Source organism: Bradyrhizobium nanningense, from assembly GCF_004114535.1.
GTDB lineage: Bacteria > Pseudomonadota > Alphaproteobacteria > Rhizobiales > Xanthobacteraceae > Bradyrhizobium > Bradyrhizobium nanningense.
Genome location: NZ_LBJC01000081.1, coordinates 54,212 through 109,224, shown reverse-complemented (window position 1 = coordinate 109,224; position 55,013 = coordinate 54,212). Strand labels below are relative to the sequence as shown.

Annotated in this window: 60 protein-coding genes, 1 tRNA gene and 1 pseudogene (2 of these 62 running past the window's edge); 54 read left to right on the top strand and 8 right to left on the bottom strand. The window is 63.4% G+C overall.

Annotation, left to right across the window (positions count from 1 at the left end; all coding sequences use genetic code 11):
- From XH84_RS37600 to XH84_RS37590, 3 genes are all read left to right on the top strand, one after another.
- Positions 1-307 carry the 3' end of a CaiB/BaiF CoA transferase family protein gene (locus tag XH84_RS37600; RefSeq protein ID WP_128919595.1) on the top strand. Its footprint begins 923 nt before the window's first position, so only the last 307 of its 1,230 coding nucleotides appear in the window; its start codon lies beyond the left edge, outside the window; it ends in the stop codon at positions 305-307.
- 216 nt (positions 308-523) lie between these two features.
- Positions 524-739, top strand: a complete 216-nt coding sequence (locus XH84_RS37595) for a hypothetical protein (RefSeq protein WP_036010888.1) — start codon at positions 524-526, stop codon at positions 737-739.
- 97 nt (positions 740-836) lie between these two features.
- Positions 837-1,229: a RidA family protein gene (locus tag XH84_RS37590; RefSeq protein ID WP_128919596.1), complete on the top strand. Its 393-nt coding sequence runs from the start codon at positions 837-839 to the stop codon at positions 1,227-1,229.
- Between the two features lie 2 nt (positions 1,230-1,231).
- Here the strand turns inward: XH84_RS37590 and XH84_RS37585 are convergent, their stop codons facing one another.
- Complete coding sequence (locus XH84_RS37585) at positions 1,232-1,894, bottom strand: TetR/AcrR family transcriptional regulator (RefSeq protein WP_128919597.1); 663 nt, start codon at positions 1,892-1,894, stop codon at positions 1,232-1,234.
- Positions 1,895-2,116: 222 nt separating this feature from the next.
- On the opposite strand from XH84_RS37585, the gene XH84_RS37580 reads away from it, so the two are divergent.
- A complete protein-coding gene (locus tag XH84_RS37580; protein ID WP_128919598.1) occupies positions 2,117-3,352 on the top strand; it encodes an acyl-CoA dehydrogenase family protein in 1,236 nt (411 codons plus the stop codon).
- A 131-nt stretch (positions 3,353-3,483) separates the two neighbouring features.
- Complete coding sequence (locus XH84_RS37575; protein ID WP_128919599.1) at positions 3,484-4,542, top strand: phosphotransferase family protein; 1,059 nt, start codon at positions 3,484-3,486, stop codon at positions 4,540-4,542.
- A 126-nt stretch (positions 4,543-4,668) separates the two neighbouring features.
- On the opposite strand, the pseudogene XH84_RS37570 reads toward XH84_RS37575, so the two are convergent.
- From XH84_RS37570 to XH84_RS37555, 3 genes and pseudogenes are all read right to left on the bottom strand, one after another.
- Positions 4,669-4,964 (bottom strand): annotated as a pseudogene (locus XH84_RS37570) (GIY-YIG nuclease family protein).
- A gap of 210 nt (positions 4,965-5,174) precedes the next feature.
- Positions 5,175-6,347 carry an acetylornithine deacetylase gene (gene argE / locus XH84_RS37565; RefSeq protein WP_128919600.1) on the bottom strand — a complete coding sequence of 391 codons (1,173 nt, stop codon included), beginning with the start codon at positions 6,345-6,347 and terminating at the stop codon, positions 5,175-5,177.
- A gap of 987 nt (positions 6,348-7,334) precedes the next feature.
- Positions 7,335-8,120, bottom strand: coding sequence for an SDR family NAD(P)-dependent oxidoreductase (locus XH84_RS37555; RefSeq protein WP_128919601.1), 786 nt, complete (start codon positions 8,118-8,120; stop codon positions 7,335-7,337).
- A 133-nt stretch (positions 8,121-8,253) separates the two neighbouring features.
- On the opposite strand from XH84_RS37555, the gene XH84_RS37550 reads away from it, so the two are divergent.
- Together XH84_RS37550 and XH84_RS37545 are read left to right on the top strand one after the other, a co-directional pair.
- Positions 8,254-8,952 (top strand): histidine phosphatase family protein, encoded by a 699-nt coding sequence (locus XH84_RS37550; RefSeq protein ID WP_164936276.1) that lies wholly within the window; start codon positions 8,254-8,256, stop codon positions 8,950-8,952.
- Between the two features lie 119 nt (positions 8,953-9,071).
- Positions 9,072-9,839: an SDR family NAD(P)-dependent oxidoreductase gene (locus tag XH84_RS37545; RefSeq protein WP_128919602.1), complete on the top strand. Its 768-nt coding sequence runs from the start codon at positions 9,072-9,074 to the stop codon at positions 9,837-9,839.
- A 221-nt stretch (positions 9,840-10,060) separates the two neighbouring features.
- On the opposite strand, the gene XH84_RS37540 is transcribed toward XH84_RS37545, so the two are convergent.
- Positions 10,061-11,296, bottom strand: coding sequence for a serine hydrolase domain-containing protein (locus XH84_RS37540; protein WP_128919603.1), 1,236 nt, complete (start codon positions 11,294-11,296; stop codon positions 10,061-10,063).
- A gap of 150 nt (positions 11,297-11,446) precedes the next feature.
- Here XH84_RS37540 and XH84_RS37535 point away from each other — a divergent pair.
- A tRNA-Trp gene (locus XH84_RS37535) sits at positions 11,447-11,522 on the top strand.
- Positions 11,523-11,641: 119 nt separating this feature from the next.
- On the opposite strand, the gene XH84_RS37530 is transcribed toward XH84_RS37535, so the two are convergent.
- Complete coding sequence (locus tag XH84_RS37530) at positions 11,642-12,070, bottom strand: hypothetical protein (RefSeq protein WP_245471995.1); 429 nt, start codon at positions 12,068-12,070, stop codon at positions 11,642-11,644.
- 437 nt (positions 12,071-12,507) lie between these two features.
- Between XH84_RS37530 and secE the strand changes: the two genes are divergently transcribed.
- From secE to rplQ, 43 genes are all read left to right on the top strand, one after another.
- Positions 12,508-12,699, top strand: a complete 192-nt coding sequence (gene secE / locus XH84_RS37525) for a preprotein translocase subunit SecE (protein WP_128919604.1) — start codon at positions 12,508-12,510, stop codon at positions 12,697-12,699.
- The gene (gene nusG / locus XH84_RS37520) at positions 12,699-13,253 is read left to right on the top strand and encodes a transcription termination/antitermination protein NusG (protein WP_007602985.1); all 555 of its coding nucleotides are present in this window, start codon (positions 12,699-12,701) and stop codon (positions 13,251-13,253) included. The genes secE and nusG overlap by 1 nt, the downstream gene beginning before the upstream one ends.
- 133 nt (positions 13,254-13,386) lie before the next feature.
- Positions 13,387-13,815 carry a 50S ribosomal protein L11 gene (gene rplK, locus XH84_RS37515; protein ID WP_128919605.1) on the top strand — a complete coding sequence of 143 codons (429 nt, stop codon included), beginning with the start codon at positions 13,387-13,389 and terminating at the stop codon, positions 13,813-13,815.
- Positions 13,816-13,821: 6 nt separating this feature from the next.
- A complete protein-coding gene (gene rplA, locus XH84_RS37510) occupies positions 13,822-14,514 on the top strand; it encodes a 50S ribosomal protein L1 (RefSeq protein WP_128919606.1) in 693 nt (230 codons plus the stop codon).
- Positions 14,515-14,619: 105 nt separating this feature from the next.
- Entirely contained in the window at positions 14,620-15,573 is a 954-nt protein-coding gene (locus tag XH84_RS37505; protein WP_128919607.1) for a 2-hydroxyacid dehydrogenase, read from the top strand.
- Between the two features lie 584 nt (positions 15,574-16,157).
- A complete protein-coding gene (rplJ, locus tag XH84_RS37500; RefSeq protein WP_128919608.1) occupies positions 16,158-16,676 on the top strand; it encodes a 50S ribosomal protein L10 in 519 nt (172 codons plus the stop codon).
- 54 nt (positions 16,677-16,730) lie between these two features.
- Entirely contained in the window at positions 16,731-17,108 is a 378-nt protein-coding gene (rplL, locus tag XH84_RS37495; RefSeq protein WP_100177007.1) for a 50S ribosomal protein L7/L12, read from the top strand.
- 516 nt (positions 17,109-17,624) lie between these two features.
- The gene (gene rpoB / locus XH84_RS37490) at positions 17,625-21,743 is read left to right on the top strand and encodes a DNA-directed RNA polymerase subunit beta (protein ID WP_128919609.1); all 4,119 of its coding nucleotides are present in this window, start codon (positions 17,625-17,627) and stop codon (positions 21,741-21,743) included.
- 129 nt (positions 21,744-21,872) lie between these two features.
- Positions 21,873-26,069, top strand: coding sequence for a DNA-directed RNA polymerase subunit beta' (gene rpoC, locus XH84_RS37485; protein WP_128919610.1), 4,197 nt, complete (start codon positions 21,873-21,875; stop codon positions 26,067-26,069).
- 192 nt (positions 26,070-26,261) lie between these two features.
- Entirely contained in the window at positions 26,262-28,316 is a 2,055-nt protein-coding gene (locus XH84_RS37480) for an FAD-dependent oxidoreductase (RefSeq protein WP_128948688.1), read from the top strand.
- Positions 28,317-28,450: 134 nt separating this feature from the next.
- Positions 28,451-30,490 (top strand): ABC transporter ATP-binding protein, encoded by a 2,040-nt coding sequence (locus XH84_RS37475; protein ID WP_128919612.1) that lies wholly within the window; start codon positions 28,451-28,453, stop codon positions 30,488-30,490.
- Positions 30,487-30,705 carry a hypothetical protein gene (locus XH84_RS37470; RefSeq protein WP_128919613.1) on the top strand — a complete coding sequence of 73 codons (219 nt, stop codon included), beginning with the start codon at positions 30,487-30,489 and terminating at the stop codon, positions 30,703-30,705. The genes XH84_RS37475 and XH84_RS37470 overlap by 4 nt, the downstream gene beginning before the upstream one ends.
- A 665-nt stretch (positions 30,706-31,370) precedes the next feature.
- Positions 31,371-31,742, top strand: a complete 372-nt coding sequence (gene rpsL, locus XH84_RS37465) for a 30S ribosomal protein S12 (RefSeq protein WP_007603006.1) — start codon at positions 31,371-31,373, stop codon at positions 31,740-31,742.
- A gap of 15 nt (positions 31,743-31,757) precedes the next feature.
- Positions 31,758-32,228: a 30S ribosomal protein S7 gene (gene rpsG, locus XH84_RS37460; RefSeq protein WP_008136420.1), complete on the top strand. Its 471-nt coding sequence runs from the start codon at positions 31,758-31,760 to the stop codon at positions 32,226-32,228.
- A 33-nt stretch (positions 32,229-32,261) separates the two neighbouring features.
- A complete protein-coding gene (gene fusA / locus XH84_RS37455) occupies positions 32,262-34,334 on the top strand; it encodes an elongation factor G (protein ID WP_128919614.1) in 2,073 nt (690 codons plus the stop codon).
- A 40-nt stretch (positions 34,335-34,374) separates the two neighbouring features.
- Positions 34,375-35,565: an elongation factor Tu gene (gene tuf, locus XH84_RS37450; protein WP_126258104.1), complete on the top strand. Its 1,191-nt coding sequence runs from the start codon at positions 34,375-34,377 to the stop codon at positions 35,563-35,565.
- An 83-nt stretch (positions 35,566-35,648) separates the two neighbouring features.
- Positions 35,649-35,957 carry a 30S ribosomal protein S10 gene (gene rpsJ, locus XH84_RS37445; RefSeq protein WP_002712302.1) on the top strand — a complete coding sequence of 103 codons (309 nt, stop codon included), beginning with the start codon at positions 35,649-35,651 and terminating at the stop codon, positions 35,955-35,957.
- A 99-nt stretch (positions 35,958-36,056) separates the two neighbouring features.
- A complete protein-coding gene (gene rplC, locus XH84_RS37440) occupies positions 36,057-36,770 on the top strand; it encodes a 50S ribosomal protein L3 (protein WP_128919615.1) in 714 nt (237 codons plus the stop codon).
- A gap of 1 nt (position 36,771) precedes the next feature.
- The gene (gene rplD, locus XH84_RS37435) at positions 36,772-37,392 is read left to right on the top strand and encodes a 50S ribosomal protein L4 (protein ID WP_074116741.1); all 621 of its coding nucleotides are present in this window, start codon (positions 36,772-36,774) and stop codon (positions 37,390-37,392) included.
- Positions 37,389-37,691, top strand: coding sequence for a 50S ribosomal protein L23 (locus XH84_RS37430; protein WP_028137022.1), 303 nt, complete (start codon positions 37,389-37,391; stop codon positions 37,689-37,691). The genes rplD and XH84_RS37430 overlap by 4 nt, the downstream gene beginning before the upstream one ends.
- A 12-nt stretch (positions 37,692-37,703) precedes the next feature.
- Complete coding sequence (gene rplB / locus XH84_RS37425; RefSeq protein WP_028137021.1) at positions 37,704-38,537, top strand: 50S ribosomal protein L2; 834 nt, start codon at positions 37,704-37,706, stop codon at positions 38,535-38,537.
- Positions 38,538-38,549: 12 nt separating this feature from the next.
- Complete coding sequence (rpsS, locus tag XH84_RS37420) at positions 38,550-38,828, top strand: 30S ribosomal protein S19 (RefSeq protein WP_008136357.1); 279 nt, start codon at positions 38,550-38,552, stop codon at positions 38,826-38,828.
- A 10-nt stretch (positions 38,829-38,838) separates the two neighbouring features.
- The gene (rplV, locus tag XH84_RS37415; protein WP_128919616.1) at positions 38,839-39,222 is read left to right on the top strand and encodes a 50S ribosomal protein L22; all 384 of its coding nucleotides are present in this window, start codon (positions 38,839-38,841) and stop codon (positions 39,220-39,222) included.
- Between the two features lie 17 nt (positions 39,223-39,239).
- Positions 39,240-39,965, top strand: a complete 726-nt coding sequence (rpsC, locus tag XH84_RS37410) for a 30S ribosomal protein S3 (protein ID WP_014494500.1) — start codon at positions 39,240-39,242, stop codon at positions 39,963-39,965.
- 30 nt (positions 39,966-39,995) lie between these two features.
- Positions 39,996-40,409, top strand: a complete 414-nt coding sequence (gene rplP / locus XH84_RS37405; RefSeq protein WP_008136349.1) for a 50S ribosomal protein L16 — start codon at positions 39,996-39,998, stop codon at positions 40,407-40,409.
- A 5-nt stretch (positions 40,410-40,414) separates the two neighbouring features.
- Positions 40,415-40,621, top strand: a complete 207-nt coding sequence (gene rpmC / locus XH84_RS37400) for a 50S ribosomal protein L29 (protein WP_011088144.1) — start codon at positions 40,415-40,417, stop codon at positions 40,619-40,621.
- 13 nt (positions 40,622-40,634) lie between these two features.
- Positions 40,635-40,883, top strand: coding sequence for a 30S ribosomal protein S17 (gene rpsQ / locus XH84_RS37395; protein ID WP_128919617.1), 249 nt, complete (start codon positions 40,635-40,637; stop codon positions 40,881-40,883).
- A gap of 83 nt (positions 40,884-40,966) precedes the next feature.
- Complete coding sequence (gene rplN, locus XH84_RS37390; protein WP_063682754.1) at positions 40,967-41,335, top strand: 50S ribosomal protein L14; 369 nt, start codon at positions 40,967-40,969, stop codon at positions 41,333-41,335.
- Positions 41,335-41,649, top strand: coding sequence for a 50S ribosomal protein L24 (gene rplX / locus XH84_RS37385; RefSeq protein ID WP_007603031.1), 315 nt, complete (start codon positions 41,335-41,337; stop codon positions 41,647-41,649). Before rplN ends, rplX begins: the two co-directional genes overlap by 1 nt.
- Positions 41,642-42,199 carry a 50S ribosomal protein L5 gene (gene rplE, locus XH84_RS37380; RefSeq protein ID WP_011088141.1) on the top strand — a complete coding sequence of 186 codons (558 nt, stop codon included), beginning with the start codon at positions 41,642-41,644 and terminating at the stop codon, positions 42,197-42,199. Before rplX ends, rplE begins: the two co-directional genes overlap by 8 nt.
- A 46-nt stretch (positions 42,200-42,245) precedes the next feature.
- The gene (gene rpsN, locus XH84_RS37375; RefSeq protein ID WP_018322268.1) at positions 42,246-42,551 is read left to right on the top strand and encodes a 30S ribosomal protein S14; all 306 of its coding nucleotides are present in this window, start codon (positions 42,246-42,248) and stop codon (positions 42,549-42,551) included.
- 14 nt (positions 42,552-42,565) lie between these two features.
- A complete protein-coding gene (gene rpsH / locus XH84_RS37370; protein ID WP_128919618.1) occupies positions 42,566-42,964 on the top strand; it encodes a 30S ribosomal protein S8 in 399 nt (132 codons plus the stop codon).
- Positions 42,965-42,980: 16 nt separating this feature from the next.
- Positions 42,981-43,514, top strand: a complete 534-nt coding sequence (gene rplF / locus XH84_RS37365; RefSeq protein ID WP_128919619.1) for a 50S ribosomal protein L6 — start codon at positions 42,981-42,983, stop codon at positions 43,512-43,514.
- 11 nt (positions 43,515-43,525) lie between these two features.
- Complete coding sequence (gene rplR / locus XH84_RS37360) at positions 43,526-43,888, top strand: 50S ribosomal protein L18 (protein ID WP_007603036.1); 363 nt, start codon at positions 43,526-43,528, stop codon at positions 43,886-43,888.
- A gap of 47 nt (positions 43,889-43,935) precedes the next feature.
- Entirely contained in the window at positions 43,936-44,532 is a 597-nt protein-coding gene (gene rpsE / locus XH84_RS37355) for a 30S ribosomal protein S5 (RefSeq protein WP_014494507.1), read from the top strand.
- 25 nt (positions 44,533-44,557) lie between these two features.
- Positions 44,558-44,752, top strand: a complete 195-nt coding sequence (rpmD, locus tag XH84_RS37350) for a 50S ribosomal protein L30 (protein WP_011088137.1) — start codon at positions 44,558-44,560, stop codon at positions 44,750-44,752.
- Positions 44,753-44,828: 76 nt separating this feature from the next.
- A complete protein-coding gene (rplO, locus tag XH84_RS37345) occupies positions 44,829-45,314 on the top strand; it encodes a 50S ribosomal protein L15 (RefSeq protein WP_028137015.1) in 486 nt (161 codons plus the stop codon).
- A gap of 151 nt (positions 45,315-45,465) precedes the next feature.
- Complete coding sequence (gene secY / locus XH84_RS37340) at positions 45,466-46,797, top strand: preprotein translocase subunit SecY (protein WP_100176995.1); 1,332 nt, start codon at positions 45,466-45,468, stop codon at positions 46,795-46,797.
- A 275-nt stretch (positions 46,798-47,072) separates the two neighbouring features.
- Entirely contained in the window at positions 47,073-47,948 is an 876-nt protein-coding gene (locus tag XH84_RS37335) for an adenylate kinase (protein WP_128919620.1), read from the top strand.
- A 185-nt stretch (positions 47,949-48,133) separates the two neighbouring features.
- The gene (gene rpsM / locus XH84_RS37330) at positions 48,134-48,502 is read left to right on the top strand and encodes a 30S ribosomal protein S13 (protein ID WP_008549231.1); all 369 of its coding nucleotides are present in this window, start codon (positions 48,134-48,136) and stop codon (positions 48,500-48,502) included.
- A 122-nt stretch (positions 48,503-48,624) separates the two neighbouring features.
- On the top strand, positions 48,625-49,014 hold the full coding sequence (gene rpsK / locus XH84_RS37325) for a 30S ribosomal protein S11 (protein ID WP_007603045.1): 390 nt from the start codon (positions 48,625-48,627) through the stop codon (positions 49,012-49,014).
- A 114-nt stretch (positions 49,015-49,128) separates the two neighbouring features.
- On the top strand, positions 49,129-50,160 hold the full coding sequence (locus tag XH84_RS37320; protein WP_128919621.1) for a DNA-directed RNA polymerase subunit alpha: 1,032 nt from the start codon (positions 49,129-49,131) through the stop codon (positions 50,158-50,160).
- Positions 50,161-50,281: 121 nt separating this feature from the next.
- Positions 50,282-50,698 carry a 50S ribosomal protein L17 gene (gene rplQ, locus XH84_RS37315; RefSeq protein WP_128919622.1) on the top strand — a complete coding sequence of 139 codons (417 nt, stop codon included), beginning with the start codon at positions 50,282-50,284 and terminating at the stop codon, positions 50,696-50,698.
- 79 nt (positions 50,699-50,777) lie between these two features.
- Here rplQ and XH84_RS37310 read toward each other — a convergent pair whose 3' ends face one another.
- On the bottom strand, positions 50,778-51,755 hold the full coding sequence (locus XH84_RS37310; RefSeq protein WP_128919623.1) for a Bug family tripartite tricarboxylate transporter substrate binding protein: 978 nt from the start codon (positions 51,753-51,755) through the stop codon (positions 50,778-50,780).
- 202 nt (positions 51,756-51,957) lie between these two features.
- Between XH84_RS37310 and XH84_RS37305 the strand changes: the two genes are divergently transcribed.
- The 3 genes from XH84_RS37305 to XH84_RS37295 are packed head-to-tail and all read left to right on the top strand — an operon-like array spanning position 51,958 to position 54,434.
- A complete protein-coding gene (locus XH84_RS37305; RefSeq protein ID WP_128919624.1) occupies positions 51,958-52,746 on the top strand; it encodes an SDR family NAD(P)-dependent oxidoreductase in 789 nt (262 codons plus the stop codon).
- Between the two features lie 8 nt (positions 52,747-52,754).
- Entirely contained in the window at positions 52,755-53,051 is a 297-nt protein-coding gene (locus XH84_RS37300; RefSeq protein ID WP_128919625.1) for a DUF1330 domain-containing protein, read from the top strand.
- A 54-nt stretch (positions 53,052-53,105) separates the two neighbouring features.
- Positions 53,106-54,434 carry a chloride channel protein gene (locus XH84_RS37295; RefSeq protein ID WP_128919626.1) on the top strand — a complete coding sequence of 443 codons (1,329 nt, stop codon included), beginning with the start codon at positions 53,106-53,108 and terminating at the stop codon, positions 54,432-54,434.
- Positions 54,435-54,437: 3 nt separating this feature from the next.
- Here the strand turns inward: XH84_RS37295 and XH84_RS37290 are convergent, their stop codons facing one another.
- Positions 54,438-55,013, bottom strand: partial view of a zinc-binding alcohol dehydrogenase family protein gene (locus tag XH84_RS37290; RefSeq protein ID WP_128919627.1) — the 3' portion only. It continues 438 nt past the right edge of the window; 576 of the gene's 1,014 nt are visible here — the last part of the coding sequence; its start codon lies off the right edge, out of view — the gene reads right to left on this strand; the stop codon is at positions 54,438-54,440.

Genomic DNA, 55,013 nt, shown 5'->3' with positions numbered 1-55,013 from the left:
GAAGAAGCCGGTGGCCTACTGGCTGGAAAAGCTGGAGGAGGCCGGCGTGCCCTCAGGCCCGATCAACAATTTCGAGCAGGTGTTTTCCGATCCGCACGTGCAGTCGCGCGGCATGCGGGTCAAGACCCAGCACAAGTTCGAGCCCGAGCTCTCGCTGATCCGCAACGCACTCACCCTCTCGGGCACCCCCATCACCGAATACCGCGCCCCGCCGCTGCTCGGCGAGCACACAAATGAGGTGCTCGGCGGCAAGCTCGGCTATGATGCCGGCAAGATCGAGGAGCTGAAGCAGCAGGGGATCATCTAGGCGTTGCGAAGCGGCGAGCGCGCCCTTACCCTCTTCCGTTGCGGGAGAGGGTGGCTCGCCGCAAAGCGGCGGCCGAAGAAGACGCGCGGGCGGTGCTCGACCTTGCCTGAGGCTTGCGCGCAATCCCCAGATAATCACGGACCGTAGTCGCACAGGCTTCCGTTCCGCCCGAGACTCTGATTCGATCTCTGCACTTGAGTTCGGGGAGGGAAGTAAATGTCCTACACGATCGGGTTCCAGGCGAAGGACCAGAAGGCCATTCTGGCGACCGAGGCGGCCACCGCCAATCAGGCTGTCGCCATCATTGCCGCGCTGCGGCAAAGTGCCGACGAGATCAAGTTCATCCGCTCGCCGCAGGAAGGCGAGATGGGCATCGAGATGCTGCTGCTGCTCGCCAAGGAAGAGGCCGAGGAGATGCCGCAGCGGGCGTAACCCGCCGTTCCAACCACACTTCGGTCAGAAGCGAAACATGCCGGCTGCGATATGATGTAAGTCAGCCGGCAGTTTCGCTCGAACCGAAGGTGCCGCCATGAAGCGCGAAGCGCTCCGCGTCGAACCGATCTCGTCCTTTCTCGATCGCGTGAAGGCGCCGACTTCGCCGGTGACACGTGCCGGCAATATGATCTTCGTCGCCGGCCTGCCGCCGTTCGACCCCGAGACGGGCGAGATCCGCGGGATGGGCATCGAGCGGCAGAGCGAGCTCATCATGGAGCAGATGAAGCTGTGCCTCGAGGCGGCCGGCGCCTCGCTCGACAACGTCATGAAGTGCAACGTCTACTGCACCTCGACAAAACACTTCGCCACGTTCAACGCGGTCTACGCCCGCTATTTCCCGACAGATCCGCCGGCGCGGATCTTCATCTGCACGCCGGAATGGTTCGGCCCCTTCGACGTCGAGATCGACTGCATCGCGATGACATGAGGTTAGCGCGCGGCCACCCGTGCCGCCGCCTTCGTCTCCGCCTTGCCCGCCGTCAGCGCCATCGTCGCCACGCTGACCACGCGCGCGACGACGTCCTCGACGTCGTCGAGATCGCATTTGCCTTCCGACAGTTTTGTCAGCCGCTCGCTCTCGCGGATGGTGTGGTGCGCCATTGCGAGCGCGAAGTTGAGGCCCCAGTAGATATCGACGTCGCTGCGCTCGGGCAGGGCGCGGCGCATCGCGCCGGCGAATTTCCGCAAATGGTCGATCTCGCGGTTCTTGATGCGGCGGATCGGCGGCACGGATTCGATCGAGGCGCGGATCATGAAGCGTGCCGCGGTCGACCGCTGGTTCTCTGGGCCCAGGCAGCCACGCAATGTCGGCCCGACCAGGGCGCGCAGGATCACCTCGATCGGTGCGCGGCCGCCGCCTTGCTCCTCCGCCGCCTTCAATTCGCGTAGGCGCTCGCGGTTGGTGGCGATCGAGCGGGTGACAAATAATTCCGCGATCAACTCGTCCTTCGAGCCGAAATGATAGTTCACCGCCGCCAGGTTGACGCCTGCCTCCGCGACGATGTCGCGCAGCGTCACGTCACTGAAACCGCGATCGGCATAGAGCCGTTCGGCGGCGGTCAGAATGGCAGATCTCGTATGATCGCTGGCCATGAATGTCCCGAAGGGAGGGAGTTGCAATTCAAACAGTTGTATGAAACTATCGTTTGAAGGCCGGAGATGTCAATCCGCAATCGGGACTCGTTCGCAACTCGAGGGTGGTTCCGAAACGTCCGCCAGCCCGCGCTTGCGGGCTGCACGCAGCGGATGGACAGTCCGGCGAAAAACAGGCCCGCGAAGCCAACAGGTTCGCAAGAGAGAGACGAGGAGCGTCCCATGGATTTCGATCTGTCCCCCAAGCAGAAGGAATGGCTCGACCGCGTGCGGTCCTTCATGGCCAAGCACGTGCGCCCGGCGGTGCCGATCTACGACCAGCAGGATCACGCCGGCGAGCGCTGGAAGGTGATCCCGATCCTTGAGGACCTCAAGAAGAAGGCGAAGGCCGAAGGCCTCTGGAACATGTTCATGCCGCCGTCCGAGCATGAGGACGATGAATTCCGCGGCGCGGGACTGACCAATCTCGAATACGCGCTGCTGTCGGAAGAGATGGGCCGCGTCACCTGGGCCTCGGAAGTGTTCAACTGTTCCGCGCCCGACACTGGCAACATGGAAGTGTTCATCCGCTACGGCACCAAGGAGCAGAAGCGCAAATGGCTGCGCCCGCTGATGGACGGCGAGATCCGCTCGGCCTTCCTGATGACGGAACCGGCGGTGGCTTCGTCGGACGCCACCAATATCGAGACCCGCATCGAGCGCGACGGTGACCACTACGTCATCAACGGCCGCAAATGGTGGTCGTCCGGCGTCGGCGATCCCCGCTGCAAGATCGCGATCCTGATGGGCAAGACCGATTTCAAGGCGGCCAAGCACCAGCAGCAGTCGCAGATCCTGGTTCCGCTCGACACCCCCGGCATCAAGGTCGAGAAGATGCTGCCGGTGTTCGGCTTCGACGACGCGCCGCACGGGCACGCCCAGGTTCTGCTCGACAACGTGCGGGTGCCCAAGGAAAACATCCTGCTCGGCGAAGGCCGCGGCTTCGAGATCGCGCAGGGACGCCTCGGACCCGGCCGCATCCATCACTGCATGCGCACCATCGGCAAGGCCGAGGAGGCGCTGGAGAAGATGGTGAAGCGTCTGTCCTCGCGCACCGCCTTCGGCAAGAAGATCGTCGAGCACTCGGTGTGGGAACAGCGCATCGGCGAAGCCCGCACCAACATCGAGATGACGCGTCTTCTGTGCCTCAAGGCCGCCGACATGATGGACAAGGTCGGCAACAAGACCGCGCAGGCCGAGATCGCCATGATCAAGGTCGCAGCGCCCAATATGGCGCTCAAGATCATCGACGAGGCGATCCAGGCCTTTGGCGGCGCCGGCGTGTCGGACGAGGCCGGTCTTGCCAAGGACTACGCCCACATCCGCACGCTCCGTCTCGCCGACGGTCCGGACGAGGTGCACAATCGCGCCATTGCCAGACTTGAGGTTCGGAAGTATGCAAATTCCTCCAGTCACTAAAAGGGAGGGCCGCGCGGCGCTCCCGACTTAAGAAACGACAGGGCATGATCCGTGATCGGATGACCGCTTGACGCAAGTGCAAGAGCGGTTACCGATTAGGATCATGTTCGGACTGAAGAGGGAGCGTCACCGTGGCTGACGGCGTCAGGAAAGACGAAGAGTTCTCGGGCACCAAGCCGGTCGAGGAGCGTCATCGCATCGACGAGATGCGGCTCGAGGCCTGGCTGCGCGACAACGTCGAAGGCTATGAGGGACCGCTGGTCGTCCTCCAGTTCAAGGGCGGCCAGTCCAATCCGACCTACCGGCTCAACACGCCGAACCGTTCCTACGTGATGCGCCGAAAGCCGTTCGGCAAATTGCTGCCGTCGGCGCATGCGGTCGATCGCGAATATCGCGTGATCGCGGCCCTTGGAAAGCAGGGCTTTCCGGTCGCGCACGCCTATGCGCTGTGCCAGGACGACAGCGTCATCGGCGCCGCCTTCTACATCATGTCGATGGAGGAGGGCCGGGTGTTCTGGGATCCGACGCTGCCGAGCCAGTCGCCGGAAGATCGCCGCAAGATCTTCACCAGCAAGATCGAGACGCTGGCGAAGCTCCACATGTACGATCCCACGGCGATCGGCCTCGGCGACTTCGGCAAACCAGGCAATTATTTCGCGCGCCAGATCGACCGCTGGACCAAGCAGTATCGCGCATCCGAGACGCAGCACATTCCCGAGTTCGAGAAGGTCGCCGAATGGCTGCCGAAGACCGTGCCGGAACAGGCGCGCGTCTCGATCGTCCACGGCGACTATCGCCTCGACAACATGATTTTCCACGCGACGGAACCGCGGGTGCAGGCCGTGCTGGACTGGGAGCTGTCGACGCTCGGCGATCCCATGGCGGACTTCACCTATCTGTTGATGCAGTGGATCATGCCGGGCCTTGAGGGCGCCGATCTCAAGGCGCTCAACATCCCGAGCCTGGAAGAGGCGGCGCAGATCTATTGCGACGTCACCAAGATGACGGTGCCCGATCTCAACTGGTACTTCGCCTACAATCTGTTCCGTCTCGCCGGCATCACGCAAGGCATCGCCGGCCGCGTCCGCGACGGCACCGCCGCGAATGCCAAGGCGCTGGAGTCCGCCAAGCGTACCGTGCCGCTGTCGAAAGCGTCATGGGAGTACGCGCAGAAGGCGGGCGCGGTGTAAGAACGACGAAGGCGCGGCCGCTGGCCGCGCTTTTTTGTTTAGGGGGCACGCTAATATAGTCCCGCTCCGTCTCGTGTCCCGGACGCGGTGCAGCACGAAGTGCTGCTCCGCAGAGCCGGGACCCGGTCATGTTGCCAAGGTATTCAGCTCATCCGTGAGATCGCGCCAATCCGGATTGAGCTGTTCGATCAGCTTGAGCTTCCAAGCGCGCCGCCAGCGCTTCAGCGAGTGTTCGCGCGAGCGTGCTTCGAGCACGGACTCGCAGGTCTCAAAATAGACCAGCAGAGTAACGTCGTATTGCCGCGTGAAGCCGGTATGAGTTTGGACTTGTGCTGGCTTATCCGGCGAGGGAGATCGTTCGTCACTCCGACATAAAGGGTGCCGTTTCGTTTGCTCGCGAGGATGTAAACGAAGAAGGGCATGTCTATGCAATCTATGCGTAGGAGTATTGCTACGTAAGATTGCACAATTCGACTATGTCGCTAAGGGTTCTGGGTCCCGGCTCTGCGGAGCGTCACTTCGTGCCGCACCGCGTCCGGGACACGAGACTCGAGCTTACGGCGTGTCCCGGACGGTGCAGCGTGTAACGCTGCGCTGCAGAGCCGGGACCCAGACTCTTTCGCGGATGCCGGTTACGACGCTGCACAATGCGCGATCAGCTTCTCCACGAACGCTGCGCATTTCTCCAGTTCCGCCATCTCCACGAACTCATCCGGCGTATGCGCCTGCGCGATCGACCCCGGGCCGATCACGACCGATGGGATATCAGCCATGCTCGCGAACAGGCTGGCTTCGGTGCCGAAGGCGACCTTGGCGTGGTCGTTGCGCCCCGCAAGGCTCTTGGCCCGCGTGACGATCGCCGCGTCAGGGGCGGTGTCGAGGGCGGGATAGTCGAGGATTTCCTCAAAGCCGATGCCGCAATCCGGATGCCGCGCCTTCATCGCCGGCTCGAGCTCGGCCTTGGCCCAGGCGACGATCGCATCCGTCACCTCGCGCGATTCGGTGATGCCGATGCCGCGGCATTCGAACTCGACGGTGCAGGTATCAGGCACGATGTTCAGCGCCGCGCCGCCATGCACGATGCTGGTCAGCAGCGTCGAATGCGGCACGTCGTAGAGGCTGCCCGTCGCGCGCGCGGCCGCGAGCGCCACGGCGCGGCGGCGGATCTCGACGATCAGCTCGGCCGCATATTCGATCGCGTTGACGCCGTCGGGCGCGATCGAGGAATGGCGGGCGAGCCCGCGAAAGGTCGCGCGCACGCCGTGCTTGCCCTTGTGGCCGATGATCACCTTCATCTCGGTCGGCTCACCGATGAAGGCGCCGAGCGGTTTGATCTTCTTTTTCGCGACCTCGCGTAGCATCGGCCGCACGCCGACGCAGCCGATCTCCTCGTCATAGGAGATCGCCAGATGAATCGGCGTTGCGAGCCTGGCCTCCTTCATCTCCGGCACCATGGCAAGGCACACCGCGACAAAGCCCTTCATGTCGGTGGTGCCGCGGCCGTAGAGCTTGCCGTCGCGCTCGATCAGCCTAAACGGATCATGGCTCCAGTCCTGGCCCACGACAGGCACCACGTCGGTATGGCCCGATAGCACGAAGCCGGGACGGTCGTCGGGGCCGATCGTGACCCACAGCGAGGCCTTTTGCCCGGTCGCATCGACGATGCGCTCGCCCTTGACGCCGTGTGCGGCCAGGTAGCTCTCGATATGGGCAATCAGCGGCAGGTTGGTGCGGTCGCTCACGGTGTCGAAGGCCACGAGGTCGGCGAGGAGGTTTCGGATGCGGTCGGGTCTTGAGCTCTGCATTTTCACGTTCTTGTCAGGATTTATGGAAGCTGAGGTTGCTTGCATGAACCATACCAACGCGGCGGCTGGTAGGGCAAATCGAGATCCGGCCCATATTCCCTTGCGTTGCCCGATGGGCAAAACACGCCAGCGGTGGGTCAATGCTCGCCGTCAAAAATATTCCACTTTACCGAAATTCGGAAATGACGTATGTGTCGCGCAACCCGGCCCAAGGAAGAGGGGCGTATCGCGATCGTCACGAACGCGGGCCGGGCGGCGGTGGACGCCGATTGCATGGCGCGAAGGGTTTTGCAGGGCGGAGAGCCGTGAGCGAAAGACCTCGCGCACACGACCGGTGTGACTGGCGTACGGCAAAATCGTGTGGTCCTGACGCCCGGGGTCTGTGCGTCAAGTCTTGCGGTGATGTCGCGGCCCGACCGGGACGCGCATCAGTCATCCGATGAGGCGACGGGGGCAATAGTGCATCGCTCCCCGGGGAGAGCACGACATAAGCCGTAAAACCACTGCGCAGGGAAGGCCGGTTGCTTGGCTTCACCTGTATGCCGCTGTGCAAATTCTTATTGCCACCTTCGCACAGTGGACCGTGGGTGCCCGGCTGGCACCCGGTCTTCCCTGCGCCCTCTTTCAATTGGGGCGAAGAGATCAAGCAAAGCTCGGGCGAAACGCGCCGCGAGGATGCGAAGACGTGTCTGCAATCGAGATGTCAGCTGCAGCGTCAATCCGAGGTCACTTGTTCTGTCATTGCGAGCGCAGCGAAGCAATCCAGAGTCTCCCCGCGGAGGGATTCTGGAGATGCAGATGTGCGCGGATACTCCGCTCTCGTGCCCCGGACGCAGCGCAGCGTCTCCCCGGCGATGCGAAGCATCGTCCGGTTCGACGGTGCGCTGCGGAGCCGGGGCCCATGTGGCAGCGAGCTGCGTGGCTTGCTGGGTCCCGGCTCTGCGCCGCAACGCAAGAACGTTGCAGCGCGTCCGGGACACGGCAGAGTCAAACCGGCTTGCCCGTATACGGCATCGAGGCCGTCAGGCCACCGTCCACCGGGAACGCCTGGCCGTTCACATACGAGGCCTCGTCGCTCGCCAAAAACAGACCCATCGCCGCGAGCTCGTGCGGTTGGCCGGGGCGCTTGAGCGGGTTGAGCTGGCCGATCTTGTCCTGGGTGCCGCGCTCCTTGGCGCGGTCGAAGATCGGCTTGGTCATGCCGGTCTCGATCAGGCCCGGGCACACCGCGTTGATGCGCACGCCGGTGCCGGTGAGCGAATAGGCGGTGGTCTGTACCAGGCTGATCACGCCCGCCTTGCTCGCCGCGTAGGGATGCCCGCTGGCGCCGGCCTTGAGGCCCGCGACGGATGCAGTCAGCACGATGGCGCCGGACTGCTGCTTCACCATGTGCGGCATCGCATGCTTCACCGCGAGGAACGGCCCGATCAGATTGACGCGCAGCACCTCTTGCCAATGCTCCACGGTCTGCTCGGGAATCGGAACGAGTCCGCCGGAGATTCCGGCATTGGCCCAGACCACGTCGAGCCGGCCGTGGGTCGTCACCGCCTTGTCGATGACGGCCATGACGTCCTTTTCGGAGCCCGCATCCGCCAGCATGGCCTCGGCGACACCGCCGGCTTTCTTGATCTCCTCGACCGTCTCCTTCACTGCCTCGGTGCGATCGACCGCGATCAGCTTGGCGCCTTCCCTGGTGAAGAGGTGCGCTGCCGCACGGCCGATGCCGCTGCCGGCGCCGGTGATGATGACGGATTTGCCTTGCAGGCGGCCCATGCGTTTCTCCCTTGGTGCCCCGCGCGACGCTTGCCGCGCGACGGAATTTCAAACAAGATTTCAAACGGTAAAGTGTCTTGAGACACGTTCGCTACTCACGTACAGCGACATCAAACGGGATGGAAGGGTTTCGATGGCAGGTGCAGACAAGCCCAATGTGGTCGTCACGCGATGGTGGTGGGTCCGCCATGCGCCGGTGCGCAACGACGGCGGCAACATCTACGGACAGAGCGACATCGCCTGCGACACCAGCGATACCTATGTGTTCAACGCTGTTGCCAAGGTGCTGCCACGCACCGCAATCTGGTATTCGAGCAATCTGATGCGCGCGCACCAGACCGCGGAAGCGATCTGGGCGGCCGGTTTCCCGCGGCCAGCGTCGATGAAATGGGAGGCGGACCTCGCCGAACAGAATCTCGGCCGCTGGCAGGGCATGAACCGCGTCCAGTTCATTGCCAGCCGTCCCGTTGGTGCAAGCTGGTTCGCCGACATCAACGAGCCCGCACCCGGCGGCGAAAGCTTCATGGACCTCTACCACCGCACGCGCCGTACCATCGAGCGGATCAACAATGAGGCCGCCGGGCAGGACATCATCGCAGTCGCCCATGGCGGCACCATCAAGGCCGCGTTGGGGCTCGCGCTCGACGGCCAGCCGGAGCGGGGGCTCGCCTTCGATATCGACAACGTCTCGGTGACGCGGCTCGATCATTTCGCAAGTCCCGAACGCAGCGTCTGGCGCTTGCCGATGGTGAACCAGCAACCGTGGATCGCGGATGACGCGCACGCGGCGATGCACCAGCCGGCGGGGCCGGAAGTCAAGAAGCTGGCCTGAGGAAGCTGTCATTCCGGGACGATGCAAAGCATCGAACCCGGAATCTCGAGATTCCGGGTTCGGTCCTGCGGACCGCCCCGGAATGCCATTAAGTACGAAGATCAATCTGGGAGAGACACATGACCTTGTTCGACATGAAGGGGAAAGTCGCCGTCATCACCGGCTCGACGCGCGGCATCGGGCTCGCGATCGCCGAGCGCATGGTCGAGCACGGCGCCAAGGTCGTAATCTCGTCGCGCAAGGCCGATGTGTGCGAGCAGGTCGCCAAGGGCATCAATGACAAGTTCGGCAAAGGCACCGCGGTCGCGGTCGCCGCGAACATCTCGTCGAAGGAGAATCTGCAAAACCTCGTCGATGAGAGCAACCGCGCCTTCGGCAAGATCGACGTGCTGGTCTGCAATGCCGCCTCGAACCCGTATTACGGCCCGCTCGCCGGCATCTCCGACGATCAGTTCAGGAAGATCCTCGACAACAACATCGTCGCCAACAACTGGCTGATCTCGATGGTGGTGCCGCAGATGATCGAGCGCAAGGACGGCTCCATCATCATCGTCTCCTCGATCGGCGGCCTCAAGGGCTCGACCATCCTCGGCGCCTACGCGATCTCGAAAGCCGCCGACATGCAGCTCGCGCGCAATCTCGCCTGCGAATACGGCAAGGACAACATCCGCGTGAACTGCATCGCACCCGGCCTGATCAAGACCGACTTTGCGAAAGCGCTGTGGGACAATCCCGAGAACCTGAAGGCCTCGACCGCGCGCTCGCCGCTGCTCCGCATCGGCATTCCCGACGAGATCGCGGGCGCGGCGGTGTTCCTGGGCTCGAAGGCCGGCGACTTCATGACCGGTCAGACCATGGTGATCGACGGCGGCGCGACGATCAGCTGAGACGTTGCGAGGGAAGGGGTGGTTAGGGCGACTACGCCGCCCAACATCCGGTGTCATCGCCCGCGAAGGCGGGCGATCCAGTATCCCAGAGGCCCGCCTTGGAGAGCTGGCTCTCACCACATCCGCCGCGGAGTACTGGATGCCCCGGTCAAGCCGGGGCATGACAGTGAGTGTGGGGATGCGGTGTCGCGACTGGTGAGGCGCTGCGCGACAGAGCAACGTCACTCCACCGCCGCGTAAACCAGATCCCGCACCAGGGTTCGCGTGTAGTCGCGCTGGCCCGGCCCCTGGCTCATGAACACCGCGAACAGGTCTTCCTTCGGGTCGATCCAGAAGAAGGTGCCGGCGATGCCGCTCCAGAAATACTGGCCGACGCTGCCGGGGAAGGGCGCGATGCCGGCCTCGCGGCGCACGGCGAAGCCGAGACCAAAACCGTGGCCGGGCGAGAGCAGGGTGCCGTTGATCTGAACGTGCGGCCCGAGGTGATCCGACGCCATCAGCTCCAGCGTCTTGCGACCGATGATCCTGTTGCCGTCGAGCGTGCCGCCATTGCGCAGCATCAGGCAGAAGCGGGCATAGTCCATCGTGGTCGAGACCAGGCCGCCGCCGCCGGACTCCATCGCCGGCTGCTCGAGCATATTGAAGAGCGCGACCTTGTCGCCGGTCCAGGGATCGGCCGCGAACGGCTCGGCGAGCCTGCCCGCATTGGCTTCGGACGTCGAAAAGCCGGTCTCGGCCATCTGCAGCGGGGCAAGCACGCGCTCGGTGAGAAATGCGCCGAGCGACTGGCCGCTGACGACCTCGATGATGCGGCCGAGGATGTCGGTGGAGCGGCTGTAGTTGAACTCCGCGCCGGGCTGGCAGACCAGCGGGAAGCTCGCCACCAGTGCGGCATGCTCGGCGTTGGTGATCTTGCGGCTGCGGACGCGGGACTCCTGATAGAGCTTGTGCACGGGGCCGTCGCCCTGGTGCTCGTAAGTGAGGCCCGAGGTGTGGCGGAGCAGGTCCTGTACGGTCATCGGCCGCGCCGGGGGCACCAGCTCAAGCTTGCCGTCCTTGACGATGCCGACCTGCTGGCTGGCGAATTCCGGGATGAATTTGGCGACGGCGTCGCTGAGCAGGAGATGGCCGTCCTCGACCAGCGCCATGACGCCGACCGAGACGATCGGCTTGGTCATCGAGAAGATCCGGAAGATCGAATCACGGGCCATAGGCGCGGCGGCCGCCGGGCTCTGCTTGCCGAGCGCCTCGAACCAGCCGACCTGGCCGCCTCTCGCCACCAGCACGGTGATTCCGGGAACGGTTCCCTTGTCGATCTCGCGCTTGAAGGCATCCGACATGGCCTGGAGGCGTGGACGCGACAGCCCGAGCGTCTCGGGGCGGGCCTCCGGCAAGGGCGGGGTGTGCGGCACGATCGTGGCCTGTGGGCCGGCTGTAGCGGTCGCTGTGGCGGTCATGGGCGCTCCCAATTGTTCTTCGTTGTCGGAAAGCGACTGTGGCTCAGAAACCCCATTACAAACAAGCGAGGCCGGCGCGGTTCACCCTTGCAATCCGGCCGCTCTCTGTGCTTGAAAGCGCGCCTGATCCTAAGGCGACGCAGGGTCTGTAGGAGTGTAGCTCAATTGGTAGAGCACCGGTCTCCAAAACCGGGGGTCGCAGGTTCGAGCCCTGCCACTCCTGCCAGTAAAATCAATCGCTTAGATCAGAATGCTGGCGGGATAGGGACAAGGCGTCCCACGGACGAATCCCCAACGACCGGCCCATACCGTTGATGTCCAGCTGTAGGCCCGGCGAGGCGTCGCCTAACGCGCGGCGGCCCGTTCCGTGTCTGTCGGAACCCGGCTGAGATCGACGTCCCGGATGGGAACGGGGCGCAGCAGCGAGACGATGGTGCCACCGAGCTCGAAATAGGTATGCAGCCGCAGTGCACGGGATGAGCCCTTCAGCTCCGCGTTCAGGCTCACGGGCACCTGCACGTAGGTGAGTCCGAGCTGCAGCAGCGAGATCAACGCGCAGATCTGATAGCCGTAGCCGTCGGTCTTCACCGCGATCTGGCGCAGCCATTTCACGGGGTAAACGATCATGCTGTGGTAGTCGGACAGCCAGAAGCCGAACAGGCAGTTCAGGATGAAGCGCAGCGAATGCGACTGCAGCGAGCGATTGACGGAGCGGTCCGACTGATTGTCGCGATAGGTAATGACGAGGTCAGCGGCGCCCGCCGCCTTGAACATCCGGGCAATACCTTCGTTCTGGAAAGCGTGATCTCCGGGAATGAGCGTGATGGCATCGAATTTCGCGCGATCGCGGCGGCCGAAGCGGCAGAGCGCCCCGATGGGGCGCTCTGAAGGCGGCGGTTGGGAGCAGCGGTCACGCCGTGCCAGGGTGGGGCATATAAGCCTTTGATCCGCCTTGGCTCTGCTCTCCCGCCCGGGGAGGTCGGCTGGCCTGGGCGCACCCTCTATATCTTGACCTTTGGTCCTATCCGCAGTAGATAGCCCGCACTCGCAGCCGGCCCGTTAGACGCGGATCTCCGGCGCGGCTTTGCAATCCCCGAACAATCGAGCCCGGTTTCCGGCTCATCCTTCGAGACAGAGGGCTGGGCCAACGGCGGCTGTTCGGATCCCTGAAATTCATTCGCGTCTGTCGACGGACGTTGGACATTAAAACGATGGCAGTCAGCCCGTTCAAGTTCTTGCAGGAAGTGCGCTCGGAGACCGCCAAGGTCACCTGGCCGACCCGCCGCGAGACCACGATCACCACCATCATGGTGTTCGTCATGGTCGCCGTGGCCTCGATCTTCTTCTTCGCCGCCGACCAGTTCATCCGTTACCTCGTCACCTTCCTTCTGGGCATTCACTGATGGCAACAGCAACCGCTCAACTGTCCGACAAGCGCTGGTACATCGTCCACGCCTATTCGAACTTCGAGAAGAAGGTCGCCGAATCGATCCGCGAACAGGCCAAGCAGCGCGGGCTCGAGGAGCTGTTCGAGCTGGTGCTGGTGCCGACCGAGAAGGTCACGGAAGTGCGCCGCGGCCGCAAGATCGACGCCGAGCGCAAGTTCTTCCCCGGCTACGTGCTGGTGAAGATGAAGCTGACCGACGAAGCGTTTCATCTGATCAAGAACACGCCGAAGGTCACGGGCTTCCTCGGCGCTGAAAACAAGCCGATGCCGATCTCGGAGGCCGAAGCCATGCGCATCCTGCACCAGGTGCAGGAGGGCGTGGAACGGCCGAAGGCGTCGGTGTCGTTCGAGATCGGCGAGAACGTGCGCGTGGCCGATGGCCCGTTCGCCTCGTTCTCGGGCGTCGTCGAGGAAATCGACGAGGCGCGCTCGCGCGTGAAGGTCGCGGTGTCGATCTTCGGTCGCGCCACGCCGGTCGAACTGGAATTCGGTCAGGTCGAGAAGGTCTGATCGGGTAATGCGTGAGACTTCGGTCTTGCGCAGCGAGAGGCCGTGGGAGGACGAGGGCGGTTGCCAGCCGCCCGTTGATCCCGACCACGAACCTGAAACCGCCGGCGACATGCCGGCACAACAGGAGTGATACATGGCAAAGAAAGTGACCGGATACCTGAAGCTTCAGGTCCCGGCCGGTGCGGCGAATCCTTCGCCCCCGATCGGTCCCGCGCTCGGTCAGCGCGGTCTCAACATCATGGAGTTCTGCAAGGCGTTCAACGCCCAGACCCAGAAGGAAGAGAAGAACACCCCGATTCCCGTGGTGATCACGATCTACGCCGATCGTTCGTTCACCTTCGAGATGAAGACGCCCCCCATGTCGTTCTTCCTCAAGCAGGCTGCCAAGATCCAGTCCGGCTCGAAGGCGCCGGGCCGTGACAAGGCCGGCAAGGTGACCCGCGCGCAGGTGCGCGAGATCGCCGAGAAGAAGATGAAGGATCTCAATTGCGATTCCATCGAATCGGCCATGAAGATGGTCGAGGGCTCCGCCCGTTCGATGGGCCTGGAAGTTGCGGGGTAAGCGGTCATGGCAATCGGAAAGCGTTTGAACAAAGCCCGCGAAGGTATTGACCGCGAAAAGCTTTATCCGCTCGCGGACGCCATCAAGATGGTCAAGGAGCGCGCGAAAGCGAAGTTCGACGAGACCATCGAGATCGCAATCAACCTCGGCGTCGATCCGCGTCACGCCGACCAGATGGTCCGCGGCGTCGTGACCCTGCCGAACGGCACCGGCCGTACGCTCCGCGTCGGCGTGTTCGCCCGCGGCGCCAAGGCCGATGAGGCCAAGGCTGCGGGTGCCGACGTCGTCGGCGCCGAAGACCTGGTCGAGAAGGTGCAGAACGGCTCGATCGATTTCGACCGCTGCATCGCCACCCCCGACATGATGCCGCTGGTCGGCCGTCTCGGTAAGGTGCTCGGCCCGCGCGGCTTGATGCCGAACCCGAAGATCGGCACCGTGACCATGGACGTCACCGGCGCGGTGAAGGGTGCCAAGGGCGGCTCGGTCGAGTTCCGCGTCGAGAAGGCCGGCATCCTGCAGGCTGGCGTCGGCAAGGCCTCGTTCTCCGAGGAAAAGCTGGTCGAGAACATCAAGGCCCTGGCTGACGCCGTCTCCAAGGCCAAGCCCGCCGGCTCCAAGGGCACCTACATCCAGCGCGTTGCGGTGTCCTCGACGATGGGCCCCGGCGTGAAGGTCGAGCCGGGCACCATTCTCGGCTAAGACTTCGAAGTGACGTGAGGGCGAGGGGCGGAATTGGGCAACCGATTCCGCCCCTCGTCGTTTGCGGCGGCGCTCGTCGGAAACAAGAACCGGGAAACAAGAACAATGCCTGACAAGGTCCTGATCTATTCGCGCTTTCCCAAGACGATGATGGCGCGCTTCGCCGAGCGCTTCGAGCTGCTCGATACCGGCGGCAAGCCCGCGCGAGACGTGTTTCCGGCCGAGGAGCTCGGCGGCATCCGCGCGCTGCTGACCGCGGGCGGCACACCGCTCGGTGCGGAGGCGATGGACATGTTTCCCAAGCTCGGTGCGATCGTCTGCTACGGCACCGGTTATGACGGCGTCGACCTGACCGCGGCCGCCAGCCGCAACATTGCGGTCGGCCACAGTCCCGGCGCCAATGCGGCTTCGGTCGCTGACATCGCGATGACCCTGATGCTGGCGACGACGCGGCGGATCCTGGTCGCCGACCAATATGTCCGCAGTGGCGATTGGGCCGCCTCGAAGCCGTCGCCGATGATGCGCCCGCAAGCCGGCATGCCCGGCCGCCGCATCGGCGTCTACGGCATGGGCGAGATCGGCCGCAAGATCGCCGCGCGCTGCGCCGCTTTCGAGAGCGAGGTCGGCTATTTCAGCCGCAGCAAGTATGATTTGCCCTATCAATATTTCCCGTCGCTGGAGGCGCTCACGGAGTGGTGCAGCGTGCTGATGATCGCGGTCCGGGCAGGGGCCGAGACCCAGCACGTCGTCAACGCCGACATCCTGAAGCGCCTCGGCGCGGACGGCTATGTCGTCAACATCGCCCGCGGCTCTGTCATCGACCAGAAGGCCCTGGTCGCGGCGCTCGCCAACAAGACCATCGCCGGCGCCGGCCTCGACGTCTTCGAGAAGGAACCGCACGCGCCAGATGCATTGACCGCGCTGCCGAACGTGGTGTTCGCCCCGCATATCGGCGGCCATACCCTCGAATCACACGTTGCCATGCAGAACTGCGTGCTGGCGAACCTGACCGCGTTCTTCGAGGGGAAGCCGCTGCCTTATGGAGCGAAATCGGCTTGAATCGGTCCATATCGCCCCCGGTCAAGCCCATCCGGCAACGGATTGGAACTGGTGTGAATTTTGCTCTTGGCAAGCGGGCCCCGAGCGGTTAAAGAACCGCCTCCGAACGTGCCGGCTTCGGCTGGCGCGTTCGTGCACGCATTCCGAAAACCTGACACGACAGGAGATCATTCCTTTTCAGGACGTCCGTGAGGATTTGCCCGAAAAGGAAGGAAAACCCGTCGGTTGGAGGAATGTGGGCAGAGGTCGGGCGGTTCGCCGGCTGACCTTGTCCTGTCCAAGACTGCAGGCGCCCGCGGGGAATTTCGATTTCTCAACGGCTTAATCGCATGGCCTGCATAGACGGGTGAAGACCGGATTTCACTTCGCATACAGCTTTAAGGGCTGATCTGCGAAACGGGTCTGGTTCGGACCTCGACGCGCCGTGGGCCCCTTCAGGTGCTCCCGGAGGGCAGGCTTTGAATTGTCGTCTTGCCCGGCGTGTCCTTAGGGTTTTGGCCCGGAGGTTCAGGTTTGGGCGGGACGATGGGTGCAACCCGGCGGTCCCGCTTTTCGCGATGGCCGCCAACCGGAGAGAGCTTGCTGTGGAACGAGCGGCAAAAAAAGAGGCGGTCGAACAGCTCAATGAGGTCTTCAAGACCACGAGCGTCGCGGTCGTTGCTCAATATTCCGGCCTGACCGTTGCCCAGATGCAGAAGCTGCGCATGCAGATGAAGCAGGCTGGTGCCGCGGTGAAGGTCTCGAAGAACCGTCTCGCCAAAATTGCTCTTGAAGGCACTGACGTCGTTGCCATCGGCCCCATGCTGAAGGGACCGACCGTGATCGCCACTTCGAACGATCCGGTAGCGGCGCCAAAGGTCGCCGTCGAATTCGCCAAGGCGAACGAAAAGTTCGTCATCATTGGCGGCTCGATGGGAAAGACCGTCCTGAATGTCGACAGCGTGAAGGCGCTTGCCTCACTGCCGTCGCTTGATGAGCTGCGCGCCAAGATCGTCGGCCTGCTTGTGGCCCCGGCGACCAAGATCGCTCAGCTCGCCAATGCGCCCGCGGGCAAGCTCGCGCGCGTCATCCAGGCTCATGCCTCAAAGGGCGAAGCGGCCTGACGCCCTTCGCAAAACTCAAACCCGAACCAGACTTACACGTAAGGAAACTGAACAATGGCTGACTTGCAGAAGATCGTTGACGACCTCTCGAGCCTCACCGTGCTCGAAGCTGCTGAACTGGCGAAGCTCCTCGAAGAGAAGTGGGGCGTTTCGGCTGCCGCGGCCGTCGCCGTGGCCGGCCCGGCTGGCGGTGGCGCTGCTGCCGCTCCGGCGGAAGAGAAGACCGAGTTCACGGTCGTTCTCGCCAGCGCCGGCGACAAGAAGATCGAGGTCATCAAGGAAGTCCGCGCCATCACCGGTCTCGGCCTGAAGGAAGCAAAGGACCTCGTCGAGGGTGCTCCGAAGCCGCTGAAGGAAGGCGTGAACAAGGAAGAAGCCGACAAGATCAAGGCCCAGCTCGAGAAGGCTGGCGCGAAGGTCGAGCTGAAGTAACGCGAGTTACTTCAGCGAAATCCCGGGCTCGCGCAGCGAGACCCGGGATCTCGTCCCAAGATCGTGGATGGCCGGGTCAAGCCCGGCCATGACGATCGGAAAGACTGGGGCCTAATGCAAAAGGCGTGCGACGGAACGTCCCGACGCGGGCTGAACACGAAAAAGTGTGGGGATTTGAGGGTCTACCCCTCAAATCTCCACTATTGTCGCCCCATATCGGGTCGGCAGCACGAAAGCGCGGTGGGCAGGGTGCTGGATTCCCTGTAAGCCGTTGGGAGAGCAAGCTATTTCGGGCTTTTGCAGTCCGTGAAGACGATCGTTGTGACGGGCGGGCGCGCACCAGCGCCCCGCGCGTCGTTTTGCGTTTTGAAGGTCTGAAGAACAGATTCAGGACATTCTCGCCTGAAACTGAGTCTGCGGCCCCCAAAACGGGTTCGAAAAATTCAACCCGGGGAGCGGTGGCAGCCGCGTCCTGGACGGCGCGCCCAGATCGGGCGACGAAAATGAGAGGCCACGATGGCGCAGCAGACATTCACCGGTCGCAAACGCGTTCGCAAGTTCTTCGGACATATCAAGGAAGTGGCCGAGATGCCGAACCTCATCGAGGTTCAGAAGGCGTCCTATGATCAGTTCTTGATGGTCGATGAACCCCAGGGTGGCCGTCTCGACGAGGGTCTGCAGGCGGTGTTCCGCTCGGTGTTTCCCATCTCCGATTTCTCGGGCACCTCGATGCTGGAATTCGTCCGCTACGAGTTCGAGCAGCCGAAATACGACGTCGACGAGTGCCGCCAGCGCGGCATGACCTTCGCGGCGCCCCTCAAGGTGACGCTGCGCCTCATCGTGTTCGATATCGACGAGGAAACCGGCGCGAAGTCGGTGAAGGACATCAAGGAGCAGGACGTCTACATGGGCGACATCCCGCTCATGACGATGAACGGCACCTTCATCGTCAACGGCACCGAGCGCGTCATCGTTTCGCAGATGCACCGCTCGCCCGGCGTGTTCTTCGACCACGACAAGGGCAAGACCCATTCCTCGGGCAAGCTGCTGTTCGCCGCCCGCGTGATCCCGTATCGCGGCTCCTGGCTCGACATCGAGTTCGACGCCAAGGACATCGTCTATGCGCGTATCGACCGTCGCCGCAAGATTCCGGTGACGTCGCTGATGTTCGCCCTCGGCCTCGACGGCGAAGCGATCCTGTCCACGTTCTACAAGAAGATCCTCTACAAGCGGACCAAGGAAGGCTGGCGCGTTCCGTTCGACGCCAACCGTTTCCGCGGCTACTCGACCGTCAACGATCTGATCGACGCCGATACCGGCAAGGTCGTGCTCGAGGCCGGCAAGAAGCTCACCGTCCGTGCCGCGCGCCAGCTCCAGGAGAAGGGGCTGAAGGCGCTGCGCATGTCCGATGAGGAGCTGGTCGGCAACTATATCGCGGAGGACCTCGTCAACCCGAAGACCGGCGAGATCCACGCCGAGGCCGGCGAGGAAATCACCGACAAGTCGATGAAGGTGCTCAACGAGCACGGCTACAAGGAATTGCCGCTGCTCGACATCGACCACGTCAATGTCGGCCCCTACATCCGCAACACGCTCTCGGCGGACAAGAACATGACGCGCGAGGACGCGCTGTTCGACATCTACCGCGTGATGCGCCCGGGCGAGCCGCCGACGCTGGATTCGGCGCAGGCGATGTTCCAGTCGCTGTTCTTCGACGCCGAGCGTTACGACCTGTCCGCGGTCGGCCGCGTCAAGATGAACATGCGCCTCGACCTCGATGCGCCCGACACCCAGCGTACGCTGCGCAAGGAAGACATCCTCTCCGTCATCAAGACGCTGGTGGACCTGCGCGACGGCAAGGGCGAGATCGACGACATCGACCATCTCGGCAACCGCCGTGTGCGTTCGGTCGGCGAGCTCATGGAGAACCAGTACCGCATCGGCCTCTTGCGCATGGAGCGCGCGATCAAGGAGCGCATGTCCTCGGTCGACATCGACACGGTCATGCCGCAGGACCTGATCAACGCCAAGCCCGCGGCTGCCGCCGTGCGCGAGTTCTTCGGCTCCTCGCAGCTCTCGCAGTTCATGGACCAGACCAACCCGCTCTCGGAGATCACCCACAAGCGCCGCCTGTCGGCACTTGGACCGGGCGGTCTGACCCGCGAGCGCGCCGGCTTCGAAGTCCGCGACGTGCATCCGACCCATTACGGCCGCATCTGCCCGATCGAGACGCCGGAAGGTCCGAACATCGGCCTGATCAACTCGCTCGCGACCTTCGCGCGCGTGAACAAGTACGGCTTCGTCGAGACGCCGTATCGCAAGGTCAAGGACGGCCGCGTCACCGACGAGGTCGTGTACCTCTCGGCGATGGAAGAGGGCCGCTACACGGTCGCGCAGGCCAACGTGCCGCTCGACCCGAAGGGCCGCTTCACCGAAGACCTCGTGGTCTGCCGTCATGCCGGCGAAGTCTTGCCGGTGACGCCGGACAAGGTCGACTACATGGACGTGTCGCCGAAGCAGCTCGTTTCGGTCGCCGCTGCGCTGATCCCGTTCCTCGAGAACGACGACGCCAACCGCGCGCTGATGGGCTCGAACATGCAGCGCCAGGCGGTGCCGCTGGTTCGCGCCGAGGCGCCGTTCGTCGGCACCGGCATGGAAGGCGTTGTTGCGCGCGACTCGGGTGCTGCGATCGCGGCGCGCCGTTCGGGCGTGATCGACCAGATCGACGCGACCCGCGTCGTCATCCGCGCCACGGAAGATCTCGATCCGACCAAGTCGGGCGTCGATATCTACCGCCTGATGAAGTACCAGCGCTCCAACCAGTCGACCTGCATCAACCAGCGTCCGCTGGTGAAGGTCGGCGACATCGTCAAGAAGGGCGACATCATCGCCGACGGTCCGTCGACCGATCTCGGCGAGCTCGCTCTGGGGCGGAACGTGCTCGTCGCGTTCATGCCGTGGAACGGCTACAACTTCGAAGACTCGATCCTGCTCTCCGAGCGGATCGTGAAGGAAGACGTCTTCACCTCGATTCACATCGAGGAGTTCGAGGTGATGGCCCGCGACACCAAGCTCGGGCCTGAGGAAATCACCCGCGACATTCCGAACGTCTCGGAAGAAGCGCTGAAGAACCTCGACGAAGCCGGTATCGTCTACATCGGCGCGGAAGTGCGCGCCGGCGACATCCTGGTCGGCAAGATCACGCCGAAGGGCGAGAGCCCGATGACGCCGGAAGAGAAGCTGCTGCGCGCCATCTTCGGCGAGAAGGCTTCCGACGTTCGCGACACCTCGCTGCGCGTTCCTCCGGGCGTGCAGGGCACGATCGTGGAAGTGCGCGTGTTCAACCGTCACGGCGTCGACAAGGACGAGCGTGCGCTGGCGATCGAGCGGGAAGAGATCGAGCGTCTGGCCAAGGACCGCGACGACGAGCAGGCGATCCTGGACCGCAACGTCTACAACCGTCTTGCCGAGCTGCTCGAAGGGCGGCAGGGCATTGCCGGTCCGAAGGGCTTCAAGAAGGACACCAAGATCACCCGTGCGGTGCTCGAGGAGTACCCGAAGTCGCAGTGGTGGCTGTTCGCTTCGCCGAACGACAAGCTGATGGCCGAGATCGAGGCCATGCGGAAGCAGTACGACGAGTCGAAGAAGGGGCTTGAACAGCGCTTCCTCGACAAGGTCGAGAAGCTTCAGCGCGGTGACGAATTGCCGCCCGGCGTGATGAAGATGGTCAAGGTCTTCGTCGCGGTGAAGCGCAAGATCCAGCCCGGCGACAAGATGGCCGGCCGCCACGGCAACAAGGGCGTGGTGTCGAAGATCGTGCCGATCGAGGACATGCCGTTCCTCGAAGACGGTACGCATGCCGACATCGTGCTCAATCCGCTCGGCGTGCCCTCGCGCATGAACGTCGGACAGATCCTCGAGACCCATCTCGGCTGGGCCTGCGCCGGCCTCGGCAAGCGTATCGGCCAGACGGTCGATGCCTATTTGTCGAAGCAGGACATCAAGCCGTTGAAGGAGACCTTGAAGAAGGTCTACGGCGACGACGAGACGATCAAGTCGCTCAACGACAACGAGCTGCTCGAGCTCGGCCACAACTTAAGCCGCGGCGTGCCGATCGCGACGCCGGTGTTCGACGGCGCCAAGGAAGCCGACATCGAGGAGATGCTGAAGCTTGCCGGTCTCGACGCTTCGGGTCAGTCGACCGTCTATGACGGCCGCACCGGCGATCCGTTCGATCGCAAGGTGACGGTGGGCTACATCTACATGCTCAAGCTGCACCATCTGGTCGACGACAAGATCCACGCGCGTTCGATCGGTCCGTACTCGCTCGTCACCCAGCAGCCGCTGGGCGGCAAGGCGCAGTTCGGCGGCCAGCGCTTCGGCGAAATGGAGGTGTGGGCGCTCGAGGCTTACGGCGCGGCGTACACGCTCCAGGAGATGCTGACGGTGAAGTCGGACGACGTCGCCGGCCGTACCAAGGTGTACGAGGCGATCGTGCGCGGCGACGACACGTTCGAGGCCGGTATTCCGGAATCGTTCAACGTGCTGGTCAAGGAAATGCGCTCGCTCGGCCTCAACGTCGACCTGCACAACTCCAAGATAGGACCGGCGCCGACGTCGGAAGCGGCCGAGTAATTCGACCTGTCATGCCCGGCCTTTGCGGCCGGGCACCGGCGCCCCGTCCGAGGCCTTGAGGGCAGGGCGCCCTGCAGAAGTGATTTTCGAATTTGCGGCCGGAGGCGACCGGCACGCGAGGAGAAGACGATGAACCAAGAAATTATGAATCTCTTCAACCCGACGACGCCGGCTCAGGTCTTCGACCAGATCCGGATCTCGATCGCGTCTCCAGAGAAGATTCTGTCCTGGTCCTACGGCGAGATCAAGAAGCCGGAGACCATCAACTACCGTACCTTCAAGCCCGAGCGCGACGGCCTGTTCTGCGCCCGCATCTTCGGGCCGATCAAGGATTACGAGTGCTTGTGCGGCAAGTACAAGCGCATGAAGTACAAGGGCATCATCTGCGAGAAGTGCTCGGTCGAGGTGACGCTGTCGCGCGTCCGGCGCGAGCGCATGGGCCATATCGAGCTCGCAGCCCCCGTCGCCCACATCTGGTTCCTGAAGTCGCTGCCCTCGCGCATCGGCCTTCTGCTGGACATGACGCTGAAGGATCTCGAGCGGATCCTCTACTTCGAATACTACGTCGTGCTCGAGCCTGGTCTCACCGCGCTCAAGGACCGTCAGCTGCTGTCCGAGGACGAGTATCTCAAGGCGCAGGACGAATACGGCCAGGACTCCTTCACCGCCATGATCGGCGCTGAAGCGATCCGCGAGCTGCTCAAGGGCATGGACCTCGAGAAGCTGGAGGCTTCGCTCCGCATCGAGATGCAGGAGACCGACTCCGACATCAAGCACAAGAAGCTCGCCAAGCGCCTGAAGATCGTGGAAGCGTTCCGCCACTCCGGCAACAAGCCGGAATGGATGATCATGACCGTGGTTCCGGTGATTCCGCCGGACCTGCGTCCGCTGGTGCCGCTGGACGGCGGCCGCTTCGCGACCTCGGACCTCAACGACCTCTATCGCCGCGTCATCAACCGCAACAACCGCTTGAAGCGGCTGATGGAGCTGCGCGCGCCCGACATCATCATCCGCAACGAGAAGCGCATGCTTCAGGAAGCGGTCGATGCGCTGTTCGACAACGGCCGCCGCGGCCGCGTCATCACGGGTGCCAACAAGCGCCCGCTGAAGTCGCTCGCCGACATGCTCAAGGGCAAGCAGGGCCGCTTCCGTCAGAACCTGCTCGGCAAGCGCGTCGACTATTCCGGCCGTTCGGTGATCGTGGTCGGTCCCGAGCTGCGCCTGCATCAGTGCGGCCTGCCGAAGAAGATGGCGCTCGAGCTGTTCAAGCCGTTCATCTATTCGCGGCTCGACGCCAAGGGCCTGTCCACCACGGTGAAGCAGGCCAAGAAGCTGGTCGAGAAGGAGCGGCCCGAAGTCTGGGACATCCTGGATGAGGTGATCCGCGAGCATCCGGTGCTGCTCAACCGCGCGCCGACGCTGCATCGCCTCGGCATCCAGGCGTTCGAGCCCGTGCTGATCGAGGGCAAGGCGATCCAGCTTCACCCGCTGGTCTGCTCGGCGTTCAACGCCGACTTCGACGGCGACCAGATGGCCGTGCACGTTCCGCTGTCGCTCGAAGCGCAGCTGGAAGCGCGCGTCCTGATGATGTCGACCAACAACATCCTGCATCCGGCCAACGGTCAGCCGATCATCGTGCCGTCGCAGGACATCGTGCTCGGTCTCTACTACGTTTCGATCATGCGCGAAGGCCTGCCCGGCGAGGGCAAGATCTTCGGCGACATGGCCGAGCTCGAGCACGCCCTGCACGCGAAGGTCATCCACCTCCACACCAAGATCAAGTACCGGTGGCAGGGCATGGACGAGACCGGCAAGGTCTCGACGCGCTGGATCGAGACCACCGCCGGCCGCGTCATGCTCGGCAATCTGCTGCCGAAGAACCCGCGGATTTCGTACGAGATCATCAACAAGCTGATGACCAAGCGCGAGATCTCGGGCGTGATCGACCAGGTCTACCGTCACTGCGGTCAGAAGGAGACGGTGATCTTCTGCGACCGCATCATGGCGCTCGGCTTCTACAACGCGTTCAAGGCCGGCATCTCGTTCGGCAAGGACGACATGGTCGTGCCGCACGGCAAGTGGAAGATCGTCGACACCACGCGTACGCTGGCGAAGGATTTCGAGCAGCAGTACAACGACGGTCTGATCACCCATGGCGAGAAGTACAACAAGGTCGTCGACGCCTGGTCGAAGGCCACGGAAGAAATCGCCAAGGCGATGATGAAGGAGATCTCCTCGACCAAGAAGACGGCGAGCGGGGCCGATGCCGACATCAACTCGATCTACATGATGGCTCACTCCGGTGCCCGCGGTTCGCCGGCCCAGATGCGCCAGCTCGCCGGCATGCGCGGCCTGATGGCCAAGCCGTCGGGCGAGATCATCGAGACGCCGATCATCTCGAACTTCAAGGAAGGCCTCTCGGTGCTCGAGTACTTCAACTCGACCCACGGTGCCCGTAAGGGCCTCGCGGACACCGCGTTGAAGACCGCCAACTCCGGCTACCTGACCCGTCGTCTGGTCGACGTCGCGCAGGACTGCATCATCACGCAGAGCGATTGCGGCACCAAGCTCGGCATCAAGATGCGCGCCATCGTCGATGCCGGCACCGTGGTCGCTTCGCTCGGCTCGCGCATCCTCGGACGCACGGCCTGCGAAGACATCCGCGACAGCTCCGGCAAGGTGATCATCAAGCGCGATACGCTGATGGAAGAGAGCCATCTGGACGCCATCCAGCAGGGTGGCGTGCAGGAGGTGAAGATCCGCTCGGCGCTGACCTGCGAACTCGTCAACGGCATCTGCGGCAAGTGCTACGGCCGCGATCTCGCCCGCGGCACGCCGGTCAACCACGGTGAAGCGGTCGGCGTCATCGCGGCGCAGTCGATCGGCGAACCGGGCACTCAGCTCACCATGCGCACCTTCCACATCGGTGGTGCGGCGCAGCTCAACGAGCAGTCCTTCGTCGAAGCCAACTTCGACGGCAAGATCGTGATCCGGAACAAGGCCATTGCCCGCAACAGCGAAGGCCATCTGATCGCGATGGTGCGCAACATGGTGGTGGCGATCGTCGATGCCGACGGCACCGAGCGTGCGACGCACCGCGTCCAGTACGGCTCGCGCCTGCACGTCGACGAGGGCGACATGGTCAAGCGCGGTCAGCGCATCGTCGAGTGGGATCCCTACACCCGTCCGCTCCTCACCGAAGTCGAAGGTACCATCGGCTTCGAGGATCTGGTCGAGGGGCAGTCGATCTCGGAAACGCTCGACGAAGCAACCGGTATCGCCAAGCGCGTGGTCATCGACTGGCGCTCCACCCGCGGCGGCTCGGACCTGCGTCCGGCCATCGTGGTCAAGGGCAAGGACGGCAAGGTGCTCAAGCTCGCCCGTGGCGGCGATGCCCGCTACATGCTGTCGGTCGACGCCATTCTCTCGGTCGACGTCGGAGCCAAGGTCAATCCGGGTGACATTCTCGCCCGTGTCTCGACCGAAAGCGCCAAGACGCGTGACATCACCGGCGGTCTGCCGCGGGTGGCGGAACTGTTCGAGGCACGGCGTCCGAAGGATGCGGCGATCATCGCCGAGATCGCGGGCACCATCCGGTTCGGGCGCGACTACAAGAACAAGCGTCGCATCTCGATCGAGCCGATGGACAAGACCGACGAGCCGCGCGAGTACCTGATCCCGAAGGGCAAGCACATCCACCTTCAGGATGGCGACGTCGTCGAAAAGGGCGATTTCATCGTCGAAGGCAACCCGGCACCGCACGACATTCTGGCGGTCAAGGGCATCGAGGAACTGGCGGCCTATCTGGTCAACGAGATCCAGGAGGTCTATCGGCTCCAGGGCGTGCTCATCAACGACAAGCACATCGAGGTGATTGTCCGTCAGATGCTCCAGAAGGTGGAAGTCACCGACCAGGGCGATACGGACATGATCTCGGGCGAGCAGGTCGACAAGATCGAGTTCGACGCGTTGAACGAGAAGGCCAAGGAAGAGGGCAAGAAGCCTGCCACGGGAACGCCGGTTCTGCTCGGCATTACCAAGGCGAGCCTCCAGACCCGTTCGTTCTTCTCGGCGGCCTCGTTCCAGGAGACCACCCGCGTCCTCACGGAAGCGGCGGTCAACGGCAAGGTCGATCCGCTCGAAGGCCTCAAGGAAAACGTCATCGTCGGCCGGCTGATTCCGGCAGGCACCGGCGCCTCCATGGCCAAGATCCGCGAAGTCGCCATGAAGCGCGACAAGCTGATCCTGGACGAGCGCGAGAAGCAGGCGGCCGTCGTGTCGCCCGCTCCGGAAGCGGAGCTTCCTGCGCTGCCGCCCGCGGAATGATCGTTCATCCGTAGGAATACTGAGGACAGTGAAAAGGCCGGCGAAAGCCGGCCTTTTTGCCGCATTCTTTGCCTGCTGCGATGCAGGATCAACGTTTGTTCATCTTTCCTTCAGGCGTAAAAGCGCTTCTGCTAGGAGAGTTTAGACCGGTGGTCCCGTGAAGGGGGGCGGACCGGAGACCACGGAACTCACATGCTTGATCTCGCAATCGTAGGCGGCGGCCCTGGCGGGCTGATGAGCGCTTGGTATCTGAAGCGCAAGCTTGGCGATCTCTGTCGCGTCACCATCTACGAGGCCTCCGACCGGCTCGGCGGCAAGATCGTCACGCGCAAGTTCGATTCCGCGCCCGCGATGTACGAGGCCGGCGTGGCCGAGATCTACGATTACTCGATGACGGGTCCGGATCCGCTGCGCGAGTTGATCCAGCATTTCGGGCTGCAGACCATTCCGATGGACGCCGAGCAGGTGCACCTCGGCGGCGAGCTGCTGAACGACGTGCCCGGCATGCGCCGCAGATACGGCGCCAAGACCGCTTCTGCGATCGAGGCCTTCCGCAAGCGTTGCACCGAGATGATGTCGCCGATCGAATATTACGAGGGCGTCGGCGCGCACGACAACGAGAATCCCTGGGCCTACAAGACCGCCGAGCAGGTGCTCGACGAGGAGGTCGAGGACGAGACGGCCAAGCGCTTCTTCAAGGTGATGGCGCGCTCCGACATCGCGACCGAGAGCCACAACACCAACGGCCTCAACGCGCTCAAGAACTACCTGATGGATGTCGACGGCTATATCGGCCTCTATTCCATCCAGAATGGCAATGAGCAGCTGATCGAGTGCCTGCAGTCGGAGGTCAACGCCGACATCCAGCTCAATCATCGCGTGCTCGCGGTGGGCAAGGCGCCGACCGGCCGCTACCAGCTCAAGATGATGAACGGCAAGGGACCGGAGACCCGCGACTTCGATCTCGTGCTGGTCTGCCTGCCGCATTCCTGGCTCGCCACCATGGGGTGGGAAGGCGAACAGCTGCGCAAGTCGATGGTCAAGCACGTCTCCTACTTCGACCGTCCCGCGCATTACCTGCGCGTCTCGATCCTGTTCGACACGCCATTCTGGGGCGAGAAGATTCCCGGCGCCTGGTTCATGTCGGAAGCTTTCGGCGGTTGCTGCGTCTACAACGAGGGCGCGCGCCACGACGTCGGCAAGCACGGCGTGCTGAACTGGCTGATTCCCGGCTCCGACGCGCTGGCCTACGCCAATCTGTCGGACCAGGAGCTGATCGACGCCGCGCTGAAGTCGCTGCCGGCTTCGCTCGGCGATGCGCGTTCGCATTTCATGGAAGGCAAGATCCACCGCTGGCTGTCGTCAGTGAACGCGATACCGGGCGGTCTGCCCGTGCGCGACGTCATGACCAACCACCGGCCGGAGCCGAAGGAGCATCCCGGCATCGTGGTGGTCGGCGACTATCTGTTCGACTCGACGCTGAACGGCCTGCTCGATTCCTCGGACGCCGCCACCGACATCATCCTGACCGAGATGATGCGCCTGCGCCGGGAGCGCGCGCAGGAGGACAAGCCGCTCTCCGACAAGATCGATCGCGGTTATTTCGAAAACTATCGCGGCCTCGGCCCCTATCACGAGGCTTGGCGTCACTTTACCGACCCCGATTATCTCACCAAGCTGCTGGGCATCGTCTGGGGTAAGACGAAGGGCGCCAAGCTGCTCGTCGCGGGCTCCGCCAGCGGCGAGCTGATCGGCGCGCTGCGCGAGCGCGGAATCGATGCCTTCGGCATCGAGAACAACCGTGCCATCCACGCCAAGACGCCGAAGGCGCTGATGACGTACAACAAGCTCGGCTCGATCACCGACATGCCGTTCAAGGACGGCGCGTTCGACTTCGTGTTCGAGACCAGCCTCTGCCACGTTTCCCCGAAGCAGGTGGTCCGCGCGATCCGCGAGCTCAACCGCGTGGTCAAGACCGGCCTCGTGTTCGGCTCGATCACCTCGGACATGGCTCCCGCTCTGATCGACCGCTACGACCTGCTGCGCGGGGTCAAGAAACTCGGCACTTGGTGGGAATGGTCCGAACTGTTCTTCGGCAATGGTTTCGACCTCTCGATGCACCGCAAGGATTGCACCGATGCGCTCTGGGAGGCGACGCTCGCCGCCAACAAGGGGCCAGGGCAGTGGTACGCCGACGCCGACAGCTTGCGCTATTCCTTCTTCGACAAGGTCGAGGACGAGGAATAGCCGCGGGACACGCGTCGAATTCGCCAATTGTTTTGCCGAATTCATCCTGATCGCATAGAATCGGTGCAATAGCGGCTTTCCGCTACGTCCTGCTTTCTCTGCGGTCATGCCGGCCGTCAGCATCGGTTGGTTTCATGGCATCCAAGCCTCTTTCGCCCGACAAGCCTCTCTCGCCCGACAAACAGAAGCTCGCCGCAGAAGAGGCGGCCGAGCTCGACGACAAGCTCGCCGCTTCTGCCAAGCCGGACCTCGACGACGAGGAGGATGACGAAGACGAGGCGGATGACGGGCTGGAACTCGAGGACGACGATGAGGACGAGGATCTCGTCGTCTTTACCGCCCGCGAAGCCGCCGGCGCGCTCGCGACCATCCTCGGGTTCGTCAAACCCTATCTGACGAACTACAAGCGAATGCTGTCATTCGTGGCGTTTGGCGTCTGCGTCGAGACGCTGTTCAACGTCATCATGCCGCTCAGCCTCAAGTTCCTGATCGACGACGCGCTCGGCGAGGAGGACTTCCAGGCGCTGTACAAGATCCTCGGCGTGCTCGCCGTCGCCGGCATCTTCACCTCGATTGTCGCAGTCTGGTATGAGCGCTGGGATGCGCGGCTGGCGGCCTGCATCATCTCGGACGTCCGCAAGCGCCTGTTCGAGCACGTCCAGGACCTGCCGACGGCCTATTTCGGCCGCACCAAGCGCGGCGAGATCTTGTCGCGCTTCTCGGTCGACCTCTCGGCGTTCGAAGGCTCGGTCAAGACCTTCGCCAACAGCGCGGCGCTGCCGTTCCTGGAATTGATCGCCGGCATCATCCTGATGTTCTTTTTGAACTGGCAGCTCGCGGTCGTCGCGCTGCTCGTGTTCCCGATCACGCTGATCGGCCCGCGCATTCTCACCCCGAAGGCGGTGCAGGCCAATTACGAGCAGAAGCTCAACGAGAGCGCGCTGCTCGGCATGGTGCAGGAGAACGTGGCGGCGCAGGCCGTGATCAAGGCATTCAGCCTGCAGCGCAAGATGTTCGGCTTCTTCGCCTTCCGCAACGACGAGACGCGCAACAAGATCGCCTCGGCCGGGTTCCTGTCGACCATGGTGGAGCGCACGGTCACCATCTCGGTGCTATTGCTGCACCTCGTGGTGCTCGCGATCGGCGCGTATCTCGCGACCAAGGGGCAGATCACCATCGGCACCTTCGTCACCTTCGAGAGCGCATTCTGGGAGGTCTCCTACAACATCGCCCATGTGATGCATTTCATCCCGGTGTCGATCTCCTCGGCCGCCGCGGTCCGCCATATCCAGGAGCTGCTGGACGAGCCGGCCCGTAGTGCCGATCGTCCCGGTGCGCCCGATTTGCCGCGCATCACCAACGACATCACCTTCGACCACGTCACCTTCCAGTACGAGGGCAGTCAGACGCCGGTGCTGGACAATCTCAGTCTCAAGCTCAACGCAGGCAAGCGCATCGCGATCGTCGGCCCGAGCGGCTCTGGCAAGAGCACGTTGCTCAACCTGATCCTGCGGCTCTACGTGCCCGACGAGGGGCGCGTCACCATCGACGGTGTCGACGTCCGCAAGGTGACGCTGGATTCGCTGCGCCGGAGCATGGCGGTGGTGTTCCAGGAGAACATGCTGTTCAACATGTCGATCCGGGAGAACATCCGGCTCGGCAAGGAGGGCGCGACCGACGAGGAGGTGGAGGACGCCGCCAAGAAGGCCGAGATCCACCGCTACATCATGGGTCTGCCGCAGCGATACGACACGCCGGTCGGCGAGCGCGGCGACACCCTGTCTGGCGGCCAGCGCCAGCGCATCGCGATCGCGCGCGCGATCATCCGCAACCCCTCGGTGCTGCTGCTGGACGAAGCCACTTCAGCGCTGGACCAGACCACGGAAGCGGCGATCAACCGCACGCTGCTCAAGGTCGCCAAGGGCCGCACCATGATCTGGTCGACCCACCGTCTGACGTCGGTGGTCGAGATGGACGAGATCATCGTGATTTCCGGGGGCAGGGCGATCGAGCGCGGCTCTCATGCCCAGCTGCTCGCCAGGAACGGCACCTATCGCAAGCTGTGGAACGACCAGATCCACCAGCCGCATGGCGCGGCTGCCCTCGCCGACGATAGCACAGACGATGACGACGAAGACGACCTCGAGGAGGATGAGGACGACGAGAAGGAGTGATCGGGCTCAGCACCGATTCCGTGATTCCGGTCATCGGCGCTGGCTTGATTCCCGACGTGACGATGAGCATTTCGATTCGAAAAACACGTCGGATGGCTCTCATGCGGATTGGTCAGGACCATCGAAAACGCCGCGAGCCGATATCGCTGGCGTCGGTCGCGCCGGACAATCGTCCGTCGATCCTGGTGAAGTCCCCCGCCGCCGGGTGCTGCTGAAGCGGACAGATTTGCGCTTACAGGTCAAAAACACCGTCCGGCGGGACATAAAAGTACTTTTTACCCGGATACAAATTACAGCGAGGCTGGCGAAGTGAAGTCTGCGGTCTCGTGTCGGGGGGCACGGTGAGGGCGGCAAACAGCGATTTTGAGAGGCTCCTGAAGCGCTTCCTGACTGTCGTTTCGCCTTGACTTGAGCGACTCTCACTTATAGAAAGCGCCTCACTTAACGACAGGCGGTGAGCATCGCCAGCGTCGGAACGGGCCACCCGTTAGACCCCATGGACTTGATCCAGAAGGGTCGCTTAAGGCGGGCACCAACCTCGACGAATGCCGCTCAAACGCTGTCGATCATAGCTAGGCAATGCCAGTGCGATTCTAGTTCTCTTGAGCACGTTCTCTTGAGATCGAATTCGGATGCATGACCTCAGTGCGCGGGCCACGGCTTTATGCTGACCGGCCTCAATACTGCGGTCCTCTGTGGCGTCGAAGCGCTTTCCGCCCGTTGATGGGGTGGTTGGCGCGATTTCGCTTTGTGCGGTTAGTTCCGCGGAAGGTGACCTCGTCGGGCAGGCAGCTCGAAAGAATTTGCAGTCCCGGCAACGGGCTGCGGCAAGACAGCGGATCCCAATAGGGGCTGCGACAGAACAAAGGGTAAGGCCAGGATGCCGACGATCAACCAGCTGATCGCTCAACCGCGTGAAGTGCAGAAGTCGCGCAAGAAGGTGCCGGCGCTGCAGCAGTCGCCGCAGAAGCGTGGTGTTTGCACCCGCGTCTACACCACGACCCCGAAGAAGCCGAACTCGGCGCTTCGTAAGGTCGCCAAGGTGCGCCTGACCAACGGCTTCGAGGTGATCGGCTACATCCCCGGCGAGGGCCATAACCTCCAGGAGCACTCGGTGGTCATGATCCGCGGCGGCCGCGTCAAGGACTTGCCCGGCGTGCGCTACCACATCCTCCGCGGCGTTCTGGATACCCAGGGCGTCAAGAACCGTAAGCAGCGTCGTTCGAAGTACGGCGCGAAGCGTCCGAAGTAAGCGGGAACCAGGTCCATGTCTCGTCGCCACTCAGCGGAAAAGCGCGAAGTCCTTCCCGATCCGAAGTTCGGGAACATCATCGTCACGAAGTTCATGAACTCGGTGATGTACGCCGGCAAGAAGTCGGTCGCGGAAGGCATCGTTTACGGTGCGTTCGGCATCATCGAATCCAAGACCAAACAGAACCCGCTCGGCGTGTTCGAGCAGGCGCTCGAGAACGTCATGCCGACGATCGAGGTTCGCTCTCGCCGCGTCGGCGGCGCGACCTACCAGGTTCCGGTCGAGGTTCGCTCGACCCGCCGGCAGGCGCTCGGCATCCGCTGGCTGATCTCGGCTGCGCGCGAGCGCAACGAGAAGACCATGACCGAGCGGCTTTCGGCCGAGCTGCTGGACGCATCGAACAACCGCGGGAACGCCGTCAAGAAGCGTGAAGACGTGCACCGGATGGCGGAAGCCAACCGCGCCTTCTCGCATTATCGCTGGTAACGGCGACACACTCGGACTTGCAAGGAACGACCCATGCCCCGCCAACATGCCATCGAGGACTACCGTAACTTCGGTATCATGGCGCATATCGACGCCGGCAAGACCACGACGACCGAGCGCATCCTCTATTACACCGGCAAGAGCCACAAGATCGGCGAAGTGCACGAAGGTGCTGCGACGATGGACTGGATGGAGCAGGAGCAGGAGCGTGGCATCACGATCACCTCGGCTGCGACCACCGCCTTCTGGGCCGGCAAGCGCCTGAACATCATCGATACTCCCGGCCACGTCGACTTCACCATCGAGGTCGAGCGCAGCTTGCGCGTGCTCGACGGCGCGGTTTGCGTGCTCGACTCCAACCAGGGCGTCGAGCCCCAGACCGAGACCGTCTGGCGCCAGGGCGACAAGTACAAGGTTCCGCGCATCGTCTTCGCCAACAAGATGGACAAGACCGGCGCCGACTTCTTCAAGTGCCTGGCCGACATCGTCGACCGCCTCGGTGCCAAGCCGATCGCGATCCAGCTTCCGATCGGCGCCGAGAACAACTTCAAGGGTCTCGTCGACCTCGTAAAGATGCAGGGCATCATCTGGAACGATGAATCGCTCGGCGCGAAGTTCGATTATGTCGACATTCCCGAGGATCTCGTCGAGCAGGCCAAGGAATATCGCGAGAAGATGGTGGAAGCCGCCGTCGAGCTCGACGACGACGCCATGGCCGCCTATCTCGACGGCAAGGAGCCGGACGAGGCGACGCTGAAGCGGCTGATCCGCAAGGCGGTGCTGACCGGCGCGTTCTATCCGGTGCTGTGCGGCTCGGCCTTCAAGAACAAGGGCGTGCAGCCGCTGCTCGACGCCGTCGTCGACTATCTGCCGTCGCCGATCGACGTGCCCGCGATCAAGGGCACCGACGACCGCGGTAACGAGGTCGTGCGCAAGGCGGACGACAAGGAGCCGCTGGCGCTGCTCGCGTTCAAGATCATGGACGACCCGTTCGTCGGCACCATCACCTTCTGCCGCATCTATTCCGGCGTCCTGCAGAGCGGCACCGGCGTCGTGAACTCGACGCGCGAGAAGAAGGAGCGCATCGGGCGCATGCTGTTGATGCATGCGAACAACCGCGAGGACATCAAGGAAGCCTATGCCGGCGACATCGTCGCGCTGGCGGGCCTGAAGGAAGCGCGCACCGGTGACACGCTGTGCGATCCCGACAAGCAGGTGATCCTGGAGAAGATGGAATTCCCCGAGCCGGTCATCGAGATCGCGATCGAGCCGAAGTCCAAGGCCGACCAGGAGAAGCTGGGTGTGGCGCTGGCCAAGCTCGCCGCGGAGGATCCGTCCTTCCGCGTGTCGACCGACCAGGAGTCCGGCCAGACCATCCTCAAGGGCATGGGCGAACTCCATCTCGACATCAAGGTCGACATTCTCAAGCGTACCTACAAGGTCGACGCCAACATCGGCGCCCCGCAGGTTGCGTTCCGTGAGCGCGTCACCAAGAAGGCCGAGGTCAAGTACACCCACAAGAAGCAGACCGGCGGTACCGGTCAGTTCGCGGAAGTGTCGATCGTGGTCGAGCCGAATGAGCCCGGCAAGGGTTACGAGTTCGAGTCCAAGATCGTCGGCGGTGCGGTTCCGAAGGAATACATCCCCGGCGTCGAGAAGGGCCTCAACAGCGTGATGAGCTCTGGCGTGGTCGCGGGCTTCCCCGTGGTCGACGTCAAGGTTCAACTCGTCGACGGCAAGTATCACGACGTCGACTCGTCGGCGCTCGCCTTCGAAATCGCATCGCGCGCGGCATTCCGCGAAGCCTTGCAGAAGGGCAAGTCCGTCCTGCTCGAGCCGATCATGAAGGTCGAAGTCGTGACCCCGGAAGACTACACCGGCTCGGTCATCGGCGACCTGAATTCCCGGCGCGGTCAGATCCAGGGTCAGGACATGCGCGGCAACGCCAACGTCATCAACGCGATGGTGCCGCTCATGAACATGTTCGGTTACGTGAATAACCTGCGCTCGATGAGCCAGGGTCGCGCGACCTTCACCATGCAGTTCGACCACTACGCAGAAGCGCCGGCCAACGTGTCGGCAGAAGTCCAGAAGAAGTTTGCCTGATTGTCGTCGGTCTAAAGCTGACGATTGAACGGAGAGTCAAATGGCCAAAGCAAAGTTTGAACGTAACAAGCCGCACTGCAACATCGGCACCATCGGTCACGTCGACCATGGCAAGACGTCGCTGACCGCGGCGATCACCAAGGTTCTCGCCGAAGCCGGCGGTGCGACGTTCACCGCGTACGACCAGATCGACAAGGCGCCGGAAGAGAAGGCGCGCGGCATCACCATCTCGACCGCGCACGTCGAGTACGAGACGCCGAACCGCCACTATGCCCACGTCGACTGCCCCGGCCACGCCGACTACGTCAAGAACATGATCACCGGCGCCGCTCAGATGGACGGTGCGATCCTGGTCGTGTCGGCTGCCGACGGCCCGATGCCGCAGACCCGCGAGCACATCCTGCTCGCCCGCCAGGTCGGCGTGCCCGCGCTCGTCGTGTTCCTCAACAAGTGCGACATGGTCGACGATCCGGAGCTGCTCGAGCTCGTCGAGCTCGAAGTCCGCGAGCTGCTCTCGAAGTACGACTTCCCGGGCGACAAGATCCCGATCATCAAGGGCTCGGCGCTCGCCGCCCTCGAAGATTCCGACAAGAAGCTCGGCCACGACGCCATTCTCGAGCTGATGAAGAACGTCGACGAGTACATCCCGCAGCCGGAGCGTCCGATCGACCAGCCGTTCCTGATGCCGGTTGAAGACGTGTTCTCGATCTCGGGCCGCGGCACCGTCGTGACCGGCCGTGTCGAGCGCGGCGTCGTCAAGGTCGGCGAGGAAATCGAGATCGTTGGTCTGCGCGCCACGCAGAAGACCACGGTCACCGGCGTCGAAATGTTCCGCAAGCTGCTCGATCAGGGCCAGGCCGGCGACAACATCGGTGCGCTGCTCCGCGGCACCAAGCGCGAAGACGTCGAGCGCGGCCAGGTGCTGTGCAAGCCGGGTTCGGTCAAGCCGCACACCAAGTTCAAGGCTGAGGCTTACATCCTCACCAAGGAAGAGGGCGGTCGCCACACCCCGTTCTTCACCAACTACCGTCCGCAGTTCTACTTCCGCACCACCGACGTGACCGGTGTCGTGCATCTGCCGGAAGGCACCGAGATGGTGATGCCGGGCGACAACATCGCGATGGAAGTGCACCTGATCGTGCCGATCGCGATGGAAGAGAAGCTCCGCTTCGCGATCCGCGAAGGTGGCCGCACCGTCGGCGCCGGCGTCGTCGCCTCGATCATCGAGTAACAAGCGAATAGGGAATGGTGAGTGGCGAATAGGGATCTCTATTCGCTACTCGCTACTCGCCACTCACTAGAGAAAGCACGGCAATGAACGGCCAAAACATTCGTATCCGTCTCAAGGCGTTCGACCATCGTATCCTCGATACGTCGACCCGCGAGATCGTGAACACGGCGAAGCGCACCGGCGCGCAGGTCCGCGGACCCATTCCGCTGCCCACCCGCATCGAGAAGTTCACCGTCAACCGTTCGCCCCATGTCGACAAGAAGAGCCGCGAGCAGTTCGAGATGCGCACTCACAAGCGACTGCTCGACATCGTCGATCCGACCCCGCAGACCGTCGATGCTTTGATGAAGCTCGACTTGGCCGCCGGTGTCGACGTCGAGATCAAGCTCTGAGCATGCCCCCGAAAAGTGGGCACCGGTTTTCGGATCGGGTCATGCTCACTTACGAAGATTAGCTAGTCCGCAAGGACAGAAAGAACAGGAAGCAAGCCGATGCGCTCCGGAGTGATCGCACAAAAGGTCGGGATGACGCGGGTCTTTACGGAGACCGGCGAACATATCCCCGTGACCGTGCTGAAGCTCGGCAATTGCCAGGTCGTAGGCCACCGCACCGAAGAGAAGAACGGTTACGTCGCGCTCCAGCTCGGTTCTGGCAGCCGCAAGACCGTTTACATGCCCAAGGCGGAACGCGGCCAGTTCGCGGTCGCCAAGGTCGAGCCGAAGCGCCGGGTCGAGGAATTTCGCGTCTCGCAGGACGCGATGATCCCCGTCGGCGCCGAGATCCTTGCGGATCACTTCGTCGTCGGTCAGTTCGTCGACGTCACCGGCACCTCGGTCGGTAAGGGGTTCGCCGGCGGCATGAAGCGCTGGAACTTCGGCGGTCTGCGCGCCACCCACGGGGTCTCGGTCTCGCACCGTTCGATCGGTTCGACCGGCGGCCGTCAGGACCCCGGCAAGACCTGGAAGAACAAGAAGATGCCCGGCCACATGGGTGTCGACCGCATCACCACGCTCAACCTTCGCGTCGTCCAGACCGATGTCGAGCGCGGCCTGATCCTCGTCGAAGGTGCCGTTCCCGGCTCCAAGGGCGGCTGGATCCGCGTGCGCGACGCCGTCAAGAAGCCGCTGCCGAAGGATGCTCCGAAGCCCGGCAAGTTCAAGGTTGCTGGCGACGCGGAAGCCGCTCCGGCTGCGCAGGAGGCGTGAGATGGAATTGAAGGTCACCACCCTCGAAGGTAAGGAAGCCGGCTCGGTCCAGCTCTCCGACACCATTTTCGGCCTCGAGCCGCGCCAGGACATCATTGCACGTTGTGTGCAGTGGCAGCTCAACAAGCGCCAGGCCGGTACGCACAAGGCCAAGGGCCGCGCGGAGATCTGGCGCACCGGCAAGAAGATGTACAAGCAGAAGGGCACCGGCGGTGCTCGTCACGGCTCGGCCCGCGTGCCGCAGTTCCGCGGCGGCGGTCGTGCCTTCGGTCCGGTGGTGCGCTCGCACGCCACCGACCTGCCGAAGAAGGTCCGCGCGCTCGCCCTGAAGCATGCGCTCTCGGCCAAGGCCAAGGACGGCGATCTCGTCGTGATCGACAAGGCCGCGCTGGAAGCCGCCAAGACCAAGGCGTTGCTCGGTCATTTCTCGGGTCTGGGCCTGACCAACGCGCTGATCATCGACGGTGCCGAGCTCAACAACGGTTTTGCCGCTGCGGCCCGCAACATCCCGAACATGGACGTGCTGCCGATCCAGGGCATCAACGTCTATGACATCCTGCGCCGTCAGAAGCTGGTTCTGACCAAGGCCGCCATCGATGCGCTGGAGGCGCGCTTCAAATGACGAAGAACATCGAGGCTCGCCACTACGACGTGATCGTGGCGCCGGTCGTGACCGAAAAGGCAACGATCGCATCCGAGCACAACAAGGTGCTGTTCAAGGTGGCCGCGAAGGCGACCAAGCCGCAGATCAAGGAAGCGATCGAGAAGCTGTTCGACGTCAAGGTCAAGAGCGTCAACACGCTGGTCCGCAAGGGCAAGACCAAGGTCTTCCGCGGCAATCTCGGCTCGCAGTCGAACACCAAGCGCGCGATCGTGACCCTCGAAGAGGGCCACCGGATCGACGTCACCACCGGTCTGTAAGGTCGTACGACGATGGCACTGAAGAAATTCAACCCCACGACGCCGGGCCAGCGCCAGCTGGTCATGGTCGATCGTTCGGCCCTCTACAAGGGCAAGCCGGTCAAGGCGCTCACCGAGGGCAAGCATTCCTCGGGTGGCCGCAACAACACCGGTCGCATCACCGTGCGCTTCCGTGGCGGCGGCCACAAGAAGACGCTGCGCACCGTCGATTTCAAGCGCGAGAAGATCGACGTTCCCGCGACCGTCGAGCGGCTCGAGTATGATCCGAACCGCACCGGCTTCATCGCGCTGATCAAGTATCAGGACGGCGAGCAGGCCTACATCCTGGCGCCGCAGCGCCTGGCCGTGGGCGACACGATCATCGCCGGCAACTACGTCGACGTGAAGCCGGGCAACGTCATGCCGCTCGGCAACATGCCGGTCGGCACGATCATCCACAACATCGAGGTCAAGATCGGGAAGGGCGGCCAGCTCGCCCGTTCCGCGGGCACCTACGCCCAGCTCGTCGGCCGCGACCAGGACTACGTGATCATCCGCCTGAACTCGGGCGAGCAGCGCCTGGTGCACGGCCGTTGCCGCGGCACGATCGGCGCGGTGTCGAACCCGGATCACATGAACACCTCGATCGGTAAGGCCGGTCGCAAGCGTTGGATGGGCCGTCGCCCGCACAACCGCGGTGTCGCGATGAACCCGATCGACCATCCGCACGGCGGTGGTGAAGGTCGTACCTCGGGCGGCCGTCACCCGGTCACTCCGTGGGGCAAGCCGACCAAGGGCAAGAAGACACGCACCAACAAGTCGACCAACAAATTCATTCTCCTAAGCCGCCACAAGCGGAAGAAGTAAGGAACGCCGGACATGGTTCGTTCAGTCTGGAAAGGCCCGTTTGTCGAGGGCTCTCTGCTCAAGAAGGCAGATGCCGCGCGCGCGTCAGGCCGTCACGACGTCATCAAGATCTGGAGCCGTCGCTCGACGATCCTGCCGCAATTCGTCGGCCTGACCTTCGGCGTCTACAACGGTCAGAAGCACGTGCCGGTGGCCGTCAACGAGGAAATGGTCGGTCACAAGTTCGGCGAGTTCTCGCCGACCCGGACCTTCCATGGCCACTCCGGCGACAAGAAAGCCAAGAAGGCTTGAGGATTAAACGATGAGCAAACCTAAGCGCGAACGGAGCCTCGCCGACAACGAGGCCAAGGCGGTCGCCCGGATGCTGCGGGTGAGCCCGCAGAAGCTCAACCTGGTCGCCCAGCTCATTCGCGGCCGGAAGGCCGCCGCTGCGCTCGCCGACCTGCAGTTTTCGCGCAAGCGAATCGCGGTCGACGTGAAGAAGTGCCTGGAATCGGCTATCGCCAACGCCGAGAACAATCACGACCTCGACGTCGACGATCTCGTCGTGGCGCAGGCCTTCGTCGGCAACGGCCTCGTGATGAAGCGCTTCGCCGCTCGCGGCCGTGGCCGCTCGGGTCGTGTCTACAAACCATTTTCGCAGCTGACGATCATCGTTCGTCAGGTCGAAGCTGAAGCCGCTTAAGGGCGCAGGAGAACACGATGGGTCAAAAGATCAATCCGATCGGTCTGCGCCTCGGCATCAACCGTACCTGGGATTCCCGGTGGTTCGCCGGCAAGCAGGAATACGGCAAGCTGCTGCACGAGGACGTCAAGATCCGTGAGATCCTGCACAAGGAGCTCAAGCAGGCGGCCGTCGCCCGCATCGTGATCGAGCGTCCGCACAAGAAGTGCCGCGTCACCATCCACTCGGCCCGTCCGGGCGTGGTGATCGGCAAGAAGGGCGCCGACATCGACAAGCTGCGCAAGAAGGTCGCGGACATCACCTCGTCCGACGTCGTCATCAACATCGTCGAAATCCGCAAGCCGGAGCTCGACGCGACGCTGGTGGCAGAGTCGATCGCGCAGCAGCTGGAGCGCCGCGTGGCGTTCCGCCGCGCCATGAAGCGCGCCGTGCAGTCGGCGATGCGTCTCGGCGCGGAAGGCATCCGCATCAACTGCTCGGGTCGTCTGGGCGGTGCGGAAATCGCGCGCATGGAGTGGTACCGCGAAGGTCGCGTGCCGCTGCACACCCTGCGCGCCGACATCGACTACGGCGTTGCGACCGCGTTCACGACCTTCGGCACCTGCGGCGTCAAGGTCTGGATCTTCAAGGGCGAGATCCTCGAGCACGATCCGATGGCCCAGGACAAGAGAATGGCCGAAGGCGAGACGGGCGGCAGTGGTGATCGTGGTGGCCGTCAGCGCCGCGATACGGCCGCAGCCTAAAGCCGCACAGGAATTTGAGGGCTCAAAGCCATGATGCAACCTAAGAAAACGAAGTTCCGGAAGGCGCATAAGGGCCGCATCCACGGCGTTGCGTCTTCGGGCGCGACGTTGGCGTTCGGCCAGTTCGGGCTGAAGGCGACCGAGCCTGAGCGCGTCACCGCGCGCCAGATCGAAGCCGCTCGCCGCGCGCTGACCCGCCACATGAAGCGCGCCGGCCGCGTCTGGATCCGCGTGTTCCCGGACGTTCCGGTGTCGAAGAAGCCGGCCGAAGTCCGCATGGGCTCCGGCAAGGGTTCGCCGGAATTGTGGGTCGCGCGCGTTAAGCCGGGCCGGGTGCTGTTCGAGATCGACGGCGTCAACACCCAGACGGCGCGTGAAGCGCTGACCCTGGCGGCCGCCAAGCTGCCGATCAAGACGCGCTTCGTCGAGCGCATTGCGGAGTAATGCCCATGGCCCAGATGAAGATCGAAGACATCCGCGCGATGAGCCCCGACCAGCAGGATGACGCCATCCTGAACCTGAAGAAGGAGCGCTTCAACCTGCGCTTCCAGCGCGCCACCGGGCAGCTCGAGAACACCTCGCGCCTGCGCGAGGCCCGCCGTGACATCGCCCGGATCAAGACCGTCGCCGCGCAGACGCGCGCGAAGAAGAAGTAAGAGGCTTACGAAGATGCCGAAACGTACTTTGCAGGGCGTGGTCGTCAGCGACAAGCAGGCCAAGACCATCGTGGTGCGCGTTGATCGCCGCTTCACGCACCCGATCTACAAGAAGACGATCCGCCGTTCGAAGAACTACCACGCGCACGACGAGAGCAGCCAGTTCAAGCCGGGCGACATGGTGTGGATCGAGGAATCGAAGCCGATTTCGAAGTTGAAGCGCTGGGTCGTGATCCGGGGCGAACACAAGAAAAGCGCCTGATCTGTTGGCTTTAGCCGACTGACTTCAGGGAAATGTTGAGCGCCGGCTGGGCTGGCGCAAAGAGAAGAGGACGAGGTGCATCAATGATTCAGATGCAGACCAACCTCGACGTGGCCGACAATTCTGGCGCACGCCGTGTCATGTGTATCAAGGTGCTCGGGGGCTCCAAGCGCCGCTACGCCACGATCGGCGACGTCATCGTCGTATCGATCAAGGAAGCGATTCCGCGTGGCAAGGTGAAGAAGGGCGACGTGATGAAGGCCGTCGTGGTGCGCGTCCGCAAGGACATCCGCCGCGCCGACGGTTCGGTCATCCGTTTCGACCGCAACGCCGCCGTTCTGATCAACAACCAGTCCGAGCCGGTCGGCACCCGTATCTTCGGGCCCGTGCCGCGCGAGCTGCGCGCCAAGAACCACATGAAGATCATCTCGCTCGCGCCGGAGGTGCTGTGATGGCTGCGAAGATCCGCAAGGGCGACAAGGTCGTCGTGCTGACCGGCCGCGACAAGGGCCGGACCGGCGAAGTGTTCGAAGTGCGTCCCGACGCCGGCACGGCGCTGGTGCGCGGCATCAACATGGTCAAGCGTCACCAGAAGCAGACGCAGGCCCAGGAGGGCGGCATCATCTCGAAGGAGTCGCCGATCCAACTGTCCAACATCGCGTATGTCGGCAAGGACGGAAAGCCGACCCGCGTCGGATTCAAGATTCTGGCGGACGGCAAGAAGGTCCGCATCGCCAAGAGCTCGGGAGCTGAGATCGATGGCTGAGGCCGCTTACACCCCGCGCCTGCGCGCGGAATACGACGCGAAGATCCGCACGGCCATGACCGAGAAGTTCGGTTATGAGAACGTCATGCAGGTTCCTCGCCTGGACAAGGTCGTGCTGAACATGGGCGTTGGCGACAGCGTCAACGACCGCAAGAAGGCCGAGACCGCCGCTGCCGAGCTGACCCAGATCGCCGGCCAGAAGGCGATCGTGACCTATTCGCGGATCGCGATCGCGACCTTCAAGCTGCGTGAGAACCAGCCGATCGGCTGCAAGGTCACGCTGCGCAAGGCCCGCATGTACGAGTTCATCGATCGCCTGGTGACGGTCGCGCTGCCGCGCGTCCGCGACTTCCGCGGCCTGAACCCGAAGAGCTTCGACGGCCGCGGCAACTACTCGCTCGGCATCAAGGAGCACATCATTTTCCCCGAGATCGACTTCGACAAGGTCACGGAAGCCCGCGGCATGGACATCACCGTCTGCACCACGGCCAAGACCGACGAAGAGGCGAGGGCCTTGTTGACCGCTTTCAATTTCCCGTTCCGGCAGTGAGATGCTGACCTAAAGCCTCTCAAACGCGGATACCCAGGAGCCAAGCATGGCAAAGAAGAGTTCAGTCGAGAAGAACAACCGGCGCAAGCGGATGGTGAAGAACGCCGCCGCCAAGCGCGAGCGGTTGAAGGCGATCATCGCCGACAAGAAGCTGCCGATGGAGGAGCGTTTCGCTGCGACGTTGAAGCTGGCGGAAATGCCGCGCAACTCGTCGGCGACCCGCATCCGTCTGCGTTGCGAACTGTCGGGCCGCCCGCGCTCGAACTACCGCAAGAACAAGTTGTCCCGTATCGCGCTGCGCGAACTTGGCTCCAAGGGCATGGTCCCGGGCCTCGTGAAGTCCAGCTGGTAAGGAGGGTCGTTTAGATGTCTACGCACGATCCAATCAGCGATCTGATCACCCGTATCCGTAACGCGCAGATGCGCGCGAAGACCAAGGTCTCCACGCCTGGCTCGAAGATGCGCGAGAATGTGCTCGAAGTCCTCAAGTCCGAGGGTTACATCCGCGGCTACGCCACGCTCGAGCATTCCTCGGGCCGCAGCGAGATCGAGATCGAGCTGAAGTATTTCGACGGCGAGCCCGTCATCCGCGAGATCGAACGTGTCTCCAAGCCCGGGCGTCGTGTCTACGCCTCGGTGAAGAACCTGCCGCGGGTCAACAATGGGCTCGGCATTTCGGTGTTGTCGACGCCGAAGGGGATCATGGCCGACCACAGCGCGCGCGACGCGAATGTGGGCGGTGAAGTCCTCTTCACGGTGTTCTGAGAAGGATTTTTGTTCCATGTCACGTGTTGGCAAAAGGCCTGTGGCGGTGCCGTCGGGTGTTACCGCGACCGTCGATGGGCAGACCGTCAAGATGAAGGGCCCGAAGGGTCAGCTTCAGTTCGTCGTCCATGACGACGTCGAGGTGAAGCTCGAGAACGGGCAGGTGAAGGTGAACCCCCGGGTCGAGACCAATCGCGCGCGGGCGCTGTACGGCACCGCTCGCGCCCAGGTCGCGAATCTGGTCGAAGGCGTCACCAAGGGCTTCGAGAAGAAGCTCGAGATCACCGGCGTCGGTTACCGCGCCGCGATGCAGGGCAAGAACCTGCAGCTCGCGCTCGGTTACAGCCACGACGTGGTCTATGCGATCCCGGATGGGATCACGATCACGGTGCCGAAGCCGACCGAGATCACGGTGACCGGCAGCGACATCCAGCGTGTCGGCCAGGTCGCGGCCGAGATCCGCAGCTATCGTCCGCCGGAGCCCTACAAGGGCAAGGGCGTGAAGTATGTTGGCGAATTCATCTTCCGCAAGGAAGGCAAGAAGAAGTAACGGAGCCGGTCATGTCCAAAGCCAAGGTTACCAATGCCCGGCGCAAGCGGAGTGTGCGGCTGAAGCTGCGCCGCTCCGGTGGCGGTCGTCCGCGTCTGTCGGTGTTCCGCTCGTCCAAGCACATCTACGCCCAGGTCATCGACGACCTGAAGGGCGAGACGCTGGCCTCTGCCTCGTCGCTCGAGAAGTCGATGCGCGACGGCGGCAAGACCGGCGCCGACATCGATGCGGCGAAGGCGGTCGGCAAGCTGCTGGCCGAGCGCGCCGCCGAGAAGGGCGTCAAGGAAGTCGTGTTCGATCGCGGCAGCTACCTCTATCACGGGCGCGTCAAGGCTCTTGCCGACGCTGCGCGTGAGAGCGGGCTGAGCTTCTAACAGAATTTGAGGATTGAGGCGTAAGCCTCTGAAGGATTGGAAAAACCATGGCAGCTGAACGCGAACAACGTGGTGGACGCGATCAACGCGGCGGCGGACGTGAACGCAGGGAGCGCGAGGAGCGCGACAGCGAGTTCGTCGACAAGCTCGTCCACATCAATCGCGTGGCCAAGGTCGTCAAGGGCGGCAAGCGCTTCGGTTTTGCGGCGCTGGTCGTGATCGGCGACCAGAAGGGCCGCGCCGGCTTCGGTCACGGCAAGGCGCGCGAAGTGCCGGAGGCGATCCGCAAGGCCACCGAGTCCGCCAAGCGCAACCTGACCCGCGTGTCGCTGCGCGAGGGCCGCACGCTGCATCACGACATCGCCGGCCGTCATGGCGCGGGCCGTGTCTACCTGCGTGCAGCTCCGGCCGGTACCGGCATCATCGCCGGCGGTCCGATGCGCGCCGTGTTCGAGACGCTCGGTGTCCAGGACGTGGTGGCGAAGTCGATCGGCTCGTCGAACCCCTACAACATGGTTCGTGCGACCTTCGATGCGCTGAAGCACCAGGACTCGCCGCGTTCGGTCGCAGCCCGCCGCAATATCAAGGTGTCCACCCTCCAGTCGCGCCGTATCGGTGGCGATGCCGAGGCGGCTGCCGACTAACGGAAGCTTTTCGGAGTAGACTCCCATGGCCAAGGCCGCAAAGACGATCAAGCTCGAGCAGACCGGCAGCGCGATCCGCCGCCATCACTCGCAGCGCTCGACGCTGATCGGGCTCAAGCTCAACAAGATCGGCCGCACCAGCGAACTGCCTGACACCCCGGCGGTCCGCGGCATGATCGAGAAGGTTCACCATCTCGTCCGCATCGTCGACGAGAAGTAAGCAAAGGCGCACGATCCCGAACAGCGGGCTACCCGTTTTCGGCGAAGATCAGGCGCAAGACACAAGGAGAAGGGCGATGAAGCTCAGCGATATCGCCGACAACGCCGGCTCGCGCAAGAAGCGTATGCGCGTCGGCCGCGGCATCGGTTCGGGCAAGGGCAAGCAGTCCGGCCGCGGCGGCAAGGGCCAGACCGCGCGTTCGGGCGTGCGCATCAAGGGTTTCGAAGGCGGCCAGATGCCGATGCATCGCCGCCTGCCCAAGCGCGGCTTCAACAACATCTTCCGCGTCGAGTTCGCCGAGATCAATCTCGACCGGCTCCAGGAAGCGGTCGATGCCAAGAAGATCGACGCCGGCAGCGTCGTGAACGTCGAGGCCCTGGTGAAGGGCGGCGTGCTGCGCCGCGCCAAGGGCGGCCTGCGGCTGCTCGGCCGTGGCGAGCTCAAATCCAAGCTCAACATCGAAGTCCACGGCGCCAGCAAGACCGCGATTGAAGCGGTCGAGAAGGCCGGCGGCTCGGTGAAGATCCTCGCCCCTGCCAAGGAAGAGGGCGAGGCGGCGTAACAACTGCGTCATCGGCCCGCGGCTCGCGGGCCTTTACGCATGTGGGACGATGGACTTATCGAAGCCGAGCCCCAGATAATGTCCGGTGTCCGGTATAATGTAGCCCGGCCGCGGGCATGACGGCGCGATAGGCGGCGGGAGAAAGTCCAAGATGGCCTCTGCAGCGGAACAACTGGCAGCCAATCTCAATTTCGGTGCGTTTGCCAAGGCGGACGAACTGAAGAAGCGCATCTGGTTCACCCTGGGTGCGCTGCTTGTTTATCGGCTCGGGACCTATATCCCGCTTCCCGGCATCGATCCCAATATCTGGGAGCAGGTGTTCCGCTCCCAGGCGGGTGGCATCCTCGGCATGTTCAACATGTTCGCCGGCGGCGGCATCCACCGCATGGCGATCTTCGCGCTGAACATCATGCCGTATATCTCGGCCTCGATCATCATCCAGCTCCTCACCACCGTCTCGCCGCAACTCGAGGCGCTGAAGAAGGAGGGCGAGTCCGGCCGCAAGCTGCTGAACCAGTACACCCGCTATCTCACCGTGATCCTGGCCGCGTTCCAGTCCTACGGCATCGCGGTGGGCCTCGAAGGCGCCGGCAACGTCGTCAGCGATCCCGGCATGTTCTTCCGCCTGTCCACCGCGATCACGCTGACCGGCGGCACTATGTTCCTGATGTGGCTGGGCGAGCAGATCACCTCGCGCGGCATCGGCAACGGCATCTCGCTGATCATTCTCGCCGGCATCGTCGCCGAGCTGCCCGCCGCGCTCGCCAACATGCTCGAGCTCGGCCGTCAGGGCGCGATGTCGACCGGCCTGATTCTGGTCGTCATCGTCATGGCCGTCGCCGTGATCGCCTTCATCGTGTTCATGGAGCGCGCGCAGCGTCGCCTCCTGATTCAGTATCCGAAGCGCCAGGTCGGCAACAAGATGTTCGAGGGCCAGTCCTCGCATCTGCCGCTCAAGCTCAACACCTCCGGCGTGATCCCGCCGATCTTCGCGTCCTCGCTGCTGCTGCTGCCGACGACGGTCGCGAATTTCAACGCGGGCAGCGGGCCGGAGTGGTTCCAGTGGATCACCACCCAGCTCGGCCACGGCCGTCCGCTGTTCCTGATCATGTATCTGGCGCTGATCGTGTTCTTCGCCTTCTTCTACACCGCGATCGTGTTCAACCCGACCGAGACCGCGGACAATTTGAAGAAGCACGGCGGCTTCATTCCGGGCATCCGTCCCGGCGAGCGCACCGCGGAATATATCGACTACGTGCTGTCGCGCATCACCGTGCTCGGCGCGATTTATCTGGCGATCGTCTGCTTGATCCCGGAGATCCTGATCTCCTACGCCTCGGTGCCGTTCTACTTCGGCGGCACCTCGCTGCTGATCGTCGTCAGCGTCACCATGGATACGGTGGCACAGGTGCAGGGCTATCTGCTGGCGCACCAGTATGAAGGCCTGATCCGCAAGTCGAAGCTGCGCGGCCGCCGTCGCTAGAGGCGGCGTGCTCTCGAGGCGGCGCGACCGCGCCGCCGATTCGCCGCGCGGGCAACGCGCGGCGCCCCGGAGGCGACCAGCCAAGCGTTCGGTCGCTTCGGCAGAGCTGCTCTAACTGCAGCGCAATCACTGATTTCAAGGCTCTTCTTGGCGTCCACCCATCTGCTCTCCTATGATATGGGTAGCGGTGCGGCGCCGATTATGGTTTGCACTGTTTTCGATCTTCAAACACAGGTGCGCGACATATCGCTCACCAATCCGGGGGGCGTATGTCGATGAGAATTATACTTCTGGGACCGCCGGGGTCGGGCAAGGGGACGCAGGCGCAGCTCTTGGTGCAGCGCTATGGCATCGTCCAGCTCTCGACCGGCGAGATGCTGCGCGCTGCGGTTGCGGCCGGAACGCCGGTCGGACTCAAGGCCAAGGAGATCATGGCCAGCGGCAGCCTCGTGCCCGACGAGGTCGTGGTCGGAATCATCTCCGATCGCATCGACCAGCCGGACGCCCAGAATGGCTTCATCCTCGACGGCTTCCCGCGCACCGTACCGCAGGCCGAAGCGCTGGACGAACTGCTCAAGGCCAAGCGCCTCAAGCTCGACGCCGTGATCGAGCTCCGCGTCAACGAGAGCGCGCTTCTGCACCGTGTCGAGACCCGCGTCGCCCAGATGCGGGAGCGCGGGGAGGAGGTCCGGCTCGACGACACGCCGGAGGTCCTGACCAAGCGACTCGCCAGCTACCGCAGCCAGACGGAACCGCTGATTCACTACTATTCCGAGCGGCGGAAGCTCTCGACCATCGACGGTATGATGGCCATCGACGAGGTTACCCGCGCCATCGATCGCCAACTCCAGGCGCTGGGGGCGGCCGAGGCCACGACCCGTGCCAAGAGCGCAGCCAAGGCGGCGCCGGCCAAAAAGGCGCGGGCGGCCAAGGCGGCGACCCCAGAGGCAGCCAAAAAGCTGGCGAAAACGGCTAAAAAGCCCGCCAAATCGGCTAAAAAGGCCGCCAAGGCGGTGAAGGGCCCAAAGACGGCCAAGAAAGCCGTCAAGAAAGCCGCCAAAAAGACCAGCAAGAAAGCAGCGAAGAGCGCCGTCAAAAAGACTGCCAAGAAGGCTGCAAAAAAGGTCACGAAAAAGCGAGCCAAGCGCTAGCAGCGGTTGACGAAAGCCCCCGGAATCCCCTAATAAGCCCCGCATCCAAGTCGGATAGTTTCAGACGATGCCGGGCCCCAGGAAGACCGGGGGAGGGCGTCGTGTTCGCGTTTGTGAACACCTGCCCGAGAACACAAGCACTTAAAGCCCGATCCTGACGAGGGTCGGCAACAGGAGAGAAGGCCGTGGCCCGTATTGCCGGCGTGAACATTCCCACCAACAAGCGCGTGCTGATCGCGCTCCAGTACATCCATGGCATCGGTCAGAAGATCGCCGGTGAGATCCTGGAGAAGGTGAAGATCCCCGTGGATCGTCGCGTCAATCAGCTCAGCGACGCTGAAGTGCTCCAGATCCGCGAAGTGATCGACCGCGACTATCTCGTCGAGGGCGACCTGCGCCGCGAGGTCGGCATCAACATCAAGCGTCTGATGGACCTCGGCTGCTATCGCGGCCTGCGTCATCGTCGCGGTCTGCCGGTGCGCGGCCAGCGCACCCACACCAATGCGCGCACGCGCAAGGGTCCGGCGAAGGCCATCGCCGGCAAGAAGAAGTAAGTTTTCGAATCCAATCACGGCGTGCGGCGAACAGGTGATCCCCGTTCGCTGCGCGCCTTTCGTTCCACAGGTGTAGCCGCTGGCATTACGGCGGCGTTTGAGATCTTCAGGAAAGGGACACAATGGGCAAGGAAGCCACCCGCGTTCGTCGTCGTGAGCGCAAGAACATCGCCTCCGGCGTCGCGCATGTGAACTCGTCGTTCAACAACACGACCATCACCATCACCGACGCGCAGGGCAACACGATTGCCTGGTCCTCCGCCGGCACGATGGGCTTCAAGGGCTCGCGCAAGTCGACCCCGTACGCCGCGCAGGTTGCCGCCGAGGACGTGTCCAAGAAGGCGCAGGAGCACGGCATGCGCACGCTGGAAGTCGAAGTCGCCGGTCCCGGTTCGGGCCGCGAATCGGCGCTCCGCGCGCTTCAGGCCGCCGGCTTCACCGTCACCTCGATCCGCGACGTGACCACGATCCCGCACAACGGTTGCCGTCCCCGCAAGCGTCGTCGCGTTTGATTTTTACGAGTTGCGGGCGCATCGGCGCCCGCAATGACTTTGCAAGAAGCCGCAGGAATATTCTGCGGCCTTTCTCCAACGCCAGTATTTGATGCCTCAAATTGACTGGCCTGTATGGGTGAAACAGTGACGATCCAGAAAAATTGGCAAGAACTGATTCGGCCGAACAAGCTCCAGGTCACGCCCGGCAGCGATTCCTCGCGTTTCGCGACGATCGTCGCCGAGCCGCTCGAGCGTGGCTTCGGCCAAACCCTCGGCAACGCGCTGCGCCGCATCCTGCTCTCCTCGCTCCAGGGCGCGGCAGTGCAGTCGGTGCACATCGACGGCGTGCTGCACGAGTTCTCCTCGATCGCTGGCGTCCGTGAAGACGTCACCGACATCGTGCTCAACATCAAGGACATCTCGATCAAGATGCAGGGCGAAGGCCCCAAGCGCATGGTCGTGAAGAAGCAGGGCCCCGGCGTCGTCACCGCCGGTGACATCCAGACCGTCGGCGATGTCGTCGTGCTCAACCCGGACCTGCAGATCTGCACCCTCGACGAGGGCGCCGAGATCCGCATGGAGTTCACGGTCGCTACCGGCAAGGGCTACGTGCCCGCCGAGCGCAACCGTCCCGAGGATGCGCCGATCGGCCTGATCCCGGTCGACAGCCTGTACTCGCCGGTCCGCAAGGTCTCCTATAAGGTCGAGAACACCCGCGAGGGCCAGATCCTCGACTACGACAAGCTGACGATGACAATCGAGACCAACGGCGCGCTGACGCCGGATGATTCCGTGGCCTACGCCGCGCGCATCCTGCAGGATCAGCTCAACGTGTTCGTCAACTTCGAAGAGCCGCGCAAGGAAGTCGCCCAGGAGATCATCCCGGACCTCGCCTTCAACCCGGCCTTCCTCAAGAAGGTGGACGAGCTCGAGCTGTCGGTGCGTTCGGCCAACTGCTTGAAGAACGACAACATCGTATACATCGGCGACCTCGTGCAGAAGAGCGAAGCGGAAATGCTCCGCACCCCGAACTTCGGCCGCAAGTCGCTGAACGAGATCAAGGAAGTGCTGGCCCAGATGGGCCTGCATCTCGGTATGGAAGTGCCGGGCTGGCCGCCGGAGAACATCGACGAGCTCGCCAAGCGCTTCGAGGATCATTACTGATCTGACTTCACCGTGACGGCCGGCGTCCCCGGTCGTCATTATTATGGGCGAACGCAGGAAGCCCACCTGAGCAACTGGTCCGACGAACCGTCGCGGCAGTTCTAACGTAAGGAATAGTTACATGCGTCACGGCAAGGTTCATCGGAAGCTCAACCGCACGGCCGAGCATCGCCGCGCGATGTTCGCCAATATGGCGGCTGCGCTGATCAAGCACGAGCAGATCGTCACCACGCTGCCCAAGGCCAAGGAGCTTCGCCCGATCGTCGAGAAGCTCGTCACCCTCGGCAAGAAGGGCGGGCTGGCCATGCGCCGCCAGGCCATCTCCGAGATGCGCGACAAGGATCAGGTCAAGAAGCTGTTCGACGTCTTGGCGCCCCGCTACAAGGACCGCCAGGGAGGCTACACTCGCATCATCAAGGCCGGCTTCCGCTATGGCGACAACGCGGCGATGGCTGTGATCGAGTTCGTCGATCGCGACGTCGATGCCAAGGGCCAGGACTCCGGTCCGGTGCAGGAAAAGGAAGCCGAGGCGGCGTAAGCCACTCAGCGAATACGGATTGAAAACGGCGCCCTCGGGCGCCGTTTTTGTTTTCCGGACTGACGCAGATTCGCTGGGACTATTCCTCCTTGATCCCCGCCTTTTGCGCGATGTCCTTCATGTCAGCGGTCTCCTTAGTGATGGCTCCCGCCCAATCGCTGTAACGCGCGAAGCCGGGTTCGAAGCCGACCTTGGCGAAGCGCTCGGCTACGGAGGGATTGTTGATCGTCTCCTCCAGGGTTGCCGAGAGCTTGTCGTGAACGGCCGGTGGCAGGCCCTTGGGAGCGACCACGGCGCCCCATGAGGCGAAGTCGATGTTGCCATAGCCGAGCTCGGCGAGCGTCGGCACGTCAGGCAGGAGCGGCGTGCGCTTGGCCGAGAACACGGCGAGCACCTTGACGGCGCCCGCCTCGATCTGCGGCTTGACCGCGATCACGGTGTCGACGTGGTACTGGATGTGCTTGCCGATGAGGTCGTTCATCGCCGGCGCGCTGCCCTTGTAGGGCAGGTGGACCATCTTGATCCCGGCCGCCGATTTGAACAGTTCGCCGGCAAAATGCGAGACGGTCGCGACGCCGAAGGAGGCCAGCGAGAGCTTGTCGGGATTGGCCTTGGCTTCAGTGACGAGTGCAGCCACGTCCTTTACCGGATTGTCCTTGTAGGTGACCAGTACCAGCGTGATCTTGCCGACCTGGCCGAGCGGCTCGAAATCCTTGGCCGCGTCGTAGGGCACGCTTTCCTTGACGGCTGCCGGCAGCGTGAAACTCGAGTTCGAGCTGAAGAACAGGGTGTATCCGTCCGGCGCCGATCGCGCGACTTCCCTGGCCGCAATCGTGGTGCCGCCGCCGGGGCGGTTCATGATGATCACGGGCTTGCCGAGCCGCGTCTCCAGTTCGCCGCCGATGATGCGCGCCACCACGTCGGAGGCGCCGCCGGGCGGGAAGGGGACGATCAATTGCAACGATTTGTCCGGATAGACCGCTTGAGCCGGCGCGAGCGAATTGCCGCACATCAGGCCGAGCAACCCGAGCGCAACAGTGAGGGTCGTTCTCTTCATCGCATGGTCCTTCCGCGTTCGCATGAGCAAGATGCTCGGGTGTGGTTTAGCAATAATCATTCCAGCTGCGGCCAAAACGGAGGCGGGTGAGGTCTCCACTTTGCCGGAACAGCTCCAGACAGTTTCACTGATTGGTGAGCGCCGATTGCGGCCCGATCCGTCGCGTCCGATATCCCCGTCATCGATCTGATGGAGATACTACATGAACATCGACCTTTCGGGAAAAACGGCGCTGGTGACCGGCTCGACCGCCGGCATCGGCCGCGCCATCGCCAAAGGCCTGGCAGCCTCCGGCGCCAGCGTCGTCATCAACGGCCGCGGCCAGGACAAGGTCGATGCGGCCGTGCGCAAGCTGGAAGGGACGGGCGCGAGGATTCGCGGCATCGCCGCCGACGTCTCGACCGCTTCGGGCTGCAAGGCGCTCGTTGCGGCGCTGCCGGATGTTGACATCCTCGTCAACAATGCCGGCATCTTCGAGCCGAAGGACTTTTTCGACATTCCCGACGAGGACTGGAGCCGTTTCTTCGAGGTCAATGTGATGAGCGGCATCCGGCTGTCGCGGGCCTACATGAAGGGCATGCTCAAGCGCAATTGGGGCCGCATCGTCTTCATCTCCTCGGAGTCCGGCATCAACATTCCCGTCGAGATGATCCACTACGGCATGACCAAGACGGCCCAGCTCTCGGTTGCGCGCGGTCTGGCGCAGCTGACCCGCGGCACCGGCGTCACCGTCAACTCCGTGCTGCCGGGCCCGACCATGTCGGAGGGCGTCGAAGCTTTCGTGAAGGATCTCGCCAGGCAGAACGGACAGTCGGTGGACGAGGCCGCTGCCAATTTCGTCAAGCAGCATCGCCCGAGCTCGCTGCTCCAGCGTTTCGCCGGCGTCGACGAGATCGCCAACATGGTGGTCTATGTCGCCTCGAAGCAGGCATCTGCCACCAACGGAGCGGCGCTGCGCGCGGAAGGCGGCATCGTCAACACCATTGCCTGAGGCCGTGCATGACAGCCTATGTGATCTCCGAAGTCGAGATGCGCGATCCCGATGGATTTGAAGCCTATCGCACGCTCGCCGCGAAGACGATCGCGCAGTACGGCGGACGTTATCTGGTCCGTGGCGGCAAGGCCGAGCTTGCCGAAGGCAACCTCCCGGCGAAGGCGATCGTCATCGTCGAATTTCCGTCGATGGCCAGGCTGAAGGAATGGTACGCCTCGCCGGAATATGCCGAGGCCCTCAAGCTGCGGCAGACGGCGCTCGAGCGGCGGCTGATCTTTGTCGAGGGGGCGGTTCCAGCCTAGCTGATCTGCCCACTTGCCCCTTTTATCCGGGGCGTAGCAGGCTAAAACCCAGCTATGCTCTGGCCCCTCTCGACTCGTCACAAACGCCTGTTCAGGCTGACATCCGCGCGATGGCAGCGGCGGGCGATCTTTCTCCTCGGTGGGATCGGGGTCGGCGCCACAGCGGTGGCGCTGGCACAACTCGCCGATCTTGCGCAGCATGCCTTCGCGCTGCTGCTCGCGAAGTCCCGCTATGCCGTGCTGGCCGTGACGCCGCTCGGCTTCGTGCTCTCGGCCTATCTGACCATTCGTCTGTTCCCGAACGCGCAGGGCAGCGGCATCCCGCAGGCGATCGCCGCACGGCATCTGACCGATCAGAGCGCGCGCGAGAGCCTGGTCTCGATCCGGATAGCGATCGGAAAGACGATCCTCACTCTGCTCGGTCTGTTGTGTGGCGGCTCCGTTGGCCGGGAAGGGCCGACGGTGCAGGTCGGCGCGTCCATCATGTTCGCGCTCGGCCGCGTCTCGCCGCGCCGCCAGCCCGGGTTGATTCTGGCCGGCGCCGCCGCAGGCGTTGCCGCAGCGTTCAACACGCCGCTGGCCGGCATCGTTTTCGGCATCGAGGAGATGAGCCGCGCTTTTGAGACCCGCACGTCCAGTCTCATCATCGCGGCCGTGATTGCGGCCGGCCTGACCTCGCTGGCGCTGGCGGGCAATTACGCCTATTTCGGCAGCAGCGCGATGTCACTGGCGCGTGGCACGGACTGGCTGGCCGTTCCGCTCTGTGGTGTGGCCGGCGGCCTCGCGGGCGGCCTGTTCAGCCGCATCGTTATCGCGATGGCGCGCGGGTTCAAGAATCCGCTCGGCTACGCGATCAAAGACCACCCACTCTGGTTCGCATTCGCGTGCGGCATCGCTGTCGCGATCTGCGGCCTGGTGTCCGGCGACACGATCTACGGCACGGGCTATGTGCAGGTGAAGACGGCGCTGGAGCACAGCTCGCCGTTGCCGCCGGACTTCGGCGTGCTCAAGCTCCTGGCGACGACCTTTGCTGCGATCAGCGGCATACCGGGCGGCATTTTCTCGCCGTCGCTCGCCGTGGGTGCCGGCATCGGCAGCAACATCGCCTCGTTCTTCCACGATGCGCCGCTCGGCGCGATCATGCTGCTCGGCATGGTCTCGTATTTTGCCGGCGTAGTGCAGGCACCGATCACGGCGTTCGTGATCGTAACCGAGATGACCGACAATCACGGCATGGTCGTGCCCCTGATGGCGGCCGCGCTGATTGCGCATGCAACTTCGCGAATGATCTGCGAGGAGGGCATTTATCATGCCCTGGCCAAAGGCTTTGTCGAACGGGCGACGCGTCCGCACGGAGCGAAGGCGCCGCACGCTTCGAACTGAAGCCTACCACCCCTCCAGCACGATCTTGCCGCGCGATTTGCCGCTCTCGAGCAGCGCATGCGCGCGCTTGAGATTGGCGGCGTTGATCGTGCCGAAGGTCTGGTCGAGCGTGGTGCGCAGCACGCCCTTGTCGATGAGGTCTGAGACGTCGTTCAGCAGATGATGCTGCGCGATCATGTCCGCCGTCTGGAACGAGGAGCGCGTGAACATCGATTCCCAGTGCACCGAGATCGCCTTGCCCTTGAATGTGCTCATGATGAATTCCGGGGGATCGTCGATCAGGCCGAACTTGCCCTGCGGGGCCATGAGCTCGGCGATCGCCTTGTAGTGCTGGTCGGTGAAAGTGAGGCTCGCCACCAGCGCGACCGGCGGCACCTTGAGCTTCTCGATTTGCTCCTTCATCGGCTTGCCGTGGTCGATCACGGCATGCGCGCCGAGATCGAGGCACCATTTTTGCGATTCCGGCCGCGTCGCCGTGGCAAGCACCGTGAGGCCCGTGAGTCGGCGCGCGAGCTGGATCAGGATCGAGCCGACGCCGCCGGCGCCGCCCGTGATCAGCAGCGTGCGCGGATCGACGCT

Bases quoted from the DNA above. Each gene is read 5' to 3' on its own strand.
- XH84_RS37595 (WP_036010888.1), top strand. From the start codon at position 524: ATGTCCTACACGATCGGGTTCCAGGCGAAGGACCAGAAGGCCATTCTG.
- XH84_RS37590 (WP_128919596.1), top strand. From the start codon at position 837: ATGAAGCGCGAAGCGCTCCGCGTCGAACCGATCTCGTCCTTTCTCGAT.
- XH84_RS37585 (WP_128919597.1), bottom strand. From the start codon at position 1,894: ATGGCCAGCGATCATACGAGATCTGCCATTCTGACCGCCGCCGAACGG.
- XH84_RS37580 (WP_128919598.1), top strand. From the start codon at position 2,117: ATGGATTTCGATCTGTCCCCCAAGCAGAAGGAATGGCTCGACCGCGTG.
- argE (WP_128919600.1), bottom strand. From the start codon at position 6,347: ATGCAGAGCTCAAGACCCGACCGCATCCGAAACCTCCTCGCCGACCTC.
- XH84_RS37555 (WP_128919601.1), bottom strand. From the start codon at position 8,120: ATGGGCCGCCTGCAAGGCAAATCCGTCATCATCACCGGCGCCGGCAGC.
- XH84_RS37550 (WP_164936276.1), top strand. From the start codon at position 8,254: ATGGCAGGTGCAGACAAGCCCAATGTGGTCGTCACGCGATGGTGGTGG.
- XH84_RS37545 (WP_128919602.1), top strand. From the start codon at position 9,072: ATGACCTTGTTCGACATGAAGGGGAAAGTCGCCGTCATCACCGGCTCG.
- XH84_RS37540 (WP_128919603.1), bottom strand. From the start codon at position 11,296: ATGACCGCCACAGCGACCGCTACAGCCGGCCCACAGGCCACGATCGTG.
- XH84_RS37530 (WP_245471995.1), bottom strand. From the start codon at position 12,070: ATGTTCAAGGCGGCGGGCGCCGCTGACCTCGTCATTACCTATCGCGAC.
- secE (WP_128919604.1), top strand. From the start codon at position 12,508: ATGGCAGTCAGCCCGTTCAAGTTCTTGCAGGAAGTGCGCTCGGAGACC.
- nusG (WP_007602985.1), top strand. From the start codon at position 12,699: ATGGCAACAGCAACCGCTCAACTGTCCGACAAGCGCTGGTACATCGTC.
- rplK (WP_128919605.1), top strand. From the start codon at position 13,387: ATGGCAAAGAAAGTGACCGGATACCTGAAGCTTCAGGTCCCGGCCGGT.
- rplA (WP_128919606.1), top strand. From the start codon at position 13,822: ATGGCAATCGGAAAGCGTTTGAACAAAGCCCGCGAAGGTATTGACCGC.
- XH84_RS37505 (WP_128919607.1), top strand. From the start codon at position 14,620: ATGCCTGACAAGGTCCTGATCTATTCGCGCTTTCCCAAGACGATGATG.
- rplL (WP_100177007.1), top strand. From the start codon at position 16,731: ATGGCTGACTTGCAGAAGATCGTTGACGACCTCTCGAGCCTCACCGTG.
- rpoB (WP_128919609.1), top strand. From the start codon at position 17,625: ATGGCGCAGCAGACATTCACCGGTCGCAAACGCGTTCGCAAGTTCTTC.
- rpoC (WP_128919610.1), top strand. From the start codon at position 21,873: ATGAACCAAGAAATTATGAATCTCTTCAACCCGACGACGCCGGCTCAG.
- XH84_RS37480 (WP_128948688.1), top strand. From the start codon at position 26,262: ATGCTTGATCTCGCAATCGTAGGCGGCGGCCCTGGCGGGCTGATGAGC.
- XH84_RS37475 (WP_128919612.1), top strand. From the start codon at position 28,451: ATGGCATCCAAGCCTCTTTCGCCCGACAAGCCTCTCTCGCCCGACAAA.
- rpsL (WP_007603006.1), top strand. From the start codon at position 31,371: ATGCCGACGATCAACCAGCTGATCGCTCAACCGCGTGAAGTGCAGAAG.
- rpsG (WP_008136420.1), top strand. From the start codon at position 31,758: ATGTCTCGTCGCCACTCAGCGGAAAAGCGCGAAGTCCTTCCCGATCCG.
- fusA (WP_128919614.1), top strand. From the start codon at position 32,262: ATGCCCCGCCAACATGCCATCGAGGACTACCGTAACTTCGGTATCATG.
- tuf (WP_126258104.1), top strand. From the start codon at position 34,375: ATGGCCAAAGCAAAGTTTGAACGTAACAAGCCGCACTGCAACATCGGC.
- rpsJ (WP_002712302.1), top strand. From the start codon at position 35,649: ATGAACGGCCAAAACATTCGTATCCGTCTCAAGGCGTTCGACCATCGT.
- rplC (WP_128919615.1), top strand. From the start codon at position 36,057: ATGCGCTCCGGAGTGATCGCACAAAAGGTCGGGATGACGCGGGTCTTT.
- rplD (WP_074116741.1), top strand. From the start codon at position 36,772: ATGGAATTGAAGGTCACCACCCTCGAAGGTAAGGAAGCCGGCTCGGTC.
- XH84_RS37430 (WP_028137022.1), top strand. From the start codon at position 37,389: ATGACGAAGAACATCGAGGCTCGCCACTACGACGTGATCGTGGCGCCG.
- rplB (WP_028137021.1), top strand. From the start codon at position 37,704: ATGGCACTGAAGAAATTCAACCCCACGACGCCGGGCCAGCGCCAGCTG.
- rpsS (WP_008136357.1), top strand. From the start codon at position 38,550: ATGGTTCGTTCAGTCTGGAAAGGCCCGTTTGTCGAGGGCTCTCTGCTC.
- rplV (WP_128919616.1), top strand. From the start codon at position 38,839: ATGAGCAAACCTAAGCGCGAACGGAGCCTCGCCGACAACGAGGCCAAG.
- rpsC (WP_014494500.1), top strand. From the start codon at position 39,240: ATGGGTCAAAAGATCAATCCGATCGGTCTGCGCCTCGGCATCAACCGT.
- rplP (WP_008136349.1), top strand. From the start codon at position 39,996: ATGATGCAACCTAAGAAAACGAAGTTCCGGAAGGCGCATAAGGGCCGC.
- rpmC (WP_011088144.1), top strand. From the start codon at position 40,415: ATGGCCCAGATGAAGATCGAAGACATCCGCGCGATGAGCCCCGACCAG.
- rpsQ (WP_128919617.1), top strand. From the start codon at position 40,635: ATGCCGAAACGTACTTTGCAGGGCGTGGTCGTCAGCGACAAGCAGGCC.
- rplN (WP_063682754.1), top strand. From the start codon at position 40,967: ATGATTCAGATGCAGACCAACCTCGACGTGGCCGACAATTCTGGCGCA.
- rplX (WP_007603031.1), top strand. From the start codon at position 41,335: ATGGCTGCGAAGATCCGCAAGGGCGACAAGGTCGTCGTGCTGACCGGC.
- rplE (WP_011088141.1), top strand. From the start codon at position 41,642: ATGGCTGAGGCCGCTTACACCCCGCGCCTGCGCGCGGAATACGACGCG.
- rpsN (WP_018322268.1), top strand. From the start codon at position 42,246: ATGGCAAAGAAGAGTTCAGTCGAGAAGAACAACCGGCGCAAGCGGATG.
- rpsH (WP_128919618.1), top strand. From the start codon at position 42,566: ATGTCTACGCACGATCCAATCAGCGATCTGATCACCCGTATCCGTAAC.
- rplF (WP_128919619.1), top strand. From the start codon at position 42,981: ATGTCACGTGTTGGCAAAAGGCCTGTGGCGGTGCCGTCGGGTGTTACC.
- rplR (WP_007603036.1), top strand. From the start codon at position 43,526: ATGTCCAAAGCCAAGGTTACCAATGCCCGGCGCAAGCGGAGTGTGCGG.
- rpsE (WP_014494507.1), top strand. From the start codon at position 43,936: ATGGCAGCTGAACGCGAACAACGTGGTGGACGCGATCAACGCGGCGGC.
- rpmD (WP_011088137.1), top strand. From the start codon at position 44,558: ATGGCCAAGGCCGCAAAGACGATCAAGCTCGAGCAGACCGGCAGCGCG.
- rplO (WP_028137015.1), top strand. From the start codon at position 44,829: ATGAAGCTCAGCGATATCGCCGACAACGCCGGCTCGCGCAAGAAGCGT.
- secY (WP_100176995.1), top strand. From the start codon at position 45,466: ATGGCCTCTGCAGCGGAACAACTGGCAGCCAATCTCAATTTCGGTGCG.
- XH84_RS37335 (WP_128919620.1), top strand. From the start codon at position 47,073: ATGAGAATTATACTTCTGGGACCGCCGGGGTCGGGCAAGGGGACGCAG.
- rpsK (WP_007603045.1), top strand. From the start codon at position 48,625: ATGGGCAAGGAAGCCACCCGCGTTCGTCGTCGTGAGCGCAAGAACATC.
- XH84_RS37320 (WP_128919621.1), top strand. From the start codon at position 49,129: ATGGGTGAAACAGTGACGATCCAGAAAAATTGGCAAGAACTGATTCGG.
- rplQ (WP_128919622.1), top strand. From the start codon at position 50,282: ATGCGTCACGGCAAGGTTCATCGGAAGCTCAACCGCACGGCCGAGCAT.
- XH84_RS37310 (WP_128919623.1), bottom strand. From the start codon at position 51,755: ATGAAGAGAACGACCCTCACTGTTGCGCTCGGGTTGCTCGGCCTGATG.
- XH84_RS37305 (WP_128919624.1), top strand. From the start codon at position 51,958: ATGAACATCGACCTTTCGGGAAAAACGGCGCTGGTGACCGGCTCGACC.
- XH84_RS37300 (WP_128919625.1), top strand. From the start codon at position 52,755: ATGACAGCCTATGTGATCTCCGAAGTCGAGATGCGCGATCCCGATGGA.
- XH84_RS37295 (WP_128919626.1), top strand. From the start codon at position 53,106: ATGCTCTGGCCCCTCTCGACTCGTCACAAACGCCTGTTCAGGCTGACA.